At 27.7% G+C, this 40,822-nt stretch carries 33 protein-coding genes (1 of these 33 only partly in view); 6 read left to right on the forward strand and 27 right to left on the reverse strand.

The genetic code is table 11. The annotated features are described in order from the left end of the window. The 3 genes from metE to HRT41_10780 form a co-directional block, all read right to left on the reverse strand. A protein-coding gene (gene metE / locus HRT41_10770; GenBank protein ID NQY24510.1) for a 5-methyltetrahydropteroyltriglutamate--homocysteine S-methyltransferase crosses the window boundary here: on the reverse strand, positions 1 to 865 show its 5' portion. Its footprint begins 1,409 nt before the window's first position; 865 of the gene's 2,274 nt are visible here — the first part of the coding sequence; its start codon is at positions 863 to 865; its stop codon lies beyond the left edge, outside the window. A gap of 145 nt (positions 866 to 1,010) precedes the next feature. Further along, positions 1,011 to 1,316 (reverse strand): hypothetical protein, encoded by a 306-nt coding sequence (locus HRT41_10775; protein NQY24511.1) that lies wholly within the window; start codon positions 1,314 to 1,316, stop codon positions 1,011 to 1,013. Positions 1,317 to 1,433: 117 nt separating this feature from the next. Continuing rightward, positions 1,434 to 1,661, reverse strand: coding sequence for a hypothetical protein (locus HRT41_10780; protein NQY24512.1), 228 nt, complete (start codon positions 1,659 to 1,661; stop codon positions 1,434 to 1,436). Between the two features lie 199 nt (positions 1,662 to 1,860). Between HRT41_10780 and HRT41_10785 the strand changes: the two genes are divergently transcribed. Beyond that, positions 1,861 to 2,745: an AraC family transcriptional regulator gene (locus tag HRT41_10785; protein ID NQY24513.1), complete on the forward strand. Its 885-nt coding sequence runs from the start codon at positions 1,861 to 1,863 to the stop codon at positions 2,743 to 2,745. 7 nt (positions 2,746 to 2,752) lie between these two features. Here the strand turns inward: HRT41_10785 and HRT41_10790 are convergent, their stop codons facing one another. Next, positions 2,753 to 3,889, reverse strand: a complete 1,137-nt coding sequence (locus HRT41_10790) for an iron-containing alcohol dehydrogenase (GenBank protein NQY24514.1) — start codon at positions 3,887 to 3,889, stop codon at positions 2,753 to 2,755. A gap of 202 nt (positions 3,890 to 4,091) precedes the next feature. Beyond that, the gene (locus tag HRT41_10795) at positions 4,092 to 7,277 is read right to left on the reverse strand and encodes an NAD-glutamate dehydrogenase (protein NQY24515.1); all 3,186 of its coding nucleotides are present in this window, start codon (positions 7,275 to 7,277) and stop codon (positions 4,092 to 4,094) included. Positions 7,278 to 7,474: 197 nt separating this feature from the next. On the opposite strand from HRT41_10795, the gene chrA reads away from it, so the two are divergent. Next, positions 7,475 to 8,620 carry a chromate efflux transporter gene (chrA, locus tag HRT41_10800; GenBank protein NQY24516.1) on the forward strand — a complete coding sequence of 382 codons (1,146 nt, stop codon included), beginning with the start codon at positions 7,475 to 7,477 and terminating at the stop codon, positions 8,618 to 8,620. Between the two features lie 45 nt (positions 8,621 to 8,665). On the opposite strand, the gene HRT41_10805 is transcribed toward chrA, so the two are convergent. The 10 genes from HRT41_10805 to HRT41_10850 all read right to left on the reverse strand — a co-directional run bounded on the left by HRT41_10805 (position 8,666) and on the right by HRT41_10850 (position 22,449). Then, entirely contained in the window at positions 8,666 to 10,426 is a 1,761-nt protein-coding gene (locus HRT41_10805) for a sensor histidine kinase (GenBank protein NQY24517.1), read from the reverse strand. After that, the gene (locus HRT41_10810; GenBank protein ID NQY24518.1) at positions 10,426 to 11,103 is read right to left on the reverse strand and encodes a response regulator transcription factor; all 678 of its coding nucleotides are present in this window, start codon (positions 11,101 to 11,103) and stop codon (positions 10,426 to 10,428) included. The genes HRT41_10805 and HRT41_10810 overlap by 1 nt, the downstream gene beginning before the upstream one ends. Positions 11,104 to 11,390: 287 nt before the next feature. Continuing rightward, entirely contained in the window at positions 11,391 to 12,845 is a 1,455-nt protein-coding gene (gene eat / locus HRT41_10815; GenBank protein NQY24519.1) for an ethanolamine permease, read from the reverse strand. Positions 12,846 to 12,930: 85 nt separating this feature from the next. After that, on the reverse strand, positions 12,931 to 13,728 hold the full coding sequence (locus tag HRT41_10820; protein NQY24520.1) for a type 1 glutamine amidotransferase: 798 nt from the start codon (positions 13,726 to 13,728) through the stop codon (positions 12,931 to 12,933). Beyond that, the gene (locus tag HRT41_10825) at positions 13,728 to 14,912 is read right to left on the reverse strand and encodes an iron-containing alcohol dehydrogenase (GenBank protein NQY24521.1); all 1,185 of its coding nucleotides are present in this window, start codon (positions 14,910 to 14,912) and stop codon (positions 13,728 to 13,730) included. The genes HRT41_10820 and HRT41_10825 overlap by 1 nt, the downstream gene beginning before the upstream one ends. A 48-nt stretch (positions 14,913 to 14,960) precedes the next feature. Further along, positions 14,961 to 16,343: an aldehyde dehydrogenase family protein gene (locus HRT41_10830; GenBank protein NQY24522.1), complete on the reverse strand. Its 1,383-nt coding sequence runs from the start codon at positions 16,341 to 16,343 to the stop codon at positions 14,961 to 14,963. Between the two features lie 17 nt (positions 16,344 to 16,360). After that, entirely contained in the window at positions 16,361 to 17,752 is a 1,392-nt protein-coding gene (locus tag HRT41_10835; GenBank protein ID NQY24523.1) for a glutamine synthetase, read from the reverse strand. 201 nt (positions 17,753 to 17,953) lie between these two features. After that, the gene (locus HRT41_10840; protein NQY24524.1) at positions 17,954 to 18,313 is read right to left on the reverse strand and encodes a response regulator; all 360 of its coding nucleotides are present in this window, start codon (positions 18,311 to 18,313) and stop codon (positions 17,954 to 17,956) included. Further along, the gene (locus HRT41_10845; protein NQY24525.1) at positions 18,294 to 21,368 is read right to left on the reverse strand and encodes a transporter substrate-binding domain-containing protein; all 3,075 of its coding nucleotides are present in this window, start codon (positions 21,366 to 21,368) and stop codon (positions 18,294 to 18,296) included. The genes HRT41_10840 and HRT41_10845 overlap by 20 nt, the downstream gene beginning before the upstream one ends. 196 nt (positions 21,369 to 21,564) lie before the next feature. Next, on the reverse strand, positions 21,565 to 22,449 hold the full coding sequence (locus HRT41_10850; protein ID NQY24526.1) for a DMT family transporter: 885 nt from the start codon (positions 22,447 to 22,449) through the stop codon (positions 21,565 to 21,567). 315 nt (positions 22,450 to 22,764) lie between these two features. Here HRT41_10850 and HRT41_10855 point away from each other — a divergent pair, with 315 nt between their 5' ends. After that, a complete protein-coding gene (locus HRT41_10855; GenBank protein ID NQY24527.1) occupies positions 22,765 to 23,673 on the forward strand; it encodes a helix-turn-helix transcriptional regulator in 909 nt (302 codons plus the stop codon). 87 nt (positions 23,674 to 23,760) lie between these two features. Next, positions 23,761 to 24,051, forward strand: coding sequence for an antibiotic biosynthesis monooxygenase (locus tag HRT41_10860; protein ID NQY24528.1), 291 nt, complete (start codon positions 23,761 to 23,763; stop codon positions 24,049 to 24,051). Positions 24,052 to 24,058: 7 nt separating this feature from the next. On the opposite strand, the gene HRT41_10865 is transcribed toward HRT41_10860, so the two are convergent. Both HRT41_10865 and HRT41_10870 read right to left on the reverse strand, forming a co-directional pair. Beyond that, positions 24,059 to 25,528, reverse strand: a complete 1,470-nt coding sequence (locus tag HRT41_10865) for a diguanylate cyclase (protein NQY24529.1) — start codon at positions 25,526 to 25,528, stop codon at positions 24,059 to 24,061. Positions 25,529 to 25,649: 121 nt separating this feature from the next. Then, entirely contained in the window at positions 25,650 to 27,026 is a 1,377-nt protein-coding gene (locus HRT41_10870; protein ID NQY24530.1) for a PLP-dependent aminotransferase family protein, read from the reverse strand. Positions 27,027 to 27,134: 108 nt separating this feature from the next. On the opposite strand from HRT41_10870, the gene HRT41_10875 reads away from it, so the two are divergent. After that, the gene (locus HRT41_10875) at positions 27,135 to 27,557 is read left to right on the forward strand and encodes a hypothetical protein (protein NQY24531.1); all 423 of its coding nucleotides are present in this window, start codon (positions 27,135 to 27,137) and stop codon (positions 27,555 to 27,557) included. An 83-nt stretch (positions 27,558 to 27,640) separates the two neighbouring features. Here the strand turns inward: HRT41_10875 and HRT41_10880 are convergent, their stop codons facing one another. The 10 genes from HRT41_10880 to HRT41_10925 form a co-directional block, all read right to left on the reverse strand. Next, the gene (locus HRT41_10880; protein NQY24532.1) at positions 27,641 to 29,509 is read right to left on the reverse strand and encodes a HAMP domain-containing protein; all 1,869 of its coding nucleotides are present in this window, start codon (positions 29,507 to 29,509) and stop codon (positions 27,641 to 27,643) included. Positions 29,510 to 29,834: 325 nt separating this feature from the next. Continuing rightward, entirely contained in the window at positions 29,835 to 31,151 is a 1,317-nt protein-coding gene (locus tag HRT41_10885) for a hypothetical protein (GenBank protein ID NQY24533.1), read from the reverse strand. Positions 31,152 to 31,195: 44 nt separating this feature from the next. After that, a complete protein-coding gene (locus tag HRT41_10890) occupies positions 31,196 to 31,987 on the reverse strand; it encodes an ABC transporter permease (protein ID NQY24534.1) in 792 nt (263 codons plus the stop codon). Next, positions 31,980 to 32,747, reverse strand: a complete 768-nt coding sequence (locus HRT41_10895; GenBank protein NQY24535.1) for an ABC transporter ATP-binding protein — start codon at positions 32,745 to 32,747, stop codon at positions 31,980 to 31,982. Before HRT41_10895 ends, HRT41_10890 begins: the two co-directional genes overlap by 8 nt. Positions 32,748 to 32,758: 11 nt before the next feature. Beyond that, positions 32,759 to 33,772, reverse strand: a complete 1,014-nt coding sequence (locus HRT41_10900; protein NQY24536.1) for an ABC transporter substrate-binding protein — start codon at positions 33,770 to 33,772, stop codon at positions 32,759 to 32,761. A 164-nt stretch (positions 33,773 to 33,936) separates the two neighbouring features. After that, the gene (locus tag HRT41_10905) at positions 33,937 to 35,898 is read right to left on the reverse strand and encodes an EAL domain-containing protein (GenBank protein NQY24537.1); all 1,962 of its coding nucleotides are present in this window, start codon (positions 35,896 to 35,898) and stop codon (positions 33,937 to 33,939) included. 409 nt (positions 35,899 to 36,307) lie between these two features. Beyond that, positions 36,308 to 36,610, reverse strand: a complete 303-nt coding sequence (locus tag HRT41_10910) for a hypothetical protein (GenBank protein ID NQY24538.1) — start codon at positions 36,608 to 36,610, stop codon at positions 36,308 to 36,310. A 15-nt stretch (positions 36,611 to 36,625) separates the two neighbouring features. Then, on the reverse strand, positions 36,626 to 36,871 hold the full coding sequence (locus HRT41_10915; protein ID NQY24539.1) for a hypothetical protein: 246 nt from the start codon (positions 36,869 to 36,871) through the stop codon (positions 36,626 to 36,628). 286 nt (positions 36,872 to 37,157) lie between these two features. Continuing rightward, positions 37,158 to 38,573, reverse strand: a complete 1,416-nt coding sequence (gene mltF / locus HRT41_10920; GenBank protein ID NQY24540.1) for a membrane-bound lytic murein transglycosylase MltF — start codon at positions 38,571 to 38,573, stop codon at positions 37,158 to 37,160. A gap of 93 nt (positions 38,574 to 38,666) precedes the next feature. Continuing rightward, on the reverse strand, positions 38,667 to 39,509 hold the full coding sequence (locus tag HRT41_10925; GenBank protein ID NQY24541.1) for a sel1 repeat family protein: 843 nt from the start codon (positions 39,507 to 39,509) through the stop codon (positions 38,667 to 38,669). A 598-nt stretch (positions 39,510 to 40,107) separates the two neighbouring features. On the opposite strand from HRT41_10925, the gene HRT41_10930 reads away from it, so the two are divergent. After that, on the forward strand, positions 40,108 to 40,266 hold the full coding sequence (locus tag HRT41_10930; GenBank protein NQY24542.1) for a YqaE/Pmp3 family membrane protein: 159 nt from the start codon (positions 40,108 to 40,110) through the stop codon (positions 40,264 to 40,266). Positions 40,267 to 40,822 lie beyond the last annotated feature (556 nt).

Consider the following 40,822-nt stretch of genomic DNA (forward strand, 5'->3'; position numbering starts at 1 on the left):
TTCCATCAATTACTCCAGCAATTAGAACCTTATTAGAATCTTTTAACTCTTCTAAAATTTCTAAGTTCGTAAGGCCATAAATGAAATCCAGCGACAAAGCCCAAATAGGAGTTGTTAATAAAATTTTACTGGCTTCATTTGAATGCTCAAAATATGTTGATACTACAATTTTTATATTTTTACTCACATTACTTAAAGTATCATAAATAGGTTTGATTAAAGACAAGACTTTTGAATCCAAATCTTTAACAAATAAAGGTTCATCAAATTGAATAACTATATTATCATCCAAGGTATCTAATTCTTTTAATAATTCTACATATAAGTCTAACACTTTATTTACATTTAAATAAACATCTTCATTGTCAACACTTTTACTAAGACCTAAATACGTGATAATCCCAGTTAGGTTAATTTTTGTTTTAATTCCTAAAGCTTTTGCTTCTTTAAATTCATCTACCACTTTTTTACTGTTTAATTTAAAGTTTGTATCTTTACTTAATTCAGGAACGATATAGTGGTAGTTTGTATTAAACCATTTTGTCATTTCACAAGCTTGCGCTTCTTTAGTTCCACGTGCAAGTGCAAAATACAGTTCTTCGTTTTCTAAGTTTTCAAAACGTTTTGGTATTACATTTAATAAAATAGAAGTATCTAAAATATTATCGTATAAAGAAAAATCATTTGAAGGAATATAACAAATACCCGCTGCATTTTGTTCTTTCCAGTGTTTTTCTTTTAAAGAAGAAGCTACTTCTAAAACATCAGTGTAAGTGCTTTTATTTGCCCAGTATGATTCTAAGGCTCTTTTTAATTCTCTGTTTTCTCCAATTCTTGGAAAACCTATTAAGTAGTTTTTTGACATTATATATCCTTGTTTTTTACAATATTTTTTGATAAATAAATAAAAAGCATAAGGCGCTTAAGTATAATTCAAATTAAGCAATACAAAGTATGTGCGGAACTATTTTAAATGAACAGAATTATGCTTTAATATTATTTGATTTTTGTTAGTTGTTAAAAAAATAAGGAGGATGAGTGCCGGTACGTCTAAAGGCAAAAAATGCACAATAATACTGACATCTTGGAATAAAGTGGAATAAAAAGATTGCTAAAGCTGTTTTAGATTTAAAAACACAATCGCAGTGACAAATAACATTTTTAATAAAAGACAAAGGTCGTTTTACTAATGTTGTACTTATCTTATCTTTCAAATTATTAATAAAAATATGTTTTATTGAAAAAGAATTTAAGGTAGTAAGTACAATATTTGTTTTAGATAATAATGTATCATTTTGAATATTTATATTACGCACAAGAAACCTTTCATATTTTATTTGACAAAAGTATAGCTAAAATTTATTAAAAAATAATCTTTTTTAATAAATATTATAAAAAAGTCAAGAAAAAGAGAAGAATAAAAGAGTAGTTAATTAAGGTTTATAAAGTATTTTGGATTGTTTTGTATAGGTTAAAGCATCTGGATTAAAAACAGGGAAATCGTATTCATTACTGTTATATTCTTCACTTAAAATTGCACGTGTACTTAATTCCACTCTGGATGCATCATAATTTTTTTCTACATTATTTGTTCTCGCACTTCTTATATTTGAATTATTATTAAAAGAAGCAGAAGAAATTGCACTGTTTGAAACTGTCATATATATCCATTTATTTTTATAAACTATCATATCAAATTTCAACTAAAAAAATATATAAACTTCTTCCTATTATTTGTTCTTTATCCTTCATTTAATCTTTAATGTTTATATATTTATAGTATTTACCATATTATTTAAAGAAATGAATATCTTTTATTTTTATATAAATAGTATAATATAGAAAAATATTTGGACACTTATGAATAATATGATTTTAAAACAAGTAAATACTCTTTATAAAAAAGATGGTTTGCACAATACATTTTTAAACAATGTAAAAATATTTAAAACAAGCAATTCAACACCAAGAACACCTTTACTTTACGATTTATGTTTGGTTTTAGTTTTACAAGGTAAAAAAATTGGTTATTTAGGAAGCGAAACCTTTGAATACAATAATAAAAATTATTTAGTAATTCCAACACCCCTTCCCTTTGAATGTGAAACCCACGCCACAAAAGAAGAGCCTTTTATTTGCATTTTAATTACTATTGATAAAAAAATCATGTATGAACTAATAGACAGCATAAATACAAAAACAAACAAACAAAATAAAAAATGTGACTTAGGTGTATTTTCTAATAAAGTAGATACAAATATTGAAGATATTACCTTAAGACTGCTAAAAATTTTAGCATGTAATGAAGATGCTAAAATACTTGGTTCCTCCGTTTTAAGAGAGCTTTATTACAGAATAATTAATGGAGAAAATTCATGTTTTTTACATAAAATGTTTTTGAATACTAATAATGAAGCGAAAATATCAAGAGCATTAAGAAATATCCATGAAAATTATAATAAACACTTAGATATTCCTTCTTTAGCAAAAAACGAAGACATGAGTGTTTCTTCTTTTCATACACATTTTAAAAAAATAACCTCACATAGCCCTTTGCAATATATTAAACATATACGATTAAACAAAGCAAAAGATTTTCTAGCACAGCAAAACTATCAAGTAAATGATACCGCTTATGCTGTAGGGTATGAAAGTATTTCTCAATTTTCTAAAGACTTTAAACTTTATTTTTCCTATCCACCAAAAGAAGCTAAAGCCTCTTTTGTAGAATACAAATTATTTTAGAAAAAGCTTAAGCTAAAGCCAATTCTAAAATTTCTTTACTTTTATCAAGAGTAATGTTTTCATTTTCACCAAGGGCTGTCATGCCATGGAGTTCTAAAGCACTTATAACATTGGACACAACCTTATCATCAATAGAATAAGTCTTTAATTTTGTAGAAATTCCAACAGATTCATATAGATTTTCAATCGCTTTAATTACGGCTTCATTATCATCAGATATGCCAAAAACTTCTTTTCCCATTAAAGCGAGTTTGTCTTTTTTATCTTCTATCATTACTCTTAAAAGAGATGGTTGTACAACTGCAAGTGATTTTGCATGATCCAGGCCATAAAAAGCAGTAAGTTCATGTCCTATCATATGTGTAGCCCAATCTTGTGCTACTCCTGTGCCTATAAAACCATTTAGCGCTTGATTTGCTAAAAGCATTAGGTTTTCTTGCCAGGACTCATCTCTTCTTTTATCCCACGTTTCTGCTAAGGTACGAAGACCTTTTAAAATAGTTTGAGAATAACCATCATGTAATAAGGAAGTATTTGTAAGCGTTAAATATTGTTCACAGGTATGAATAAAAGCGTCTACTAAACCATTTGCTAATTGAGTATCACTTAAACTGCTCATTACACTTGCATCTAAAATGGCAAATTTAGGATATGAAAAATTAGAATGAAAAAATCTTTTTTCATTTGTTTCTTTTTTCGAAATTACGGAAGCAGCATTTGATTCACTACCCGTTGCAGGCAGAGTCAAAATAGCGCCTAAAGGAAGCGCTTTTGTAACTTCGGCACTTCCATCTAAAAAGTCCCAGGCATCACCATCATATAAAGCAGCTGCTATCAAATATTTACAGCCATCAATCACAGAACCCCCACCAACAGCTAATACAAAATCAATTTTTTGTTCTTTTATAATTTTGACTGCTTTATTTAATGTTTCAACCGTAGGATTTGGTTCAATTCCACCAAAATCAATTACGCTGTACTCTTTTAATGCGGATCTGGTTTGTTCGTAAACACCGTTGTTTTTAATTGATCCACCTCCATATACAAGTAATACTTTTTGATCTTTTTTTATGTACTTTGTAATAGCTTTAATTTGACCTTTTCCAAACTCAATTGCGGTTGGGTTATGATACGTAAATTCCATAATTATCCTTTTTTTATTAAAGGTATTATAGATGAATATGTGTGTAATTTGAATAGTAGATTATTGAAATCTCATGCTGTATTCTACAAATTATTATAAAAAGGAAATAGGACTTTTTATAATAAAAGTATTTTTGCTGCTATAACATTTAAACACTAGGACAATAAACAATTATTTAATTTTGTTTAACTATCATTTTCAACTATAAAAGTGATACCATTAATTGATTTACTGTTATTGAGATTTCTTTTAAATCTTTTTCTTCTTTATTCATAAATGTTTCTAAATACGATTTCACTTTGTTAAAACTATACTTATCATTTACCATAAAAGAAGAAAAAGCAAGCTCAGGTTCTTCATTAAGGCGTTTAAAGTCAAGAATTTTACTTGTATAATGAAGTACAATATATTCAATAAACTGCAACATTTGATGCCGTATAGCTGCATCACTTTTTTTACTTAAATTAATTCTGTTTAAAGCAAAAATAATTTCTAGTATTTTGAATTCATGAATTAGTGAATAAAAAATCACAATTACATCTTTAAAAGAATGTACTGAATTTTCTTTAATATTAATGGCTGCTGGAATAAATCTCAAATATTCTATTACCGAATAAAATAAATTAAAATCATTTTCTTTATCAATAATATTTTTAATTTTACCTTTATGAACCTCTTTTAATAAAACAAAAAGCTCTTTTTTATGATCAAGAATATGACTGGCATCTAATTGATTGTTTTTTAGATATTTTACCATCCATCTGGTACTTACATATAAAGAATATTCTACTTTGTTAATTAAACGATATTGTTCAAAAGCACTTAATTTATAATCATTTTCTTCTATTTTTGCTCTTATATTTTCTACATCAAAAAGTTCATTTACAATAATATACGCTTTTATTTTCATTAAAAACTTTTCATGCCCTAATCTGGCATAATCACTAACAAAAGTAGCTCCTTGAGAGTTAATAACAAAATCTGCCATTTTAGTTGCAATAATTTCTCTTTTTAAAGGATGATTATTAATGTCTTTTTCATAAGCTCCCACAAAAGAATGTGGGAAATAACTGTATAAAAACTTAGAAAAATATTTTTCATCAATTAAAGTAGACTCCATTAATATTTTTTTAATAAAAATTTTTGCATACGATAAGAGAGAACCTAAAATAGGACGCACCAAAGAAGATTTTTTATCAAGGGCATCTTTAATATTTTCATTTTTGGGAATATGAAAGGCTTTTCTATTAAAACTCTCAACCTTATTTTCCAAAACTTCAATCACTTTTATAAAATCACTTAAGTATCGTCTTGAGAAATGTTCATCAATAGAAATAGCCAAAGCTTGTTTATAAGAGCTTTTTAAAACATAAGAAACAATGTTTTGAGTGAATGAATCTAAAATTGTTTTTACTTCATCTTTGGAAATTATATCTTGAGAAACCACTGCATTTAACAATATTTTTAAATTTACTTCTCTATCAGAGGTATCAACTCCTCCTGCATTATCTATTGCATCTAAGTTTATTCTTCCTCCATTTAAAGCATATTCGATTCTTGCTTTTTGTGTAAACCCTAAGTTTCCTCCTTCACATACTACTCGTGCATTTAGTTCATTGGCATCAATTCTTAGTGCTTCATTTTCTTTATCCCCAATATCCAAAGAATTTTCATCACTTGCTTTTACATAGGTCCCAACGCCCCCATTAAATAAAAGATCCACTTCTAAACATAAAAGTTTTCTCGCCAATTCTTCACCTGAGAGTGCTTTTTTATTTATATGCAAAAGTTTTTTAATTTCATTGCTTAAAATTATTTCTTTATCACTTCGTAAAAAAACGCCACCTCCTTTAGAAATTACCTTTTTATCATATTTACTCCAGGAAGATCTTTTATCAAAAAACAATCGTTTTCTCTCTTCATAGGATTTAAGTACATTAGGAGAGGGATCTATAAAAATCTCTTTTTGAGAAATGGCACCTAAGAGTTTAAAACTTTTACTTTCAATCATTCCATTTCCAAATACATCACCATTTAACGAACCAATACCAATGACTGAAATTTCATCTTCATAAATATTAATGCCTTCTTCAATAAAAAATCTTTTTGTAGACATCAAAGAACCTCTTGCCGTAATTCCTAGTTCTTTATGCCCATATCCATTAGATCCTCCACTAGCAAATGCATCCCCCAACCAATAGTTTCTTTTAAGCGATATTGCATTAGCTATATCACTCATAGCAGCTGTTCCTTTATCAGCTGCAACTACAAAATAGGGATCGTCGTCGTCATAAGCTACAATTCTTTCATCTCGTACTATTTTGTCATCAATTCTATTATCAACTAAATCTAAATTAGCATTAATATATAAAGAATAAATTCTTTCAAAATACTCTTTTGTTACCTCTTTTTTTGAATTTATTACAAAACCACCTTTGGAACCATCAGGAATAATAATAGAATTTTTAGCATCTTGCGTAATCATTAAGGATTTAATTTCATCTCTGTAATCTTCATGTCTCTCGGACCATCTAAGCCCTCCTCTGGAAACCTTTGACATTCTTAAGTGAAGTCCGTAAAAATCATTATGGTAAACATAGTTTTCTAAATTAGGCTGTAAACCTTTTAAATTTTCTCCATAACGTTTTGTATCGATTTTAAAAGCAATTGTTTCTTCATTAAAAAAATAATTTGTTCTTAATAAACATTGTAAAAAACTAAGCGTTAATTTAAGAATCTTATCGTCCATAATTTGAGGAATCAGTTTAATTTCTTCATCAATTTCCAAATTTATTTTTTTTAGTTTGTTTTCTTTATTTTTTTCTTTTGGGTCAAATTTTATAATAAAATAATCAATAAAAAGTTTGGTAATATGAGAATGACTTGTAAGTGTAAGTAAAATACTTTGATAAGTAATATTACTTAGAGCTTGGGATAAATACTCAATAAGCGCTCGTATTAATTTTATTTTTTGCATAGAAAAATTTTCTTTATAAACAAGCGAAAAAACTTTTGAATTTACAATGGATTCATCCAATAAAGAATTCGTAATAATATTTTCAATATTTATTTGGGATTTTTTTACAATATTGGAATTCTCTAAATTAAAATTAAATCTTGCAATGTAAATAAGTGTATTTTTTCTTTTAAGTTTATAACTTAACTCATCTATAATTTCAAAACCAATATCATGTAATAAAGGACTAATAGCAGATAAATATATTTGATCTAGAGAGAATATTTTAAGAGATTTAAAGTCATTCTTTGAAGATATACTTGAAACAACTTTTTCTTTGATAAGGCGTTCGTATATTTCATCATCTATTATTAAATCACTCTCATTTAATATTTGGGAACAGATAACATCTAATTCATCGTATTTATTCATAATAAATCCTTCTGATTATATGCAATATTATCTTCCAAGAAGTATTAAACCATACTTATTAAAATAATGTAAGCTATTTTTTAATGATATTATTTAGCTTAAGGTAAAAACTAAGAAATTATTAAAAACATAATGTAAACCATATGTAATTAAACAAAGCTACACTCTTGACTTAAAATGATTAAATAAGGTTTCATGTGAATAATATAATAAATATATTTTACCAATTTTTTCTTCTTGGATTAGTAAGTTTTGGTGGTCCAATCGCTCATTTAGCATATTTTAGAAAAACATTTGTTGAAAAACTAAAATGGCTGGAGGAAGAAGAATATTCTAAACTTGTTGCTTTAAGTCATTTTCTTCCAGGCCCTAGTTCTTCTCAAGTAGGTTTTTGTATTGGTTTAGAAAAAGGTGGTTTAATGGGTGGAATTGCCGCTTTTGTAGCTTTTACTTTTCCTTCTTTTATTTTACTTTATATACTTGCAATATTCAATATCTCCCAAAATGAAAACATTCTTATCAGCAATATAATAACAGGGCTTAAATTATTTGCTTTAGTCATAGTAAGCGACGCTATAATTACAATGTTTAAAAACTTTTGCAAAAATAAAACAACAAAATTTATTTTTGTATGCTCAACGCTCATCTTGATTTTTTTTACTTCTTTGTATGTACAATTTATTGTTTTAATAACAGCAGCTATCATAAGCAGTGTTTTTTTAAAAGAAAGAACAAAAGAAAAAACAGTCTTGAAAAAAAAGATTCATTTTTTTCCTTTTATGCTGTTTTTATTCTTCTTTTTTATTCTTCCTTTTTTTAGTTACTTAAACAATGAAATAAAACTTTTTAGCGAATTTTTTTCTGCAGGTTCTATGGTATTTGGGGGAGGACATGTTGTACTTCCTTTATTAAAAGAACAGCTCTCACCTCTTATTAGTGATGAAAATTTTATACTGGCTTACTCTTTTGCACAAGCAGTACCAGGCCCTATGTTTAGTATTGCTTCTTATTTAGGGGGTAGCTATTTTAAAGAATCTGTTTTTTTAGGATCACTTCTTGCAACACTTGCTGTTTTTTTACCTGGTTTTTTACTTATACTTAGTTTTAAAGAAAGTTTTCAAAGCATATCCAAACAAAAAAATATCTTGAATGCAGTTGCAGGAGTAAATGCAGCAGTTGTTAGTTTATTAAGCGCTGTTTTGATTACAACACTTTATCCAAGTGCCATACATTCATATTACGATTCAATACAAGCATTAATAGGTCTTATTATTTTAAGAGTTTTTAAAATTCCAATACTTTATATGATAAGTTCTTTTGTATTACTTGCGCTAATTTTTTAAAAACTATCGCCAATTTATCACAAATAATAAGAACAGTCTTTAGTTTTACGAAGAAGGAGATAGTGGAAGAAAAATGCAAAACTTTGCACCGTTTTCTTTATTTTTATAAGTCAGTTTACCAAGAATACTTTCTTCTATTATTTTTTTAGACATATATAAACCTATTCCTAAACCATTTTCTTTTGTTGTAAAATAAGGTTCAAAGATTTTTTTTTCAATCTTTGGATCCACTCCTCCAGCATTGTCTTCTATAAAAATAAACAGATTATTCTCATCTTTTTTTATGTTTATTATAATTTTTGCATTCTTGATTTTCTTTTTTGAAAAAGCATCTTTTGCATTGTTTAATAAATTAAAAATCACATGTGATAATTCACCCTTGTAATTCCTCAACAAATGATTTTCATCACAATTAACTTCAAGCGTAATAGAAAAGAATGTAAAACTGTCCTGAATCAAAGAAATAACACGATTAATTTCATCAACAATAAAAAAAGATTCTTTCTCTTTTTTTAAACTAAGAAAATTTGAAAAATCGGTTATTGTATTTGACATAAATCTCAATTGATTCGACGCTTCTTCTGTTTTGTTTTCTAAGTATTCTAGTGATAGTTTATTATGATTAAAAGCTGTTTTAATAGCCATTATGATGAATGATAATTGGGTAAGGGGTTGTTTCCATTGATGAGAAATATTTTCAATCATTTCTCCCATCGAAGCCAATTTATTTTGATGATATATGATTTCTCTCTGCTTAATATATTCTTTTTTTAATATTTTAAATTTATAGGGCAAAATACAAAGTATCAAAATTGATTCAAAAGCCAATACAAAATAAACTAAATTTTCTGCATTAAAAATAAGTTCATTATTTAAATATAACAGCTGTACTTCAATTGTTAAAGAGCTTAGAATTAAAGCAGCCCATGCAAGTAAAAAGAAAACAGAAGCTTTATTTCCTTTAAACAAAGAAATCATTGCTAACAATAAATATATACTCCAAGAAGTGGAATACGGTATATAATCGTATATTGTATTATTATCAAAAACCAAAACAATGAATAAGTGAAGTGTGTTTATAAGAATAACAAGTTTTAATATTTTATCTAAAAAAATATATTCTTTTTTAGTATGAAAAAAATACTGAACAAAAAGATTAGAAAACAATGAAAATAAATAAAAGAGAATAATGATAACATACTCATAATTTTTATCAAAAATATTTATTTCAACTATCAACATTCCTAAAATCATTAATTGCGTAAGGGAACAGAACAAATAACTCTTTTTTTGATTAAAAAAATAAAACACTAAATAAAGAAGAAAACTTGCAAAAATTATTCCATAAGAAAAACCATGAAATATCTTTTTTAATGTTTGTTCTTCAAGATAATCGTTTAAGGAAGAAACCTTAATATCTAAATTTATATAAGCCTTGTTATTTTCAAGCTTCAGAAAAAAAGTTTTTGAGATATCATTGGGTCTTAATAAAATAAGAGGAGAAAAACCATTCATATTATTAGAAAAAATATCATTGTTTTCTAAACGTATTTGGGAAAGAAAAGAATTAAAAGAGATGATATAATCTTCGTTTTGGAAGCGTCCTTCATCTAGAATAAATTTTATAAAATATGATTTTTTACTGTGTTGGATAAAAGGTAAAGTGATTTTTTTAAAGTTATTTGATATTCTTATATCTTCAATACTTGTATTAATAGTATCCATTTCCAATATCCAAATATTTTTAATATAACTCGCACTTAAAGTAGTAAAAAAGAGCAAAATAATAAAAATACTTTTTAACACTAATTTTCCTCTAAAACAATTTTATAGCCAATACCAGAAACATTTTTAATGACATTTTTTGTAATCTTTTTTCTAATATCTTTTACAATAGAACGAATAGCATCTTCACTCATTATTCCATCCCAAATTGAATTTGACAATTCAGAATATGAGACTACTCTGTCATGATTAATAAGTAACATTTTAAGAAAAACATGTTCTTTTTTAGAAAGAAATATTTGCTCCTTAAATAAAAAAAGATTGTTATTTAGCGTATCAAATTTAAATCCATCTCCTAAATTAAAAACATTTCTTTTTTGGCTTACATCTGTAATACATGATTTTAAAGTAATTAATAATTCATTTTCAATCACCGGTTTTACTAAGTATTTTATTAAACCCAAATCCATAGCTTCTAATAAATAAGGCGTTTTTAAAAAAGCAGTCATTACTATAATTTTAGTTTCTTGATCTTCTTCTCTTATTTTTCGTACCATTTCAAGGCCATTTAGATTTGGCATATGTATGTCTGTAATAATGATGTCTGGTTTACATTTTTTGTACATCTCAATACCACTTACACCATCATGTGCTTGATAAATATTATCAAAATAAAATTCTAAAAGATCAATGGCACTTTTTCTTACACTGTCTTCATCATCTATATATAAAATTTTCAAACTACTAAATTTTTTCATCTAGCTACTTTTTATTTATAGTATATTCAAATTAAATGTATTTATAGTGTATTTTCACATTAAATTTTAAAATTTATCTGTGATTATTGTGTTGATTTATAGCCAAGAATATTAAATATATTCACCTCATTATCTAAGGAAATATTATTTATAATATCATTTGTATTTGTTAATATTACTTACAGAGTGCAAGATTTTTTAGATTTTTATTGTTTAGAAATTTTAATTTATAAACAGGCAAGATATTCAAAACATATCCCTTAAAAAAGGATATGTATGAATAATATTTAGTTTCTTACAGTTACTGGAACTGCTTCATCTGAGTTATCTTCGTTTGTACTACCTAAATCTGATTCTGCTTGCGCTAACATTTCAAATTCTTCTTCTGCTGTTTTTGCTACCAATCTATTCTTAGAATATAAGAAATAGTATAAAGCACCAATTACATATAATACAAGCGTATAAAAGAATGCTTTTGGATCATATGCATAAACACCTGTTAAAGCAATAAGTGATAATACCAAAGAAATTCCAGAAGTAAATACCCCACCTGGTGTTTTATAAGGTCTTGGCATATCAGGTTGTTTGATTCGTAAAAGAATATGACTTAAAGACATTAATGCATATGATATAGTAGCTCCAACAACTGCCATACCTAACATTAAATCCCCTTCTCCACTTAAAGAAGCTGCAAATCCTAATAATCCTGGAATTATTAAAGCCCATGTTGGTGCTTTTCGCTTACTTGTTAATGATAAAAATTGAGGTAAATATCCTGCACGTGATAGAGCAAATACCAATCTACTGTAACCATAAATAATTGAGAAAAATGAGGCAACTAAACCAGCAAGTCCTAATACATTTACAACAGTTGCTAAAGAAGAATATCCACTTAAACTAAGAGCATCAACCAAAGGAACTGCACTTTTCCCAATAACATCAGAACCAACAGCACCTGCTGTTAAAACTACTACAATTACTGCTGTAAAAAGTAAAAATATCATTGCAGCAATAATTCCTTTTGGTACATCTTTTGCAGGGTTTTCTGCTTCTTCGGCAGCTAAAGGAACACCTTCAACAGCTAAAAACAACCACATAGCAAAAGGCAATGCAGCCCAAACACCATACCAACCATAAGGTAAGAATTCACTAGCGCCGTAAGCTTCTGTTGATACTGCAATATCAAATAAGTTATTAACATCAAACTGTCCAATAAGTGCTACAGCCGTTGCAATAATTGCAAATACTGCAAGTGCACTAATCACCATCATTGATTTAAGCGCTTCTCCTACTCCATATAAATGAATAGCAATAAAAACAGCATAAAACAATGCATATACTAAGGGCCCATTAATACCCAATAATGCTTCTACTGCAGATCCTATAAAAATAACAATAGCCGCAGGTGCTAATGCATACTCAATTAGTATGGCAAAACCAGTTAAATATCCTCCAGCTGGTCCCATAACTTGCCTAGCAAAACTATATCCGCCACCAGCAGCTGGAATTGCAGCTGACATCTCAGCCAAAGACAGTACCAGACAAATATACATTATTGCCATTAAAACAGCAGCAATAGCAAAACCACCCCATCCTGCTTCTGCAATACCGAAGTTCCAGCCTGCAAAATCTCCTGAAATTACATAGGAAATTCCTAAACCTGCTAACAACATCCAACCTGCTGTTCCTTTTTTCAACTGTCTTTTAGCCAAATATTCTTGATCAATATGATTTGTACTCATTTCATTCCTTTATTTAATTAAAATTATCTTGAACATTACATTCAAAGCCGCCCTTATTTTGCAATATTTTTCTCCTTTTATATGTTTATTTTTCTAAATTTTTTAGCCAATTAGAAATTTCTAATAAACGGTAAAGATCATTGTTATAAAAATCTTTTTTATTTAAAATCTCTTTTTTCATGTTTGTTATTTCCGTGTTATACGCTTCATTGTTCTTAAAATATGCACTTTGTATTAATTTTTCTTCTAAGCGCTCAAAGGTTGATAACATTTGTTTGACATCAAATTCAGGGTGATATTGAACACCAACAAAAGTACCACCCTTATAGTTAATTTCCAAAGCTTGAACAGGACAAAATTCATTAAAAGCCAATAAAGTACTGTTTAAAGGAAGTTCTTCTATATAATCTTTATGCACACAAAAGGAAGATATAGGCTCAGTCTTATTTTTAAATAAATAATGTTCTTTACCCTCTTTTGTTAATGTCAATTTTTTCATAATTCCTATTTCATACCCTGCTTCAAAACTTGCAACTTTTCCACCAGCTGCTACCACAGCTATTTGTAAGCCCCAACAAGATCCATACATAGGAACTTTTGATTCAAAAGCATTTTTACACAATTGTATTTGAGGCTGTACTAAATTGGGTGTTTCATTAACACTAAGTCCAGAACCCGTCCATAAAATTCCGTCATACTTTTGTAAATCTTTTATACTTATTTGTTCAAAATCATTTCTGGTTGGATAAAGTGCATCTATTTGATATTCACCAATAATTTCTATGGATTTTGTAAATAAAGGAACATAAGAAAGACCCTTGAATTTTTGAATATTTAAAGAGTCTTTATCCGTATTACCTTCAATAATTAATAGTTTTTTCATTAATAATCTTTTAACAAATCGTAATTACCGCTATGTGCTGCTTTAAACAAAACAGTTAAGTCTTCTATTTCAAGTTTTTTTGCATTCGAGGCAGTTGATGGATCAGCATAAGCTAAAACGCCAATTTCATCGGCACGATCATCACTGATTTTTGCTTCACTTAAATTGGAAGGAATTCCCAAGGTTTGTCGTAAATCAATAATATAAGCAATAAAACTATCTAAAGATGGATTTTCAATATCTAAAAAGACACATAATTTTTTCATTTTATCTTGTATAGCTGATTTATTTTGTCTTAATGCATAGGGTAAAATAATAGAGTTTGCTAAACCATGAGGGGTGTTAAATAAACCTCCTAGTTGATGAGCAATTGAATGAACAGAACCCAAACCTTTTTGAAAAGCAGTAGCTCCCATCATTGCAGCTACGAGCATATTGGCTCTTGCATTTTCATTGTTTCCATTTTCATAAGCAGGCACTAAATTGTTTTTAATTAAAGAAATAGCCTCAAGTGCAATTCCATCTGCCATAGGATGAAAACCGGGTGCAAAATAGGCTTCAAGAGAATGAACCAATGCATCTATTCCTGTCCAAGCAGTAATATGTTTTGGTAAACCATAGGTTAAATTAGGATCTAAAATAACCAAAGAAGGAAGCATTAAAGGATGAAAAATAATCTTTTTCGCATGCGTTTCACTGTTTGTAATGACGCTTGCTCGTCCTACTTCAGATCCAGTACCTGAAGTCGTAGGTATTGCAATAATAGGAGCAATTCCTTCTATGTTTGCACGTAAAAAATTATCTCCTACATCTTCAAAATCCCAAATACTTAAGCTTTGCCCTGACATAAAAGCAATTGTTTTACCTGCATCTAAAGCAGATCCTCCACCAAATGCAATTACGCCATCACAGGCATTCTCATTAAATACTTTAACCCCATCTTCTACATTCTTAGCACTTGGATTACTTTGAACATCTGAAAAAAGTGTAAATGCAATATTTTCATTTTTTAAAGGATTTTTCAAATCTTCAATAATAGGAAGATTAACCAAAGCTTCATCGGTAACAATTAATGGATTTTTTATATTTAAATGTTCACATGCTTTTACAATATCTTTTGTTCTTTCATGCCCAAACCATATAGAGGTAGGATAATTCCAATTTGTTGCTTTTCTTTTAGACATTTTATTTCCTTATAATTTTTGTTTTTTGTTTTAAACTATAAGCAAAGCTTATAGTTTAAAATGAATAGATTTTAATCTGGTTACTGAGTCATATACATAAGCAGACAAGGAAACACCTCGTCCTGTATTTTTAACACCAGTCCACGCCAAAGCAGGATCTAAATAATCACATCTGTTTAGAAAAACAGTGCCCGTTTCTATTTTCTTTGATAATTCTTTTGACTCTTGTACATTTGAAGACCAAATAGATGCAGTAAGTCCAAAATCACTGTCATTCATTAAATCAATTGCTTCTTCATCATTTGTTACTTTCATAATGCCAATAACAGGACCAAAACTTTCTTCTTTCATTACACTCATAGTATGATTTACATCAACCAATACATGAGGAGATAAATAAGGTGTTCCTTCTTTAGAGTTTTCAAATAAACTCTCACTAACTAAAGATTTAGCACCCTTACTTAAGGCATCTTTTATTTGTTCTCTTACATAATTACTCGCACTTGTTTTAACCATTGGGCCTAAATTAGTTTCTTTATCTAAAGGGTTCCCTAATTTATAGGTTTTTGTAATTTCTACAAATTGTTTAACAAAAGCATCATATACATCTTCATGTACATAAATTCTCTCAATTCCACAACACGATTGTCCTGAGTTAAAAAAAGCACCATCGACTAAATTCTCAACGGCATTTGATACATCCGCATCTTTTCTTACATAAGCTGGATCTTTACCACCTAATTCCAGCCCACAAGGAACAAACTTATCTTTTATAGCTTCTTGAACAGCAAGTCCTCCCTTAACTGAGCCTGTAAAAAATACAGCATCTACTCTTTCATCTGCTAACATCAAAGCAGTATTTTTATGATCTAAATATAAAATTGAGAATAAATCTTTTGGTAAACCTGCTTCATCAAAAGCATTTTTATACCTTTTTGCTACTAGGGGTGTTTGTGCTGAGTGTTTTAATATCACAGCATTTCCAGCTAATAAAGCAGGAATTAATACATTAACAGACGTTAAAAAAGGATAATTCCAAGGACTTAAAATACACACTCTTCCTAAGGGCAATTTTTCTATGTAACGATCAAAACCTTCAATACTCTCTGGATAATGACTTTTCAGATTTTCTTGGGCAATTTTCATTAAATAATCAGCTCTTTGTTTAAAGCCTTTTATCTCAAAAGGTGTGTGTGATATTGGTCTTCCCATTTGATAAGTCAATTCTTCTGCTATTTCATCTTCTTGCGAAACTAAAATATCAATAAACTTTTGTATACATTCTTTTTTTGTTTCTAAAGATACGTCTTGCCATAATTTTTGTGCTAAACCAGCTTTTTCTAAAACAGTATCAATATCCTTTATACTGTGCAAGTTTTCTTCTACATATACTGTGCCATCAATAGGGCTAATTGTTTTAAATGTGCTCATGATCTTTCCTTCTTTTCTTAAATAATTTCAAAATATCTGTTTAATTGCCAATCAGTAATTGCTTTTAATTGTTCAGACGCTTCATGTTCTCTGGTATAAGAATAATGATCAACAAAAACATCTCCAAAAATTTCTCTGGCAATTTTTGAATTCTTTAAACGATCTGCAGCTTGATCCAATGTTTTTGGAAAAGAGTACTCTCTCCCCATATCAACATCATAAGCATTTCCAGCAATAGAAGAAGTAGGTTCAATTTTATTTTTTATTCCCCATAAACCACTTCCTACAGCAGCTGCAAGCGCAATATAAGGATTAATATCAGCAGCAGCTACTCTGTATTCAACTCTTTGTGCTTTTGGACTTCCTGTTATTGCTCGTAGGGCACATGTTCTATTATCTACTCCCCACGTAGCTTGAGTAGGTGCCCAAAACCCTGGAATCAAACGAGTATATGAATTACAAGTAGGAGCTATCATTGCTAATAATTCTGGCATAAGTTTTTGCTGCCCACCTATGAACCATCTCATTTCATCAGAAATAGTATCTTCTTTATTTTCATCGTAAAAAATAGATTTTCCATTTTCATCTTTAGCAGAAATATGAAGATGTCCTGATTGTCCTGGATAATCTCCTGACCATTTCGCCATAAAAGTAGCCATATATCCTTGTTGTTGCGCTAAAACTTTTGTGAATGTTTTAAACAGTATTGCTTTATCGGCTGTTTTTAATAATTCATCATAAACTAAAGCAGCTTCTAATACCCCAGGACCCGTTTCTGTATGTAAACCTTCAATCTCCATATCCATATCCAAACATAAATTCATAAGATCATGATAAAACTCACTTTCAACTGAATTTCGTAAAACAGAATATCCAAACATACCAGGAGTAAAATGTTCTAAGTTTTTATAGTTTTTTTCTCTTACACTTGCAGGAGTTTCTTTAAACATAAAAAATTCGAACTCTGTAGAAGCATCAAAAGAAATACCCATTTCTTTTCCTTGTTTAATTACATTTTTAAGTATAGTTCTTGGACATACTTTTGCATGTATTTCTTTACCTTCAAAATCTAAAAGAAAAAACAAAGAGTTTTCTTCTAAAGGAAGTTCTCTACATGAGCTTAAATCAATTGTACCAAGCGCATCAGGAAAAGCAGTACTCCAACCAGTAACTGAATCTTTGGCGTACAATTCATCATGACAATCCCAACCAAAAATCACATCACAAAAACCCAAACCACTTTCAAGTATAGAAGTAAATTTAACGATAGAAATATACTTCCCTCTTAAAATTCCATCAATATCCGTAGCCGCTACTTTAATACGCTTTATATTACGTTGTTTTATTAAAGATAATGCATCTTCACTTGTTTTAATATCACCTGCTTTTAATATTCTATTCTCACTCATTCCTTAACTCCTAAAAAATAATCTGTATTTAGTATAAGCTAATTAAATGGATTAATAAAGGGAATATAAAAGAATTAAATGTAGAAATAAGGGGGAAAGTAAAACAAAAGAGCTAAAAGAAGAACGTAAACAAATATTTTTTTTATAAATGCAAAAACTTACAAAAAAGCTTAAGCTAAATTTTTCTAAAACGAATGTGATTTATTTAACAGTAAGAATATTATTCACTTGCTTTATTAATTCATAACTAGTAAAGGGTTTTGAAATATAGGCTTGTCCCCCTGCTTTCAAACCTTTATTTATGTTTTCTAAATCAGTATTTCCACTCAAAAATATCACAGGAATATTTGAATAACCGTCCACTTTTCTTAATTCTATGCAGGTTTCATAACCAGAGATTCCACCCATAATTACATCAAGTAAAATTAAATCAAATTTTTCTTTTTTTATTAATTCTAAGGCTTTTTCTCCTGATCTTGCAAAAGACAAATCATAAGAGGAAAGGATATTAGCAACAAACTGAATATTCTTACTTAAATCATCAACTATTAAAATTTTCATCTTTTTTCCTTTTAATACTTAGGGTTTTGAGTTCATTTAAACTTATTTCTATCATATCAATATCAAAAGAAGAGACTGCATCTTTTAATTTTTGGGATAAACCTAAGAGTATTTCAGACTTGTTTTCTTTTGAAAAGTTTGAAATATCCAAGGCCAATTTTTTTAATTGGGAGAAATTATTCTTATTTTCTTGTTCACATACTACGTCTAGAAAGCTTTCTTTATATTTTATTCTTAAGGCTTCACTCATTGTATTGTTTACTTCTTTTACTGTATTATCTGTATCAATAATACTGCTTTTTAAATAGAGGTTTAAGTTATCTATTAAGGTTGAATGTAAAACTGGTTTCGTTAAAAGTTTATCAAAACCATAATTTTCTTGCATTTCTTTTTCTGTATATAAGACAGATGCAGTAATTGCTAATATTGGCAAAGATTTATACTTAGGATTATTTCGTATACACTTGGTCGCTTCAAAACCATCCATAAGAGGCATACGAATATCCATTAAAATTAAATCGATTTCATTGTCTTCTAAACACTGCAAAGCCTCTGCGCCATTTTTTGCTTCCGTTATTTTTAGAGCTTGGTCTTGCAACATACCTTTAATTAACTCTCTATTATAAAAAACATCATCAACAACTAAAATATGTGCAGGACTAAAAATATATTCCAAAGAGCTTTTCTCTTTTTTAGGAGAACGCTCAACACAATTAATATTTTCAAGACATAAGGTAAAACGACTACCAGAATTTTTTTTACTTTCAAGTTTTATAAAACCACCTAATTTATAAGACAGTTTTTTTGAAATTGCAAGCCCCAATCCCGAACCACCATATTTTAAATCATCTTGACCTTTTTGTTGTTCAAACTGTTTAAAAATAAGTCCTTGATTTTTTTTAGGAATTCCAATCCCACTGTCTTGCACATGTATTAACAAAGAAAGATTATTATGCTTGTCTCTTTTTGTTTCTACTCCTATTTGTACAAAACCTTTTTCAGTAAACTTAATTGCATTAGCAAGTAAATTTATTATGATTTGTTTAATTCTTTGTTCATCACTCAAAATAAGTTTAGGTATATTATTTGAAAATGTTAAATCAAAATCAAGTTTTTTTGCCTGTGCTTGTAATAAAAACATTTTATATATTTCATTTAACAATTTATTTATATCCACTGGTTTTTTTTCAATATGCAGTTTTTCTGACTCGATTTTTGATAGGTCAAGAATTTCGTTTATTAATTTAAGAAGATTTTCCCCACTTGAACTAATAGAAGAAAGGTAGGATTTTTGAGCAGGATTAAGAGATGTTTTTTCTAATAACTCAGTAAATCCAAGAACAGCATGTAAAGGAGTCCTAATTTCATGAGACATATTTGTTAAAAAATCTGATTTACTTTTATTGGCTCGTTCTGCTTCTTTTTGGGATAGTTTTAAATTATGTTCCAGTTCAATTCTGAGTTTTATTTCAGTATTCATTCTATTATTCACATTTAAAAACCAAATTAAAATTAAAAACAACACAATAATAATGATTATAAAAAGCCTATAGTTGATTTTTTCAACATAATCAATATTCACCCAGTTTTCCATGATTTTAAATTTCTTTTGTGAAGGAATAGAATCAATAATTTTATTTAAAATACCCACTAAAGGAAGCAGCTCTTTTCTTATACCAAAACCTAATTTTGTAGTAAACTCCGTTTTTCCTACAATTTTTATATTATTTAAACCATTTTTAGTAATATAATACGCAGCAACAGGTAAAGTCGAAACCAGTGCATCTATTCTTCCATTTTCGATATCTAAAAGAGCTTCTTCTATTGTATTAACAGTTACAAAAGAAATATAAGGATACGCATCTTTTATTTTTTCAATATAACCATATTCATAAATAAGTGCTATTTTTTTATCTTTAATTGAATCTAAACCTTGAATAAAACCTTGTTTATTATTCATAAGAATAATAATATCTTTTTCCATATAACTCTTAGTAAAAATATAATTCTCTCTTTTTGCATCGGTGGTATCTGATAAAATATCAATTTCATTTTTTTTAAGAAGATCAAGCGTACCATTCCAAGAATCAGTAATAACATGATTGAATTTTAAACCTGTGGCTTTTGTAATCTCATTTAAATACTCAGATACAACCCCAATATACTCTCCTCTACTATCATAAGCTTCAAAAGGAAACCAATTAGGATCCCCTGCAAAATTTAGCACAGGATGATTTGATAACCACTCTTTTTCTATATTTGATAATCTCAATTTATGTTCTAAATCAGTTCTATCGATTAACCAATTATTATAAATTTTCTTTTTACTTACTTCACTAATACTTTTAAGCGTTTTTTCTATGATGGAAGCTAAAATAGGTTTTTTCTTTGAAGTAATAATATGTAAATCACTTCCACTATTAAAAGGGTTTTCTTTAAAAGGAACAATTTCTAAAATGGAGTGTTTTCTCATTAAATGTGAGAGAGCAGAATAAGAGCCAAAAAGAATATCTGCTTTTCTCTCTAAAACTGCAGAAATAGCACTAGAAAGGTTTTTTGTTTCCATAATTTCCAAATATGGCATTTCTTTTTTAATTAAATCAATACGGAAATAACCCTTAGGAAGCGCTAGCGTCAAACCTTTTAAGTCTGAAAAATCAAGCGCTTTTATACTTTTATGAACAAAAAAGTAATCTATAATTGAAAGATAAGGACTGGAGAAATAAACATGTTTTTTTATTTTTTCATCAAAATAGGCTGCGGGTATAATATCAATTTCAGAAGCTATAATTTTTTCTTCAAGATTATTCCATGAATCAAAAATATAATTAAACTTCAAACCTGTTTTTCTTGAAATTATTTTTAGATAATCTGAACTCAAACCTTCATGTCTACCCCTAACATACATACTAAAAGGTGCCCATTTTTCTTTTGCACCCACTTTTACTACAGGGTTGTTTTTAATCCAATTTAATTCTTCATCATTTAAAAAAAGTTTATTCTCATTTGCAAATAAAAATATTGTAAAAGAAAGAAAGAATAATATTTTACGCATACTATTAATTACCTATTGATTTAAGATAGCAATAAAAAAATATCGCTTAGATTAAAATTATATAATAAATAAATGTAGGAAAAATGGGATTAATATTAAACTAAGTTCCTAATAAAAATATCAAATGCAAAAGTATCATTAAAAACATTTTTTATTAAACAGATTATAAAATACATATAATCTGTGTTTTATCAAACTATGAAGATTTTTTGCTTTTATAAAATAAAGATATGTAAATACCAATTGCTATAAAAACAATGCCATAAAAATGGTATCGCTCTAGGTTTTCTCCTAAAAAAATATAAGCCAAAATGCTTCCTGATATTGGCATAATATGCGTTACTTGCCCCGTTTTATTTGCACCTATTTCCATGATTCCTCTGTTCCATAAATAATAAGAAAACAAAGAAGGAAATATTGCCATATAAAGAATAGAGGTGTATACAGTAGATGAAAAGTTAAAATGAACAGTATTTCCCATTAAAAAATAAAGGATAAACAACATAATAAAACCTAAAAGAGTAATAATTGAAATAAACTCAAATGCTTTTAATTTATTCGGTTTGTATTTTACTAAAATACAATAAGTAGCCCAAGTAATTGATGATAAGATAACCCAAAAATCGCCTTTGTTAAATTCAAAATTAATTAAATTAGAGATATCCCCTTTTATAACCAAAAATATCACCCCAAGAGTGGATAAAAAAACTCCAATTATTTGATTAAAAGAAATAGGCTCTTTTGTAAAAAGAGTATTCAATACAATAATTATAATAGGAATAGACGAATTAATTAACAAGGAATTTGTAGCCGTTGTTTCTTGTAAGCCAAAATATAAAATGGTATTAAAACCAGTCACTCCTAAAAAAGACAATAAAACTAGAATAAGAAAGTTATTTTTGATTGCAGGAAAAATGACTTTTTGGTGTAAAAATATATATGGAAGTAATAAAATTAAAACCAAACCCCATCTAAAAAGTGCCAATTGCATAGGTTCAATTTCTGGGCTAACTAATCTACCTAATACAAAATTTCCAGACCAAAAAAGAACTGCCATAACTATCAAAACATATATGTTCATTAATTATTATCCTTATAAAATATATAAATTATTATTTTATAAGGATTGTAACTAAAGTTTATGATATTTTTATAACATGAATTAAAATACGGGTACAAATTTCACTCAACTTATGCAGCAGTAAGTTTAAACTTCTGGTTTTTATAAGAAAACATTGAATAACTAAAGCAGTGATTTATGTTCACTCTTATTCCTTTGCCCTTATATCCATCTATTTAGAACGTTCTTCATTAAGAAAAATATCTATACTAAATAAAATAATTTATTTAGTATAGATATATATAAAATATTCCAATTTTTTTAGTATACTTTTTCATGATAAAAAATGAAAATACTTTTACTTATTCTTCGCATGAAACGTTAATTTTACCCCAGGGTTTAAAAAATATGCCAAAAGTAAAAAGCCTTTTTCCTTTTATTAAAAATACTGGAATATTACATAAATGCATTAATGAAAATTTAATTAATGTAGAGTTTTATACTCAAAGTCATGTAATAATCTATAATATAGCAGGTATTGAAACCATTACTTCCTATGATTGTAAATCAATAGAAATAAAAGAGAAAGACTTACTTTTTTTGCCTAAAGACAATTATTTAATATCAGATTTTATAAAAAACAATAAACAATTAGAGGCATATATGTTTTTTTTAGATGATGATATCATTGAAACATTTTTGTCAAAACAAAAAAAGGTCAAACACAGTCCCAAAAATAAAGAAACATTTTATAAAATGCCTTCTACCCTAACAATAGATGAGTATATTAAAACATTAAAAAATACGAGTAAAACAATGCAACATTCATCCAATTTTTTGGAAATTAAAATACTTGAGTTTTTATATTTAATCGATAATGAAGATACACATAAAAGACTTCAAGATTTTCTAAGTTACAATAATACGTACAAAGACAAAAGAAACATTAGTTCACTAATGAAAAGATATTATCTCAACAATTTTTCTATTCAAGATTTTGCAACTTTATCTGGGCGTTCTTTATCATCTTTTCACAGAGATTTTAAAACAATTTACCATACAACTCCCCATCAATTTTTAATAAACTTAAAAATGCAACATGCCAATAAAGTACTTAAAGAAGAGAATAAAACAATAAGTGAAATAGCCAGTGATTTAGGGTATGAAAACATCTCACATTTTATTAAAGCCTACAAAAATAAATACAATATCACTCCCAAACAAAAACAAAAAAACTACCTTTGACATAAAAACGTTATTTTTAAACGTAGAAGAGTAGTTTCGTTTTTATTATTGCTCTAAAATACTCTTATCTTAAAACAAGGAAAAAATATGAGTATTAAAGTGGTATTAAATTTAAATGTAGAAAGTAGTCTAAAAAAAGAATTTCTTCTTTTTTTAGATGAGAATCTTCCCAATGTAAGATCTTTTGATGGATGCAAGCATATTAAAGTATATTTTAATGAAAACAATTTAAGTATGGCAATTGATGAATTTTGGGAAAATAAAGAAAAACATCAACAATATATTGAGTTTATTAAAAAAAATGGTCTTATGGAAAAACTACAATCTTATTTATCAAAAGAAGTTGAAGTAAATTATTTTGATATTTTAGATATTTAATTAAATATCAATTGGAATGGGGAGAAGATCGAACCAATCGATTTCTTCCTCCATCTTTTGCTTTATAAAGAAGTTCATCACACACACATAAAATATCATCAATATTTGTATATTCTGCTCTTGAACTCAGACCCAAAGAGATAGTAAATTTAATTTTTTTGTCATTTATTTTTATACTTGCTTGTTCGCATGCTTTTCTTATATTTTCAGAAATTGTATTAATCTTTTCTTCTTCTGTATTAAAAAAAGTGATACAAAACTCTTCCCCACCAATTCTAGCAAAAACCTCATCACTAATTACAGTATTAATAATCATACAAAACTCAATCAAAACCTTATCTCCAATAGCATGTCCATAAGTATCATTCACTTTTTTAAAGTGATCTATATCAATCATTAAAACATAAAAAGTTTTATTCTCTTTTATAGCTTGTGTTAATAACTTCTCACTTTTATTAAAATAACTCCGTCTATTGCATATTTTCGTCAAAGTATCTATATTCGCTAAGGTATAAAGTTTTTTATTACTTGTTTGCAGTTTTCGTAAGCTTTTACTTAATTGATGGGTTCTTCTGTTCACTTTTATTTCAAGCAGTTTATTATAATTTATTAATACTTTTTGACTTTTATAAATTATTAATGTAATAATAAAGAGAAAAAAAGCAGTGAAAGAATCTAGAATGAAAATTGTTTTTTCAGAATTATTAATGAGTTCTCTGTCACTTTTTGTAATAATAGAAAATACTGAATGATTAAATACATCATAAAAAGCAATAGTATTAATCAATTCTTTATCAAACAGTTGAGCGTTAAATTTAATATTTTTCAACAAAGACAATGATATTTCGTAATTTTCTTTGCTAAAAAGATACTCTGAGAGTTTAATACTTTTAAATACTGTTGATATGTGATTTATGTTTTTATTCGTTATCACCTTTCCACTATATATCCAACCTTGAACACTACCTGTAAAATCACTTTTTAAAACCTCCGCTTTTACAATATACATAAAAAGAGAATTATACTTTATAATCGTACTAGTAGAGTTAAGCATAGAAAATTTATTTGTAAGTATTTTTTCAAAATCTTTATTATTCTTTTCTAAAACTTTCTCTTGATATTTTGAGAAAAGAACCTTGTTTTTTTTATTTAAATAAATTATAAAACTTGCATCTAAAAGTTCTAGTGTGTTCGTTCCTTCTCTAAAGTTTTCATTAATATAATCTTTATTTCCATCTATCATAAAAGCATACGTATCATCCCATTTACTATAATCATTTGTTATTTTTGTGATGTGTTCAAGATTATGGTTCATGCTATTTACGATTGTATTAACATTATTAAGATTTTGTTTTTTTTCCAGCTCCAAAGAATCATTAATAATAAATTTATAACTGCTATATGAGAATAATAATACAAACAAGAAAAAGGAAAAAATAAATATAAGTGCATTTAGTTTTACAGTAATAAAATTCATAAAATACCCTTTTATAAAAGCAGTATAAATAATATTAGTATTAAGTAACTTACATTATATTAAATATTTTACGTTATTATTTTTATATAATGTAAAATATTTTATAATCACCTACTAGACTTTATTCTCTTGCTTCATGCCAAATACGTGAAAACATCTCTAAAGCAGGCTCTAATTCTTCTTCCTTAAAAACAGCAAAACCCATTCTAATGGCATCCCAATCTCCTCCACAAACATCTTTTGCAAAATAAAGCTTTATTCTTTGTTTTTTTGCTAAGGTTTTTAGTTTAGAAAGATTCATAGCTACATTAGGATTAATAAGTATTGCTAAACCTGCACCTTGTGCTTCTATTTTTACACTCTCCCCTAGTTTTTCCTCTAAGAGAGATTTCATTAAATTATGCTTTTTTCTATTAATGGTTCTAATTTTTCTTAAATGTTTATCCCAATGTCCTTCACTTATAAATTTCTCCAAGGTTATTTGTAACATTAAAGGAACAGTAGAAAAAACTCGCGTATAATGATTCTTATATATCTCAAGCAAGGGTTTAGGTAATACCATATAACTAACACGCAAAAAAGACGCAGACAAGGACTTTGAAAACGTTCCTATATAAATCACTCTGTTTGATTTGTCTAAACCTTGTAAAGAAGGTACGGGTCTATTTACATAACTTAATTCGCTATCACAATCATCTTCTATAATAAAACCATCGTTTTTATCTGCCCACGCAAGTAGTTTATACCTATTTGATACAGGCATAGTAACCCCTGTTGGATATTGATGAGAAGGAGTTACATAAACTAAGCGTGAATTCTGTTTCTCTAATTCATCAACCTTAATTCCATGTTTATCTATAGAAACTTTTTTTATATCATAACCATGGGAAAGAAATGCATTTTTTGCCATATTATATCCAGGATTTTCAATGGATAAAGTGGTATACCTGTCATCTAATAACTTAGCTAATACTTCCATTGAATGTGTAAATCCACAGCCAATAACTATTTGATTAGCAGAACAATTAACCCCTCTTGATTTATTAATATATTTTGCGATTTGTACGCGCAAACCCTCTTCTCCTTGCCCATTATGGTAAGATCCGAAATCAAGACTTTCATCAATATATTTATTAAATAAACGTTTCCAGATTTTAATAGGAAAATTATTTTTACAAAGAGCTACGGGATTAAAATCGTATAAAAAACTTTCTTTTTTATCTTGCACTTCTTCTATCTTGATATTACTTTTAAAAACACTGGCATTAATGTCTTCTACTATATACCCTTTTTTAGGATAACTTTCAATATATCCTTCTACTACTAGTTGCGAATAAGCACTCTCTACTGTGGTTCTGCTTAAATTATAAACAGAGGCTAATTTTCTAAGAGAAGGTAGTTTATCCCCTACTTTGTAATTATCAATAATGTCTTTTTTTATTTGTGCATACAGCTGTAAATGTAAAGGAGTTTTATTTGATTGATTTATAAGATACATAATCTGTCCTTGATATTTTTAATAATTTGTCACTTGGAAGAAGTCCAGTTTCATGTTAGGATAACACAAATTAAATTAATTTAGTAAAAAATATCAAAAGGTTAAAAAATGAAAATTAAATTATTACAAACAATATTTCTGTTCATATCAATATCTTCAGTACATGCAAATGAAACATTTTTAATGGAACAAAAAGAACTAGAAAAAATGATAAAAAGCAATACAATATATGTAATTGAATTAGGAAAAAAATCTACATGGAATAAAAACACAGTGAATGTTAAAAACTTTCAAAGTATTTCTCAAGGTATTCTAGAGTTTAAAGTTTCAAAAATTGATTTTAATACATACAAAAAAGACAGTATTTTTGTTCTTTCTTCCCAAAAAAGGATTACATCTCTTAATTTTCTAGAAAAACTAAAAGCCTTGGGTTTTAACAAAGTGAGGTATTTAAAAGATGGTAGTACAACATTAAAGGACATACTCCTAAATTTTAGAGGAATAAAACTTTTTTCTATGTTTACAAATTAGTGTAAAAAAAGTATAGGTTTAATTCTTAAGAATACAAAAGAAACAATATTTGTAAACATAAGAATTAAGTCAAGGTATTAATATTAAAAGTCTATAATAAATTTAACCCCTGCACCTTCTTGGCTATCACAAGAGATATTACCTTTTAGCTGAGTGGTAATAATATTATAAATAATATTTAGCCCCAATCCTGTTCCCCCTTTATTTCGATTGGTAGTAAAAAAAGGATCAAATATTTTATTTAGGTTTTCTTTTTTTATGCCTTTACCGTAGTCTTTATAAACAATACGTATTTTTTTCTTCTCTTTTGTTAACTCTATACGAATAAGACCATCTTCATTTTCTTCATAAGCATGATTTAAAGAATTAAAAATTAAATTAGTAATAATTTGAGAAATAGCTCCAGGGTAGGAATCTAAAGATATTGATTCTTCTGCACTAACAATAACTTTTATATTTCTTTTTCTTAGTACACTGTTTATACTTATTAAAATTTCATCAATATAATTCTTAAGTTCAAAGCTTCGTTTTTCTTCACTTGTTTGATCGACTGATATTTGTTTGAAACTTTTAATAAGATGGTTACTTTTCTTCAAATTTAAGTATATTAAATGTGCAAGGTCATAACTATCATTTGTATACTCTATAAAATCATTTTGACTCATATCTTTGTTTTCAAATTTTTTTATAATATCTTTTGTAAGTTCTAAGAAGTGACTAGAACCAGTAATTCCAATACCTATGGGAGTATTTAGTTCATGTGCTATGCCTGCAACTAAACCGCCCAAACTTGCCATTTTTTCAGATTCAATTAATTTATCTTGTGTTTGTTTTAGGTTTTCTAAGGATATCTCTAATTCATGGTTTGACTCTTCAAGTTCCACGGTTCTCTCATATACTTTCTTTTTAAGTTCAATATTGAAGTTTTCTATTTTTTCTTTAGCTTTGTTAATATCTGTAATATCAAAATAACTTCCCACTATCCATTCTACATTATTGTGAATATCCTTATAGGTGTTTTTATAAATAATAATATCTCTTAATTCATTTTTAGCATTTGGCAATTTTATAGTAGAATAATTAGAACCACCTTTTTTAAGCAATTCAGTGTCAATACTATTTGTTTCTTCTGTATTTTTATCACCAAATAAATATTGTATGTTTTTTCCAATAATATCACTTTTATTTTTTCCACAAAAACTTGCAAATGAACTGTTACAATCAATAATTTTTCTTTTTTTATCTTTTATTAAAATAGGAATATTAACGGTATTCATTAATAATTCACGAAATATGATTTGTTTTTTCAGGCTTAATTGTTGATCTTTTATTGATGTTTGCATAAGTTTAAATTTGTTTGCTAATAAACCTATTTCGTCTTTTCTATTAATATCTATTTGGGAGTCTAAATTTCCAGATGAAATTTCTGTCGTAACAGCAATTAGTTTTTTAATAGGTTTTATAAAACTATATATTATTGGTAGTATTGTAATAAGAAGGGAAAAATACAAAAGAATTGAAAACTGAAGAATATTATCTTTAATTCTTTTAATTTTTTCATTGATTATACTTTTTGTATACGAAATTTTTAATTCACCTAAATTAAAAGAGTTAAAAGAAAGTGTAGATTTATTAATAATTAAATTTTTATTATTATTTGTTTTATTATTTAAATTTATATTAATAATGGAGTTAATACCACGCAGGGTAATTTCTGTAATTTCTTCATCTCCATATAAAGCAGTAAGTGTGATTAACAGCATTTCATTATTCATCTCATAAAGTGCTTGAGTCACTGGTTTAATATACAGTTTATTATTATATTCAATTTTATTATTCAGTTTTTTTGTTAACAAATCACTTTGAACGAATATGATATAAGTAACTGTAATACTAAAAAACAATCCCATAATCAAAGAAATAGTAAGAAAAAGTTTAGTAAATAGACTCACTTAAAAACCTTTAAAATATTTTATTCTATTTATGAATATAAACTATTCATTTATTAATTAGCATACAAATAATTCATCTTTTTAGTTTTATCTTATAACTAATATACTTAAAAAAAGTTACACCATTATTAATTATCAATTGTATAACTTGTATTATAGTTACTATTAATAACTATATTAATAAGTTTTTTATACCGTAAGAGAAACATATGCCAAAAATTGTTATTGTTATTGAAGAGATGAAAAAAGATGGTAGTTTTGCAAAGATTTTAAATAAAAGTTTAAAATAAAACAAATATTCTTTTAAATATTGTTTTAATAAAATCTAACTTAATATATGAAAACATAATATTATGCTTACACATATAAAATACGTAATAATATTGTAGTTTTTATTTATTTTAAAACTCAACATATTTCCACTTAAAGAAGAGGCTCTTGCTACTACTAAATTAGCCGCTGCAAAAGGTGAAAGCGTTGAGAACATTCCCCAAGATCCTACTAATATAGAAACAGCAGTGATTGAGCTATATAATTCCATATTTACACCAAAAGAGACTATTCCTACAAAAAGTATGGGATTAATGCCTAAGAACATGAAAGAAACAATACTTGTAAACATAAGAACTACCAATAAACTTGTATTAAACATATTGTTTTTAAACAGGGCTTCAAATTGCGAATAATTTAAATATTGATTTAAACTAATATCTGCAAAAACGGAGGTGACTAAACCCGCCGTGCATAAAGCAAGTATTTCAAAACGCAAAGAAGGAATAGTACTTACAAAATGTTTTTTTGTATTTTCAAAAAAATCCACAAAAGCGCTGCTTTCAAGTACTAACCAAATAAGTGCTAAAAAAGGCAAAATCCAATGAATGATGATTTTTGAAGAAATATTAGAAAAGCTCATTATACTTATAATGCTAAGACAAAAAAGAACAGCATAAATTAAAGCTTTTTTTTCTTTTTTAACATTTATTTTAGGAAAAATACTTGATACATTTGTTTCTTCTTTTGTTTTTAAAATAAAACAAGACAGAACAAACATAGGAATAATAAAAGTAAAAGCTAGCAAAACTAAATCAAACCATTTCAAGTTTGAAAAAGTCAATAAAATAATAGGAGTAAAGTATGAATAAGGAGACCATGCTGGCGCAAAAGAAAAACCTCTATGAATCAATATTAGGTTTTTAGATAAAGATTTTTTATTTTTATTTTCTAACGATGAAACCAGAATAAGAAGACCACTAAGATTTAATAGTGCTCCTGATATATGTCCCAAAATATAAGAAAAAGCACTGCTTCTTTTTTTAGAAAAAAACCTTTGTAAGAAAAATTTTATATGTGAGTTATTTGATGCCAAAGCTACAAAAGAAATAGCAATCATTAAGGTTCCAAACTCAGCAGAAAGTACAAAAGCTTTTTTTAAAGCTAAAAAACTACCTTGTTGAAACAATAAGAATATTGAAAAAAAGACAAGGAGCCACAAAAAAAATTCTTTTTTTTGCATGGAAAGAAGAAAACATAAGAGTCCAAAAAAACTAAAACTAAAAGCAAAAAAAGAGACGCCAAACATGGAGCCCATTAATCCACCAAGAGAAATAAACAGTATTGCAAAATGATTGATTCTTAGGCGCATTGTTTATTAATCCTCTTAAATAAAAATCATTGTAAACTTAGGTCTTAGTTTCGCCAAGACAATAACTTCTTCTCAAGCAAAGCCACTAAATAACTAAGAAATACTCCCATTGCTGATAAAATACTAACTCCTACAAATAAACGCTCCAGATCATATAACGAACCAGCTTCTAAAACATAAGCCCCTATTCCATAACTTGCACCCAACATCTCAGCCGCAACCAAAAGAATAATTCCAATAGCCAAAGAAATTCTAATTCCGGATAATATTCCAGGCAAAGAACCAGGTAAAATGATATTCTTTACAATAGACATCCAAGATAATCCAAAACTTTGTCCCATTCGTATTAAGTTCCTATCTACATTATCAACTGCTGCATATGTAGCAATTACTGTAGGAGTAAACGTACCCAAAGCAATTAATGCATATTTAGAGCCTTCATCAATACCAAACCATATTACAAACAAAGGCAATAAAGCAATTTTAGGCACGGGAAAAAGAGCAGAAATTAAAGGCAAAAAAGAAGCTCTTAAAGTAGAAAACAAAGCAATTAAAACTCCAATAATAATGCCTAAAAAAATCCCCAAACAAGAACCTACAATAAGTCGGGTAAAAGAAGGAATTAAATGTTCAAACAATAAACCCGAATCATATAATTCAACAAAAGCAGTAAATACACCAGAAGGACGTGGTAGAGTCAAATCAGAAATATAATTGTATCTCGTTCCAATTTCTAGTAAAACAATTAAAACAATAAAAGCAAAAGCACCTAAAAAAGGTATTTTTTTATAGACAAAACCTTTCGCTCTAAATTCAACTTCTTTTTTTTCAGGCATGTAATATTTCCTTATCCGCATTTAGCGCTTCTTCTCTCATCATATCCCACAATTCTTTTTGTTTTTCATCCAGTTCAAGCATATGATTTTTACGTTCATTTAAAGGAATATTTATATCTATTATTTTTTGAATTTGCCCAGGTCTGTTTCCTAAAACAACAATCTTATGACCCAAACGTACAGCTTCACTTAAATTATGAGTTACATATACAGCAGTAAATTTTTCTTTTTCCCACAAAGAAATCAAATCTTCTAATAATAACTCTCTTGTTTGACTATCAAGTGCCGATAAAGGCTCATCCATTAATAAAACAGAAGGTTTTACACTAAGCGCTCTTGCAATTGCAACTCTTTGTTTCATACCTCCACTTAACTGTTTGGGTAAGGCTTTTTCGAAATCGCTTAATTTGGTTCTTTTTAATACATCTTTTATTATTGCATCTATTTCATTTTTACTTAAGTTGTGATTTTCTAAGACCAAAGCAATATTGTCATAAACATTTTTCCAAGGCAATAATGCAAAATCTTGAAAAATATAGGTCAAAGGATTTAAAGAAGCTTTTGAAGGCTCTCCTATTTGCATAACTTTTCCCTTTGATGGTTTTTCCAAACCACCAATTAATCTTAGTAATGTTGATTTTCCACAGCCAGATGGTCCAACAATACAAACAATCTCTTTTTCTTTAATAAATAAATTAATGTCTTTAAGAACCTCAAGTTTTTCATAAGAATGAGAAATATTTTCTATATGTAAATCCATGAATTTTACTATTAATAGGTTTTTACAAAACTGGTATCAACTAACATCTCAATAGTAATATGTTTTTTAACCATTTTTTTATCTTTAAACCATTTCAGTTGATCTTTGACACTTTTCATATTTAATTTTGCACCTTCGTTAATTCGCATAGAACCATTTCTAATAGAAGGCGCAGCTTTTTCATAAGGTTTACTTGTATATACATATTTATGTATTAATTTAACCATTTTTGTAGCTTCTTCTTCCCCTGCTGTTTTATCAACTAAAGCAAGATTATAATCATTGATTCCTTTTGAAAATGCTTTTAAGAATTTTCGTACTAAGTCTTTTTTATTTTTTGCATTATTAGAAGAAGTAAAAACAGCTGTTACTTGATAATCAGGAATATAATCAGATACTCTTCCAATAATAGAAATTTTAGGACTTTTATCTAAGGCTTTTGCAATATGAGGCACAATAGACCAAGCATCAATTTGTTGTGTTTTTAAAGCCCCAATAATTGCCCCTACTTTTTGTAAAGGTTTAACTTTAATATCTTTATTAGAAAAACCTTCTTTTTGTGCAATTTTATGAGCTACATAATGAAAAGAAGAACCTGTTTGAGTAATACCAAAGGTTCTACCTTTTAAATCTTTAGGTGTTTTAACACCTTCATCAATGGCTTTTTTTGAAGCTAAAATCATTTGCCCATCAATTCCAATTTCTTCATGTAAAGCCCCAGCAATTACTTTAATAGCACCTTTTCCAGCAAGATTAATTAAACCTCCAGAAATGGCAGTAATTCCAAAATCCACATCTCCTGATGCAATTGCGACCGCCATAGGTTGTGCGGATTTAAAGAATTTGAATTCTACTTCTAATCCTTGATCCTTAAAATATCCACGTTCATACGCTACAAAACTAGGAGCATGAGAAGTAAATCTCAAAGCCCCAATTCTAATTTTTTCTGCTTGTAAAGTAGTAAAACCCAAACTTACTAGTACGCAAAAAATCAATCCTGCTTTTAAATTCTTTCTATTTAACATTATAATCTCCCAATAATTATTTTCTTAAATACTTTAGCAAAATTTTAGTTTAGTATGTATAAAAAGTTCTTAAAAATAATTAATTGTAAATTTAGGGATGTTGAGTACTTGTAAATTATGTAAAATAAGCAGTAAGGATGATCAAAAAAATCAATTTTTAATCTTTATTTTAAGACAGATTTTTTATATTTAATTTCTTTAAATGAGGCCAAATTAGCTAAGGGTTCAGGTTTATGAAGCCCATAGCCTTGTGCATAATCTACATTCATTTCATTTAATATATCTGCAAGTTCTTGTGTTTCGACATATTCTGCAACCGTTTTTAACTCTAAAGAAGCTGCCATATTTATAATAGCTTGAACTAAGGTTTTATCTGATTTGCTACGCGTTAATACTTTAATCAAACTTCCATCTATTTTTAAATAATCAACATAAAGATCTCTTAAATAAGCAAAAGATGAAAAACCACTACCAAAATCATCTAAAGAAAATCTGCAGCCAATAGCTTTTAATACCCTAATATAGTGCTGTGCAGTATCAATACTAGTCATAGCAACGGATTCTGTTATTTCAAATATTATTTGATGTGCTTTACCTGATTTAGAAAGCAGTTTTACCAGTTTTGGTAAATATTCTTTATCAGCCAGCGTATGTCCTGAAATATTTATTGAAAAATCCATGTCTTCATCTAGTTTACTTGATAATAATGTTTCTATAACCCACCTATCAATATTTGGCATTAAACCAAAACGTTCAGCTGCGGGAAGAAATAAACCTGGGGGAATAATCTTCCCCTCTTTAGATATACCTCTAATTAATATTTCCACATGGCCTTTTGAATCAATATTTTGCAAAGGAACAATCCTTTGTCCATATAAACAAAACTCTTCATTTACAATCATTTGTGGAATTTTTGCTGCCCATTTTTCTTCTTTTCTAATCTCAATTAAATCTGGGTCAGACTCTTCATAAACCATTACTTTGCTGTTTCCTGGAATTTTTGCCATATTACAAGCAGCATCTGCTCGTGATAATACTTCTGTAAATAAAAAATCCTTCTTAGCTACTGCTAATCCAACAGAAGCACCTAAGTGCATTTTTTGTCCCATCCATGTAAAAGGGTGATTCTCAATTAAAGAAACAATTTCTTTTGAAATATCGCCTGCACTTTTAATATCTTTTATATTATTGAACCAAATAACAAATTCATCTCCCCCAACACGAGATATAGTACATTTTTTTTCTTTACAATATAAAGCAATTTTTTTTGTTAAACTAACTAATAATTCATCTCCTGCTGTATGCCCGTATAAATCATTCACTAATTTAAACCTATCTAAGTCTAAATAAGCCATAACTCCACCTTGTTTATAATTATCAATAACTATTGCAAGCCCTCTTCTGTTTAAAACACCTGTTAGGGTATCGTGCAGTGCTTGATGTTCCAAGGTACGACTAATATGCATATTTTTTTTAACAATCCAGATACTTAAAATAATACTAAGCACGGCACTTCCTAAACCAGAAAGTCCCAAAATCCAATAAATTCTATCTTTACTGTTTTTTAAATATGCAATAACTTTTGTTTCTTGAGTTTCTGCTAATTCTACTATTTTGTCAATTTCTTTTTCCATTGCATAAATATGTTTTTTATATTTAGCCATTTCTAATAATGCTTCGTATTGTGTGAGAGAAGAACTGTTTGACATTTTATTTAAAACAAGAGTAATTCCATCTTTATAGGAAGAGAAAGCATTTGAAAACAAAGAAGAAAATGATTTTGCTTTTATCTCACTTTCATTAAGTTCTTCTTCAAGTTTAAGAAACTGTATATTTGTTTCTAAAAGAGCTCTTTCCCAACGAATTCTTGTTCTTTTTTTATCAAAAGATGTTTTATTATATAAGAGAGTATCTTTTTCGAGTTTTCGTAGATTAATTAACATACTTTTTAAGGTTAAAGATTCCACTTGAGTATCAGAAAAAACAACCAAAGCATTGCTTGATTCATCCGTTATCTTTTCCATTTCCCATGCCCCAAAAACTCCTTGAAGTAAAATAATAAAAGCGATACTCAAAAGTCCAATTGCTGTATTTTTACCTAAACGTTTTGATTCTATATATAGCATGAGAAAAAATCCTTTTTATAAATTTTTCAACTGTAAAAAGTATATAATAATTTTATGTAATTAAAATCATTTACAATAATATTATCCTCTTAAAGCTTAAGTACTCGCATTTATAAAAAAATAGAAGTACTCATTTTTATATTTTTAAAAATAAATATTCATTAAATAATATATTTAACTATCTGTTTTTAGCATAAATAATACTAATAAAACTGTAATTAATCCTTCTTAAGTAAGAAAAAACAACAAAGCTCAATACTAAATTCCTAGCTATTTAAACAAGTAAGTATCTTGTCATCTATCACTAAGTACCATTTTTAAAAGCACAAAAGAAGAACTTAACTAAGAAAAACGAAGGGATACTGAAATATTAATATCTTTAATAAAAAAGAACAAAATAAATCTATTTTTAGGGAGTAAAAATATCATAAAAAACAAGAAGATAAAAACAAACAACAAGCACTTCAAGTAAAAATGCGAAGATAGAAAATATGATGCCCGTATAAAAAAGTGTCTTATTTAAAAACATAGAGAATAAATTTACTGTTAGAAAACAAGACAGTATAAAACCTAGTATTATTAAAGAAAAAGCACTGTTTATAAAAGTATCTTCAGGGTATTTACCATAAGCATGTGTATAAACCAGTACTAAAAGAGCAAAAGAGCAAAAAGGAAGCAGATATAAAATTAAAATTTTAAATTTTTTACTCATATGTCTTCTTATTTTTTAGCAAAATTTATTATCATTTGGATTTAAATTGTTAAATAAAAGAATTTTGTCCAATCTTATTTTTTGAGCATTTTCAAGAATCATATATTCCGCTTTATCTATTATTTTTAAATCAACAATTTTTTGTTTTATCTCTTTTTTTTCATCTTCTTCTTGATATACAATAGTACATATAACTTTTTTTACAGCAGCTTCTTCTAATTCATCATAAAAATGACAAGCAATACTTTGGTATTCATCCATCTTAGTCTCCAATATTAAATTAATTTATAAAAAAGATTGTATCACATTTTAGAAAATTACCTTCTTCGCTTTTTATCAAGTGGCAAATTAAAAGAGATTCTTAGAGGAGGTAAAACCTTACAATTTTCGATGGTTTAAATAATACTTTTAAAATGAAACAGCATATAACAAAGGACTTATCTTGCTTGATATTATAAATATTGGTATTAGGGCAAATTGATACAAGTATGATGTTTGAGTAAGTAGTTAAAACTAGTATAAATTATATTTTCTTTACTTTGTTAATCTAAGGTAAATTCTCTTTTTGTTTATTTAGTGCTTGCGTTAAAATGTTTGCATACTCACTTATTCCATCAACATATTTAACAGGTTCTGCACCTCTTGCATAACCATATTTAAGTGTTCTGTAGTATTTTTTTTGAGTTAATAAAGGCAATATTTCTCTTATATCCAACCAGGAATTTGGATTTTTATGTAAGCGTTTTGCTAAAACTCTGGCATCATGAATATGCCCCATTCCCACATTATATGCAGCAAGTGCAAACTTCATTCTATCATCTTTGTTTTCTACATCTTTGGGAACATCTTTTATCATCTTAGCCATATATTTAGCCCCACCAAAAATATTCTCTTTGGCATTTAATCGATTTTTCACACCTACCGTTTTTGCAGTAGTACGCGTTAACATCATAATGCCTCTAACCCCTGTATAACTCCGTGCTTTGGAATTCCAGTGTGATTCTTGATAAGATTGTGCAGCTAAATATATCCAAGAAATATCATTTTCTTTTGCAGCAGCAATAAAATATTTTTTATATTTGGGAAGTCTTGCTTTAATTCTTTTATGAAAAACTACTGTATTGTAATAATCAAAGATATTGATGTGCCCATAATATTTATCTTTAAGTTTCGCCATATCTCCATTTTGGATGTAGGTATTTAACCACCTATACATATCATTTATAAGAGTATCACTGTTTTCTCTAAGAACCCATGAAAGAGATTCTCTTTCACTAATGGAGAAAGCAAAAGATAAAGAAGGATAGTATCTCTGGTTGATTGAAAATATATTACTATCTGCAATCGTACAATCAATTTTGTCTTTAGAAACCATCTCTAAAAGCTGGCTTGAGGAAAACTCTGTGCTTATTTCATACATAATATTAGGATTCTTCTCTTTTGCATCTTTAAGACTTCTTTCATAAGAGGTGCTTTCTCCAACCATAATACTTAAACCAATTAAATCCTCTAAAGCATTTGGAAACTTTCCTTTTTTGAAAAGCTTGCGACTGCATATAACTTGCTGTTGTACTTGATAATAAGAAGGTCCAAAAATATATTCATTTTCTCGATCCGCCGTTCTTGTAATCGCAGCTGAAGTAATATCGCCAAAACCTGTTTTAGTAAGTTTTAACGCTTCTGATATTGTAGAAACTACTTTAAGATTAAGTTTTACGCCTATATCATCTGCATACGCTTTTAATAACTCATACTCAAATCCTTCTTTTTTACTGTGGCCATAATAATACACAGTAGGTGAATTTACAACAATAGCATGCAGTTGTTTTTTGTTTTTTATTTTTTCAAGTTTAGAAAAAGGTAAAATCTCTTTTATAAATGAAGCAGTATATTTATCTTGGAAGCTGTATCCTATAAAAAAAAATAGTATGGCTACTAAAAAATATTTTATAAAATTATTCATATATAAGTATAGCAAAAGATAAAGAAAAGCTATAATTATTATGTATTTAACAATATAATGAAACTACTTTTTAAAATACGCAAGCTAATAATCTTAATTAACACCTTGATCTATTAAGATTTTGTAATTCTCACAGCCATTTTTATAACCAGAAGCACAAGCTATCTCAAATAGTTCTTTTGCAATATTTAAATTTTGTTTTACTCCCTTACCAAAAGCATACAAAAGACCTAAGTTATAACAAGCTACACCCAAACCACCAGAACAAGCTTGAGAGTAAAGTTTTGAAGCTTTTTGTTTGTTTTGTTCTACTCCATCACCTTTCTCATATAAAATACCTAAGTTAAAACAAGAAATTGCATAAAACTCATTACACGCTTTTGCATAAAGTATTGCCGCTCTTCCTTTATCTTGTTTTACTCCATCCCCATTACTATACATATGAGCTAGGTTGTAACAAGAAACAAAATATCCATAATCACAGCCTTTGGAATAAAACATTGAAGCTTTTTCTTTATCTCCTTCTACACCATCTGCATTATTATAAATATGTGCTAGGTTATAACAACCAACAGCAATTCTGCTATCACAAGCTTTTAAATAAAATTCTGTAGCTTTTTGTTTATCTTGTTTTATACCATCTCCTAAATTAAAGATCTGCGCTAAGTTGTAACAAGCCACTGCAATTCCATCTTTACAATCTTTTGAATAAAGTTCTACTTTTGTTACAACTTTTTTTTTCTCTTTTGTTCCTATTTCTCCTTTGTAATACAACAAAGCAGTCTTATAACAAGAATTTGAATATTCACTCTCACAATCTATTGTCCATGATTTTATTATATTTTCTTTATTAAAACTAGCATATACACCATCAGATGCAATATTAGCATTTAACGTTGCGATAATTATTAGAATAATCAAAAATATTTTTTTCATTATCTTCCTTCTAATTACATTAATAAGTTATATTATTATATAATAAGAAAAATAAAATATAAATGTATAAATAATTTTAGCTAATAATTCTAAGGATTTTATCGTTTAGATATCTTATTTATCAGCTTTTTATAGTGTTTATAATTTTTTGAAATTAGCTATAAGCTCCAATAATTCCTAGGTAAAGGTGTAAATTAAAACTTCTTATTTAACTTAAGTAATTTTTTAAGCTAAAGAGTTTTTTTCCTTCAAAGTAAATAAAAATAAGCTTAAATTCTTATGCTATAAGGACTTCATAATCTTTTGATAATTTGAGTTATTTGAAGGAAGGGAGCACATTCTTTCTTGATTGCAAAAAAGAAACAAAGAAACAAAGAAACAAAGCTGTGTTGGAGAAGGTAGGATGAACGCCCTCTTCTTCTTGCACTCTCGGTGAGAAAACGTACGATTTAGTATATTGTAGAGAATTTCATATCATAACTAAACAATAAAAAATTCAATGTTTATATTTAAATTTAATTTAATATTAATTAAAACAATAATATAATATTTTATATTATTAATATATAATAATTACTACTTACATTGGAGATTTTTTATGAATAAAATCGTTTTAATTTTATTGGCAATATTTTTACCACCTCTTGCCGTTTTTCTAACAAAAGGTGCAGGAAGAGATCTGCTTATAAATGTTTTACTTTGTCTACTTTTTTTCATTCCAGGTTCAATTCATGCAATTTGGCTTGTTCTTAAATAGCCAATATATGATCTTTATTAATTCTTATTAGAATAAAACTCATAGTTATAGAGCTCATACAAAGTACCTTTGCGTTCTCTTACTTTTTTTTCTTGAAAGAAAAGTAACAAAAGAAGCAACTGCCGAGTTGTTGAAGGCTTACAGCTCCCCTCTCTTGTTATTTATTGTTTCTGCCTTGAGGAACTCCCTAAAACGTGCTTACGAGCACCTTTCTTAACGGTCACACAGTCCTCATGCTGTTTCGAAACAATAAATAAACGCTCGTCTTCAGCAAAGGCAGAACCACGCTCCACGTTTTACCAATAAAAGGTTTCTTCTTTTTTAATATATCAAAAGATAAAATTTCAAGAACAGTGTCTAAGTAGAATAATTTTCTATAAGGCTCTTCCCCTGACTTTGATAAAGCTAAATATTTTTATTTTTTAGCGGAAAAAGGATATGACTGTTTGAGCGTAAGCAATGTGCTCTTTAGCACATTGTAGAGAGTTGCCACCTTAAAATCTAATAAAGTATTTACTATTTTAAAAAGAAATTTTATCTTTTATTCACATCGAAC

The organism is Campylobacteraceae bacterium (assembly GCA_013215945.1).
Classification (GTDB): domain Bacteria; phylum Campylobacterota; class Campylobacteria; order Campylobacterales; family Arcobacteraceae; genus NORP36.

Excerpts from the sequence above, each read along its gene's own strand:
- HRT41_10780 (NQY24512.1), bottom strand. The coding sequence starts at position 1,661 with ATGACAGTTTCAAACAGTGCAATTTCTTCTGCTTCTTTTAATAATAAT.
- HRT41_10785 (NQY24513.1), top strand. The coding sequence starts at position 1,861 with ATGAATAATATGATTTTAAAACAAGTAAATACTCTTTATAAAAAAGAT.
- HRT41_10790 (NQY24514.1), bottom strand. The coding sequence starts at position 3,889 with ATGGAATTTACGTATCATAACCCAACCGCAATTGAGTTTGGAAAAGGT.
- HRT41_10795 (NQY24515.1), bottom strand. The coding sequence starts at position 7,277 with ATGAATAAATACGATGAATTAGATGTTATCTGTTCCCAAATATTAAAT.
- HRT41_10810 (NQY24518.1), bottom strand. The coding sequence starts at position 11,103 with ATGAAAAAATTTAGTAGTTTGAAAATTTTATATATAGATGATGAAGAC.
- eat (NQY24519.1), bottom strand. The coding sequence starts at position 12,845 with ATGAGTACAAATCATATTGATCAAGAATATTTGGCTAAAAGACAGTTG.
- HRT41_10820 (NQY24520.1), bottom strand. The coding sequence starts at position 13,728 with ATGAAAAAACTATTAATTATTGAAGGTAATACGGATAAAGACTCTTTA.
- HRT41_10825 (NQY24521.1), bottom strand. The coding sequence starts at position 14,912 with ATGTCTAAAAGAAAAGCAACAAATTGGAATTATCCTACCTCTATATGG.
- HRT41_10830 (NQY24522.1), bottom strand. The coding sequence starts at position 16,343 with ATGAGCACATTTAAAACAATTAGCCCTATTGATGGCACAGTATATGTA.
- HRT41_10835 (NQY24523.1), bottom strand. The coding sequence starts at position 17,752 with ATGAGTGAGAATAGAATATTAAAAGCAGGTGATATTAAAACAAGTGAA.
- HRT41_10840 (NQY24524.1), bottom strand. The coding sequence starts at position 18,313 with ATGAAAATTTTAATAGTTGATGATTTAAGTAAGAATATTCAGTTTGTT.
- HRT41_10845 (NQY24525.1), bottom strand. The coding sequence starts at position 21,368 with ATGCGTAAAATATTATTCTTTCTTTCTTTTACAATATTTTTATTTGCA.
- HRT41_10850 (NQY24526.1), bottom strand. The coding sequence starts at position 22,449 with ATGAACATATATGTTTTGATAGTTATGGCAGTTCTTTTTTGGTCTGGA.
- HRT41_10855 (NQY24527.1), top strand. The coding sequence starts at position 22,765 with ATGATAAAAAATGAAAATACTTTTACTTATTCTTCGCATGAAACGTTA.
- HRT41_10860 (NQY24528.1), top strand. The coding sequence starts at position 23,761 with ATGAGTATTAAAGTGGTATTAAATTTAAATGTAGAAAGTAGTCTAAAA.
- HRT41_10865 (NQY24529.1), bottom strand. The coding sequence starts at position 25,528 with ATGAATTTTATTACTGTAAAACTAAATGCACTTATATTTATTTTTTCC.
- HRT41_10870 (NQY24530.1), bottom strand. The coding sequence starts at position 27,026 with ATGTATCTTATAAATCAATCAAATAAAACTCCTTTACATTTACAGCTG.
- HRT41_10875 (NQY24531.1), top strand. The coding sequence starts at position 27,135 with ATGAAAATTAAATTATTACAAACAATATTTCTGTTCATATCAATATCT.
- HRT41_10885 (NQY24533.1), bottom strand. The coding sequence starts at position 31,151 with ATGCGCCTAAGAATCAATCATTTTGCAATACTGTTTATTTCTCTTGGT.
- HRT41_10890 (NQY24534.1), bottom strand. The coding sequence starts at position 31,987 with ATGCCTGAAAAAAAAGAAGTTGAATTTAGAGCGAAAGGTTTTGTCTAT.
- HRT41_10895 (NQY24535.1), bottom strand. The coding sequence starts at position 32,747 with ATGGATTTACATATAGAAAATATTTCTCATTCTTATGAAAAACTTGAG.
- HRT41_10900 (NQY24536.1), bottom strand. The coding sequence starts at position 33,772 with ATGTTAAATAGAAAGAATTTAAAAGCAGGATTGATTTTTTGCGTACTA.
- HRT41_10905 (NQY24537.1), bottom strand. The coding sequence starts at position 35,898 with ATGCTATATATAGAATCAAAACGTTTAGGTAAAAATACAGCAATTGGA.
- HRT41_10910 (NQY24538.1), bottom strand. The coding sequence starts at position 36,610 with ATGAGTAAAAAATTTAAAATTTTAATTTTATATCTGCTTCCTTTTTGC.
- HRT41_10915 (NQY24539.1), bottom strand. The coding sequence starts at position 36,871 with ATGGATGAATACCAAAGTATTGCTTGTCATTTTTATGATGAATTAGAA.
- mltF (NQY24540.1), bottom strand. The coding sequence starts at position 38,573 with ATGAATAATTTTATAAAATATTTTTTAGTAGCCATACTATTTTTTTTT.
- HRT41_10925 (NQY24541.1), bottom strand. The coding sequence starts at position 39,509 with ATGAAAAAAATATTTTTGATTATTCTAATAATTATCGCAACGTTAAAT.
- HRT41_10930 (NQY24542.1), top strand. The coding sequence starts at position 40,108 with ATGAATAAAATCGTTTTAATTTTATTGGCAATATTTTTACCACCTCTT.